This window comes from Amycolatopsis keratiniphila subsp. keratiniphila (assembly GCF_001620365.2).
GTDB lineage: Bacteria > Actinomycetota > Actinomycetes > Mycobacteriales > Pseudonocardiaceae > Amycolatopsis > Amycolatopsis keratiniphila.
This window is the reverse complement of sequence record NZ_LQMT02000023.1, coordinates 58,961-114,203: the sequence shown is the minus strand read 5'-3', so window position 1 is coordinate 114,203 and position 55,243 is coordinate 58,961. Positions and strand designations below refer to the sequence as shown.

Below are 55,243 nucleotides of genomic sequence, written 5' to 3'. Positions count from 1 at the left end.
TGGGATGGGCCGAGGTGGCACTGGGGGCGCACTATCCGACGGACACCTTCGGGGGGCTCGGGGTCGCTGTGGCGGTGGTGCCGGTGGTGGGGTGGGCGGTGGACCGGCTCACTTCCCGGTGACGCCGTCGAACAGTTCCCGGCCGACGTCGACGTGACCCGCGTGCCGGGCGAAGCTCTGCGCGAGATGGAAGAGAACCCAGGCGTGACAGCCGCCAACCGGGCACAGTTCTCCCGTTCGCCATGGAAGAAGGCCAGGATCCCGGCGGTGGTGTCGTCCGGTGTGATGAGCCATTCCTGTTCGGCCGTGCCCGGCCACGAGAAGTCGACACCGAGCGGCGTCCACCCGGATGGCACGGTCGACCGCCGGAGGTCGGCTTCGGAGAGGCCGTCGAGTTTGCGGAGGATCGCTGTCGCGCTGTGGGCGAGGTAGCCCAGAAGCAGCGCTCTACGCGACCAGCTTGACGTTCGGCCGCGGCCGCGCCCGCGCCGCCCGGAACGCGGCCGACAGCTCGCGCTCGACCTGCGCCGGCTCGGTTCGCAGACGGGACGGCAACGTCTGGAGCACGACGATCCCCGCGGCGACATAACGCGCGTTGCGCGCGACGGTGGCGCGATGACCGGCGAGGTCGGCGTGGTGACGGTAGGAATCGATCTCCCAGGCGAAGGCGCACTCGTCGCACCAGAAGTCCGGCGTGGCGATGTAGTTCCCGTCCGCGTCGAAGATCGGGACGTTCCAGTGGCCCGGCGGGAGACCGGATCTTCGCCAGAGCCGCCAAGCGTCGGCCTCGGCGACGGATCTCGCTCCGGCGAGGAGCGGGGCCAGGGCTCGTCTGGGGAGTGCGGTTCCGGTTCTTCCCGCTTGGTCGAGTTCGTGGGTGAGCATTCCGGTCGTGCAGAAGCGACGTTGGACGGACTCGGCCATCATCGCCTGGATCTCGTCTTCGTCGGTGAGTCTTCGGGCGGCGTCGATGACGGCTCGGGGGACGGGGGCGACGGGGAGATCGCCACGGAAGTGGGGACGAGGTGGGCGGTGAGTTCGCTCTATCCGGGCGAACCCGGCGTCGGCCACACCACGATTCGCCGGTATGAGGACATGAACCTCCTCCTGATCGGGAACTCTTTCCAAGCCATGTCGGCGGAGCGCCCAGACGCCGGTGAGCACCGCGTCTCGTCGGGCATGGAGCAACGCGGCGCGGACTCGATGCTCATCGGTCGGTGGGCCGTTGCTCAGCAGCACGACCCCGGGGAGCAGCGTTCGCCAGGGGCCGCCCGCCGCGCATCGACGGGAGATGGTCCGGCGTGGCACGCCGATCTCTTCGAGCTCGGCCGCGCGGACCACCTCCGGATGGCCCGGGGCGGTGAGCAGGGGGTCGGTAGTCCAGGATCCTCGTTGCACCGGATCATCGTGCAACCAGGTACCGACAATTCCCCCTCGTAGGGTGCATGAAAGTCCCGCTCACGAGAAAAAGATGGTGACGATGTAGGAATTGGGACACTCAACGTCCCAATTCCTACATCGTCGCGCAAACCAGCCGCCGTGACCGGGCCGCTCAGCACCCACCATCCCCAAAAGAACTACAAGCATCCTGCGAGTAAGGAGCCCCCTGCCACCCCGAAACCCCCACAGTCCGCGAAGTGTCATGAACCACGAACCGCCACTCGCCCGAATAAGCGTTGTCATACCACCGGTTCTCCTGCCGGAACGTCACCGCGTCCGAAACGGAGGAACCCCGATAAGGCGACCACTCCGGAAAAGTCCCGAAGTTCGCCAAAAGCGCCATCCGCCCGCAATATCCCGAGCAGGAAGATCCGTGGGAGAACTTGTTCCCGTGGATCGAAACCCGCTGTGTCTTCCACCGGCAGTCGTCATACAGCGGACGCGACGAAATGCCCGGCGCGGAACACGAAGAGACCGATGGAACGAGAAGGGTGCAAGAGCCGGAGGACGTGTTCGCCGGGCTGTTGCAGAAGCGGTCCGCGTTCTCCCACAGGGTGATTCCGGACCAGTTGTCCTCGAAGACGTTGTCGACGATCTCCACCAGCGAAGTCCGGGCCCGCACCCGCGGCTCACCGCCGGACTCCGAGATGTACACCGTCCCGACCGGGAAATCGTCGCCCCGGGCAGCGAAAGCCCGGCCCTGCACGAGTGTGTTCCGCCGGAAGGTGTTCCCGCGGACCACCACGTTGTAGGAGATCTCGTAGAACAACGCCTCCGCGTCGTTGTCCTCGATCAGGTTGTCCTCGATGAGGAAGTCGTTGTTGTTCGTGTCCGCCCACAGTCCGGCGCCGTGATTGTGGTGGACCCAGTTGCCGCGGATGTCGGCGCCGTTCACCGCCCAGAATTTCGCGCCGCCGGTGCAGCCGCAGCCGGGTTCCTTCGTCTCCCAGTCGTCGGTGTTGTTGCCGGTGATCTCGTTGCCCTCGACGAGCAGCCCGGTGATCCCGTCACCCGACCGATAGGCGTTGATGCCGTACTGACCGTTGTTCCGCAGGCAGTTCCGGAGGATCTGCTGACGCGGTCCCGCCATCATCGCGGCGCCGCGGTTGTCCTCGATCGTGTTGCCCTCGATGGTCCAGTGTTCCCCCGAGTCGTGGTTCACCACGCCCTGATCGCGTGGCGCCGCGAAACCGCGGATCGTGAGGCCGCGGATGACGACGTCGCGAGCCTGCTGGGTGAACGCGTAGCGGTTGACGCCGCCACCGTCCAGCACGGCACCGGGGGCACCGAGATAGGCGTTGCCGTCCTTGGGGATGATCTGCCCGAACTCGTCCGGGCCCAGCGTGTGATTGCCTTCGGTCAGCCAGAACGTCGTGCCGGCCGGGAGTTCGCGTGTCTTCGCGGAAAGGTCCGTTCCCGGGGAGACGACCACGGCACCGTCCGGTTTCCCCGGACTGACGGGGCCCGCGGCGCAGGCCGCGACAGGAGCCGCCGAGGCCGGGACGACTCCTGTCGCGAGCAGCAGCAGGGCAACGAGGAACGCGGGCATACTGAAAACGGTAAGCCAGTATGGACGGTCCCAGATGGACACTTACAGGTGAACCTTCAGCAGGTCGCCGTCTCTCCGAAGCCGCTGCAGGTGTCCTGCAGATAGGGCGCCGCCTGCCACTGCGCCGCGGTCAGCCGTCGTGAGGTGTCGTGGGCGACGAACGTCCACGGCCCGTAGTACTGGTTGTCGTACCACCGGTTGTCCTGCCGGAAGGTGATCGCCTCCGAGATCACGGCGCCCCGGTACGGCGACCAGGACGGGAAGGTCCCGTAGTTCGAGAGCACCGCCATCCGCCCGCACAGGCCGAGACAGCCCTCCATCGCCGAGTCGAACTCGAAGGTGTTCTCGTGCACCGAAACGCGTTGTGTCTTCCAACGGCAGTCGCCGTACAGGGGCTCGGTCGCGATGCCCGGGTCTGAGCAAGCAGACGTCGGGGAGACCAGCGCCGTGCACGAGAGTGTGGACGTGTTGGCCGGGCTGTTGCAGAACCGGTCGGCGTTCTCCCACAGCGTGATCCCCGACCAGTTGTCGGAGAACATGTTGCCCCGGATGTCGATCCGGCTGGTCCGGGCGGGCAGCCTCGGTTCGCCACCGGACTCGCTGAGGTACACGGCGGCGACCGGGAAGTTGTCGCCCTTGGCGGCCCGTTTCCGGCCCTGCACCAGCGCGTTCCGGTTGAAGGTGTTCCCGATCAGCTCCAGGTTGTAGGAGATCTCGTAGAACAGGCCTTCGGACGCGTTGTCCTCGATCAGATTGTCCTGGATGAGGAAATCGTTGTTGTTCGTGTCGGCCCAGAGCCCGACACCGTGGTTGTGGTGGACCCAGTTGCCGGTGACGTCGGCGCCGTTCACGGCCCAGAACTTCGCCCCGCCGCTGCAACCGCAGCCCGGGATCTTCGCCTCCCAATCGTCGGTGTTGTTGCCGGTGATCTCGTTGCCTTCGATCACCAGACCGGTCAGCCCGCCGCCGAAGCGGTAGGCGTTGATGCCGTACTGCCCGTTGTTCCGCAGGCAGTTCCCGATCACCCGCTGGCCGGATCCGGTCATCATCCCGGCCCCGTCGTTGTCCTCGATGACGTTGCCTTCGATGGTCCAGCGCTCGCCGGAGTCGTGGTTGACAACGCCCTGGTCCCGTTCGGCGACGAAACCGCGGATGGTCAGCCCGCGGATCACCACGTCCTTGGCCTGCGTGGTGAAGGCCGCGCGGTTGATCCCGCGTCCGTTGAGCACGGCGCCGGGCGCGCCGAGGTAGACGTTGCCGTCCTTCGGCATCACCTGGCCGAACTGGTCGGAACTCAGCGTGTGCTCGCCCGGTGACAGCCAGAACGTGGTACCCGGCGGGCTGAACCGGGTCTTGTCGGTCAGATCGGTGCCTGGATCGACGACCTGGGCGCCTTCCGGGGCGGAAGGGACGCCGACGGTCGTGCCGCACACCCCTCGAGCCGGCTCTTCGGACGCCGCCGCTGTGTTCTCAACGACGACCTGGAGCAGTAGTACCGACAACGCGGCGCAGAACGAGCGATATGCGATCCCTGGACTCATACCCTTCTCCGAAATACCGGCTTCACCGGACGGCCACCCAGCCACGGTGCCGGATCATCCGCGTCGAGCGCTTTGCGGTACACGAGGCAGGCCTGCGAGACCACTTCGACCGTCCGGTCGATGTCTTCTTCGGACAACGCGCTGCTGACCACGAACGACGGCCCGAGGACCCCGCCCGTGACCAGTTGCCGCAGGAACAACGTTCGGTAGTCCTGCGACGGGTTCTTCTCGGCGTCGAGCGTGGCGAAGACGAGGTTGCTCGCCCTGCCGCGCACGACGACGTGTTCCCCGACCCCGGCCGAGGCCGCGACTTCGCGGACCCCGGCGGCGAGCCGGTCGCCGAGCGCGTGCAGACGCGCGGCGATGCCTTCTTCGGTGTAGGTCTCCATGACCGCGATCGCGGCGGCCAGCGAATGCGTCTCGGCGCCGTGCGTGGTCGACAGCAGGAAGACGCGGTCCTCGCCGGTGCGCAGCCCGCCGAGTTCCATCAGTTCGCGCTTGCCGGCCAGCGCCGAGACGGCGAACCCGTTGCCGAGCGCCTTGCCGAACGTCGAGAGATCCGGCGTGACCCCGTAGAGCCCTTGCGCGCCCGCCTCCGACCAGCGGAAACCGGTGATCATCTCGTCGAAGATCAGCACGCAGCCGTACCGGTCTGCGAGTTCTCGCAGGCCGACGAGGTAGCCGGCGGGCGGTTCGAGCTGGGTCGACGCCTCCAGGATCAGGCAGGCGATCCGGCCCGCGTGCTCCCGCAGCAGCCGCTCCGTCGCCGGGAGGTCGCCGTAAGGGAACGACACGGTGAGATCGGTGATCCCGGCCGGGATGCCCGCCGACATCGCGGTGGTGCCGATGAACCAGTCGTCGATGGAGAAGAACGCGTGGTCGCGGCAGATCGCCACCAGCGGCCTGCCGGTGGCCGCCCTGGCGAGTTTGACCGCGGCCGTGGTGGCGTCCGAGCCGTTCTTGGCGAATTTGACCATCTCGGCGGTCGGCACGGTTTCGAGGAACTTCGCCGCCGCCCGTTCCTCCACAATGGACGGACGGGCGAAGTTCGCGCCCCGGTCGATCGCGCGGTGGGCGGCTTCGCTCACCCGCGGGTGCACGTGCCCGAGGCTGACCGCGCGCAGCCCCGAGCCGTACTCGATGTATTCGTTCCCGTCGACGTCCCAGACATGCGCGCCGAGCCCGTGCGAGATGACCGGTGCCAGGTTCTCCGGGTACTGGTCGTCACCCTTGGCGTAGGTGTGCGCCCCGCCGGGGATCATCGCGTGGAGGCGCTCGTTGGCCCGCATGGACTTGGGCAGCTGACGGGTCATGCTCTCACCTCGTGTTCTGTAGGACCGCGGAAAGAGGAAGGGCCTGGCGGTCCCGCTCCGACATGAGCGCCACCGGAAGCGGCCACGGGATCGCCAGTTCGGGGTCGTCGTGCGCGATCGCGACGTCCTCGGCCGGGTCGTGCGCGCGGTCGATCCGGTAGGAGACGTCGGCGTACTCGGTGAGCGCCTGGAACCCGTGCGCGCACCCGGCCGGGATGTACAGCGACACCTGCGTCTCCCCGGAGAGTTCGAACGTCTCCTTGCCGAGGAACGTCGGCGAATCCGGCCTCAGGTCGACGACGACGTCGAACACGGCGCCCCACGAGCACCGGACCAGCTTCGCCTCGCCGAGCCCCGAACGGAGATGCATCCCGCGCAGCACTCCCTTGCGGGAGCGGGAAACACTGTCCTGGAGGAAACCGTTCGGGTCGATCCCGGCCGAGCGGACGACGTCGGCGTCGAAGGTGCGGCTGAAGAAGCCGCGTTCGTCGGCGTGCGGGGTCGGCTCGAACAGGTACGCGCCCGCGATGGCGGGCACCGGCATCACTTTCATCGGACTCCCATCGGCAGGAAGGCGGCCGACAGCGCGGCGAACTGCTCGTCCAGCAGTCGCGTCTGCTCCGCGCTTCGTTTCGCGACGATCTCGGTGAGTTCGCCCGCCCTTGACTCGAGTTCGGCGAACTGACGCACCAGCGCGTCGAAGTCGATCTCCTTGGCGGACTGGCAGAACTCGCCGAGTCCCAGCGTGGTCATCAGGACTTCGTTCTTGCGGGCGTACCCGATGGACAACGTCGGTTTCGCCAGTTTCAGCGCGCACAGGACGTTGTGATACCGGGTGGCGACGACGGTCTCGACCGCCGACATCGCCCGCATCACCTCGTCCAGCGTGGCCGTGTCGGCGGCCGCGATCAGCGGGGATTCCAGTTCCCGCATGATCTCGTCGACGACCTGCGCGTCGGCCCGGTCGCCGATGAACAGCCGGACCGGGCGGCCGTCGGCGACCAGCCCGGCGACGAACCGGGTCATCTTGTCCACATAGGACTCGTAGATCTCGGCGGCGCGGTGCCGGTCGTCGTTCCCGCCGTGGTACGCCATCACCCCGACCCCGACGGATCGGGGCAGCACCGGCTCGGAAAGCGCGGGCAGGGCGAAGGCGAGGTCGGGGTAGACGCGGTCGTTCGCGACGTCGACGCCCATCGCGCGCATCGCGTCTCGCGACGGCTCGTCCCGATAGGACCGGAACGTCGCGAGCCGCGCGGCCCAGCCGATCACGGACCGGGTGACCCGGTGCGTGCTCACGCTGGCGCCGACGCTCACCAAGGCCACTTTGGTGCCGACCAGACGGCCGGATACGGAAAGCAGCAGCAGCGCGTACGGGAAACCCCAGGGACGCAAGGGAAGGGTGGATTCGAGGACACCCATTCCCGGCACGATCACCACGTCCTGGCGCCGCACCCACGCCACCGTGCGGAAGATGTCGACGAGTTTCCCGAAGCCCTTCATGGCGATGGACAGCGGTCCCGATGCCGTTCGGTACTCGCCCTCGTACCAGTTCAACGCGGTCGTTTCGAGTCCGTAGCGCGACGCGACGATTTCCGGACCGCCGCACATCACGCTGAGCGCGGCGCCCGGATGCTCCGCGCGCAAATACCCGAGAACCGCCTCGAAGGAACCATCGTTGCCGAGGTTCCCCGATCCGAGGAGTCCGAACAGCCCGATTCTCACGGGCGAGGTCAAGGGACTCGTCCCTCCTGGCCGGCGACGACCGAGGCCACGGACACTTCACGCGGGCCGAGTTCGGCCTCGGCCTGGACGGGCATCCGCCCCATGGCCGGGTTCCCCGCCCGGTTCAGCATCCATTGCCGCAGGTAGCGGAAGCATTCGCGCTTCTCCGCACCGGAGATCGGCGCGTTGCGGATCGCCTTGACGTAGCCGAGGACGTATTCGCCGAGCAGCCGGACCATCGGGTGGCGCAGCTTGTCGGCGCGCTTCGGGTCGAGGTTGGTGGCGCGCCTGCGCACGGTCGGGTGCTCGTGTTCGGAGCGGCCGGGGTGGTCGCGCCGGAAGTACAGCCAGTCGGGCACCTGGTGGAACGGGCCGTGCAGGGCCAGTTCCGAGATGATCGTGCGGTCGGCGTGGTGATAGCTGTCCAGCGGCGCGACCCGGCGCAGCACCTCGGTGCGGATGACCGCGCCGTCGTCGTCCCCGCCGGGCGCGAACAGTGTGCTGCGGAAGCGTTCCGCGGCGTGCGGCGAGACCGTGTTGAGCGGGTACTCCAGCGCCTGCGTGACGACGGCCTTCTCGTCGATCATCGCCGTCCACGAGTGCGACAGGACGAACTCGGGGTGCTCGTCGAGCGCCTCGATACAGCGTTCCAGCAGGTCGCGGGCGTAGAGGTCGTCGTCGGAGGCCCATTTGAACAGTTCGCCGCGGGCGACGTCGACACAGTAGTTGTGGTTGGGTGCGCAACCGATGTTCACCGGCTGGCGCACATACCGGACACGGGAGTCCAGCTTCGCGTACTCGCGGCTGATCTCTTCGGTGCGGTCCCGGGACGCGTTGTCCGAGATGATCAGCTCGAAGTTCTCGTAGCTTTGGCCGAGGAGTGCGTCCAGCGATTCGGCGAGGTAGTCCTCGCCGTTGTAGACCGGGAGCCCGATGCTCAGCCGAGGAGCGGTGCTCATGACGTCCTCATCTCTTTCTTCTCCGAAGTCAGGAGTTCTTGGAGAGCTTCTTTGTGGGCGCTGCGGAGTTGCAGCCACCACACCGCGGACCCGCTGGTGATCGCCAACGCGACCCCCCAAGCGGATCCGGACGCCCCGGCCAAGAAGGCGCCGATGAGCCCGAAACCGACGTAGCCGGCGGAGTTGATCAGCTGGGCGCGAAGGCTCCTTTTCGCAGCGCCGAGCGCACGCAATCCGGCGGCCGCCCCGGTGTTGAATCCCGCCGCGGCGATACCGATGGTCACCGGGAGGATCAGTTCGGAGGCGGGATCCCACACGTCGCCGAGGACGAACCGGCCGGCGTCGTGGGGTACCAGAAGCAAGGCGAGACCCCAGAGCAGGGCCGCGGCCGCCTGGCCGGCGCCGAGCACGGCGCAGAAGTGGCGGAGGCGATGCGGGGCCCGTTGGAGCACCCGCGCGCCTTCCGCCACCGTGACCAGGGAAAGTCCCATCAGAAGCGCGAAGAACGGTCCGAGCAGCAGTTCGGCGCCGCGGACCGCGCCGACGCTCGTGAGCCCGGCGATCGCGCCGAGCCCGTACATCCGAAGCTGGGTGGAGCCGCTGTTGCTGACGTTTTCGATCAGGTAGCGGGTGCCCAGGTCGCGGTGGTGCTTGAGCCAGTCGAGCGTCCCGCGCGGAGCAGGGCGGACCCCGGCCTGCAGGCAGCCGTAGCCGGCGGCGACCGCCCCGGACAGGCCCCACGCCAGGATGAACGCGACGACCGTGTCGAACCACTGGTGCGCGATGAACAGCGCCGGGATCAGCGCGACACCCCAGACGACGTCGTTAACGAACGCCTTCTTCCCGTGCCCCGCCGCGAAGAAGGTGAACCGCCAGGCGTCCTGCAACAGCAACGTCGGGATGACGAAGCCGAGCGCGATGAACGCGCCGCCGACGGGGCCACCGACCACGAGACCGGCGACCACGCTGACGGCACCGGCGACGACACCCGTGGAGAGCGCCGTCCCGGTCGCCTTTGCGGTCGCGGTCCGCCAGGATTCGGTGGACACCCCGGAGAACCGCACCATGAGCGGATCCGTCGTCAGCCCGCGCGAAAGGTTGAGCACCACGCCGTAGCTGACCCAAGCGAGGCTGAACATGCCGAAGGCGAACGTGCCGAGCGAGCGCGCCACGAACAGCCCGACCACGAAGTTGGTGATACTGGAAACGGCCTGGTCGCCGAGGCCCCAGCTGAGCCGTCCGGCCATGGCCCGGACGGCTTGGGAACGCAGAAGTGATCGCATGGGGCCTCTAATCCTTGAGCAATCCGGCGTCGTGCAGCGCCCGAGCGGCGGCGACGACGGAATCGAACGGCAGCCCGGACCGCTCGGCGACGTCGAGCAGGCTGTGCTCGCCGTCCGAGAGGTTGAGCACCCAGAGCATGGCCATCTGGGCTTGTTTGGCGTCGCTTCGCCCGCCGAGCGAGTCGTACAGCCCGCGCTTGCCGAGTTGCGGCTCGCCGTAGGGGCTGAGGTTGACGTAGCTGCGGTTGCGGTCGAGGACGGCGAAGGTGTCCTTCAAGGTCTGAAGGGTTTCCTCCATGGCCTCCGTGGACACGAAATCGAGGTTGTCGGCCGAGGTGTGGTACTCGGGATAACCCGCGTACGGCGTCCTCGTCAGCGAGCCGACGCCGAGGTTGAAGCCGGGGGAGCAGAACTGGCGCTCGTCGTAGCCGTACGGCGAGAAGTCGACGATCTTGTGCGCGCGGTCGGCGAGGACGTACGCGAGCACGCGGTCGATTTCGGCGTCGCCCCGGCGGCTTCGCTTGTAGGTCAGCGATCCCGGATCACCGGCACACGCCAGCACGAGCCCCGCCTTGATCCGGCCGACGCGGTCGTTGTTGCGCGCGAGCCAGGTGATGGCGCCGATCGTGCCGGGCATGAACAGGAACCGGTACGTGTAGTGGGGCTTGACCAACGTCCGCGCGAACGCCGCGGCGATCGCGATCCCGGCGACGTTGTCGTTCGCCAGCGATGGATGGCAGGTGTGGCAGGAGATGATCACCTCGTCGGTGACCTCGCCCGGCACGACGTGTTCGGCGTAGGTGAGGCTCCCGTCGGCCAGCGTGGAGTCGATGCGGACCTCGTACTCGCCGTCCGGCATCGCGTCGAGCGTCTCCTGTGCCAGGCAGAAACCCCAGGTCGGCGCGTAGTAGCTGGTCCGGTACGGCACCCAGGACGGCTGGTCGGGCAGGGCGTGCAGGTGTTCGCGCAGCTCGCTGAGCGGCATCTTCCGCGACACCGGGACGCTGTAGCCGACGACGTGCAGGTTCGACTCCTGGAAGTCGACCACACGGCGGCCGGCGGCGTCCTTGATGTACGCGTCGCGGATGTTCCATTCCTGCGGCACCGTCCAGTCCAGTACCCGGGTGCCGGTGGGGACTTCGTGGATCTCCAGCGGGACGTGCTCGCCGACGATCTCCAGCGTGCGGCGGACGCCGTCGCCGGTGATGCTGCGGCACAGCGGATACAGGCGCTCGACCAGCCCTCGCAGGTCGGCGCCCGTCTCCAGGTCCCTGTTCGACATCAGCGACGCCGCAAGGTGTCGTCGAGTTCTCCGGCGGCGGTGCGGTCTTGAAGCCGCGCGAGCCGGGTGAACAGGCGCTGGAAGCCGTGTTCGGTGAGGCCGTGGGTCTTGTAGGCCTCGATCAGTTCGAGCGCGCCGTCCTTGACCGACCAGTCGCAGTCGAAGCCCGGGATCGCCGCGCGGAACCGGGAGAAGTCGACCCGGTACGACCGCGGGTCCGCGCCCGCCTCGCCGGTGATCCGCAGCGTCGAGCCGGGAACGGCCTCGACGACCTCTTCGGCGATCTCGGCGACGGTCACGTTGTTGCGTTCGGTGCCGATGTTGAACGCCTTGCCGTGCACGGCCTCCTTCGGCGCCACCAGCGCCGCGGCGAACGCGCGCGCGATGTCCTTGGCGTGCACCAGCGGCCGCCACGGCGTGCCGTCGGAGAGCACCAGCACCTCGCCGGAGAGATGCGCATGCGCGGTCAGGTTGTTGAGCACGATGTCGCCACGCAGCCGGGGCGAGAAGCCGAAAGCGGTGGCGTTGCGCATGTACACCGGGCTGAAGTCGTCGTCGGCGAGCTCCTGGACGTCGTCCTCCACCCGCACCTTCGACTCGGCGTACGGCGTCACCGGGCGCAGCGGCGCGTCCTCGTCGACCAGGCCGTCGCCGCCCGAAGCGCCGTAGACGGAGCACGTCGAGGCGTACAGGTACCGCTTGACCCCGGCGTCCTTCGCCAGCTTCGCGAGCTTGACCGAAGCGTGGTGGTTGATGTCGTAGGTCAGCTCCGGCGCCAGCGAACCGAGCGGATCGTTGGACAGCGCGCCCAGGTGGATCACCGCGTCCACACCGGCCACGTGCTCGGCCGTGACGTCACGAAGGTCGACCTCGAAACCTTCGGGGTCTTCGGGCTTCGGGCCCAGGACGCAGGTGTCGTAGAGACCGGAGTCGAGGCCGATCACCTCGTGGCCTTCGGCGGCCAGCACCGGGGCCATCACCGTGCCCAGGTAACCCTTGTGCCCGGTCAGCAGCACACGCATGGCTTTCAGCCTTTCGGAGTGAGGTCGAGCGTCAGTTTCTTGAGGTCGAAGGCCTCGGCATAGCGCTGCCCGCATTCGATGCCGCGAATGCGGGCGAGGCCGAGGAAGGCTTCCCGGTCGTACCAGGGCCGGTGCCGCTGGGAGGCGTAATGCTCCTGAAGCAGCCGGACCTTTTCCTCGGCGAGCTCGGGGGAAAGCGGGACGTACGCGGTGGGTTTGCCGAGGTCGCCGTCCCATTTCACGATCTCGTACTCCAGCTGGAGATGGGTGCGGAACACCGTCGGCACCAGCTTCGCCAGGCCGCGGTGGTCCTGATGCGCGTCCGCCGTGCGCGGGGAGAGGACGAGGTCCGGGTCGGTGCGGCGGCGCAGCTCCTCCAGCCCGTTCTTGGCCTCTTCCCAATGGGCGGGGAGCCGGCCGTCGGGCAGCTTCAGCACGGTGACCTCGACGTCGGCGCCCGGGCAGAAGGCCGCGAGCGCGGCGCGTTCCTCGGTCTCCCGTTCGGTGCCGCCGCCGGAAAGGACGAGGGCGTCCACCCGGACACCCGGGTTGGCGGCGCAGATCGTCAGCAGCGTGCCGCCCGCGCCGATGGCGATGTCGTCACAGTGCGCGCCGAGCGCGACGATCCGCTGGACGCCGCCGGTGCCGAGCTCGATCACGCCGTGCTCGCCGCTTCGCGTTCCCAGCGTGCCCACGGACGGTCTCCGTGCGCGTACGCGTCGTCCAGCTGGACGCGTTCCTTGACGGTGTCGGTCGGCTTCCAGAACCCGCGGTACGGGTACGCGAGCAGCTTGCCCCGTTTGGCGAGCTCGCCGCAGCCGTCGGCCACCAGGTCGCCGCCCTCGGGGATGTGGTCGAAGATCTCCTGGCGCAGCACGAAGTACCCGCCGTTCTCCCACAGCGGCATCTCGCTGACCGGGGTCAGCGCGCCGATGCGGCCGTCCTCGCCCATTTCGACGCAGTGGAACGACGACTGCGGCGGCACGACCATCATCGAGGCGCCGGCGTCGGATTCCGTGAACCGCTCGATCATTTCCGGCAAGGGCGCGTCGGTGAGGACGTCGGCGTAGTTGGCGAGGAACATCTCGTCGCCCTCGAGGTACGGGCGCACCCGGCGCAGCCGCTCGCCGATGGCCGATTCGAGACCGGTCTGCACGAAGGTGATCGACCAGTCCGCGATGTCGGTCGACAGCAGCTCCGCCTTGCCGTTCCGCAGGACGAAATCGTTGGAGGTGGTCTCCTGGTAGTTGAGGAAGAACTCCTTGATGTGGTGCGCGCCGTAGCCGAGACAGAGGATGAACTCGGTGTGCCCGAAATGCGCGTAGTACCGCATCACGTGCCAGATCAGGGGTCTGGGGCCGACCATGGCCATCGGCTTGGGCACGTCGGACGCGTCACCGTTGCGCATCCGCATGCCGTAGCCGCCGCAGAAGAGGACTACCTTCACGACTTCACCTCGACGATTTCCAGGTGCGGGATGGGGAAGACCAGTTTCCCGCCCCATTCGTCCACAAAGGACAATTGGGCGGTCAGTTCCTTCCGGAGGTTCCACGGAAGGACGAGCACGTAATCGGGCCGGTCCGCTTCGATGCGCTCCGGCGGCAGGATCGGGATCCGGGTGCCGGGGGTGAACCGGCCGTGCTTGTACGGGTTGCGGTCGACGGTGTACCGCAGCACGTCCGGGCGGATGCCGCAGTGGTTCAGCAGCGTGTTGCCCTTGCCCGGGGCGCCGTAACCGACGACGGTCTTGCCTTCGAGCGCCGCGTCGGTGAGGAACTTGTTCAGCTCGAGCCGGACCTTGGTGACCCGCTCGGAGAATTCGGTGTAGCCGGACATTTCGTGCAGCCCGGCCGCCTTTTCGGCGTCCAAGACCTGCATCATCCGCTCGCTCGGCTCGCCGGCGACGGCGTCCGGGCGCGCCCACAGCCGGATCGAACCGCCGTGGGTGGGCAGGAGCTCGACGTCCACAACGGACAATCCGCCGCGCGCGAGGGCCCGGCGCGCGGATTCCACCGTGTAGTACTGGAAGTGCTCGTGGTAGATCGTGTCGTACTGGTTCTCCTGGATCAGCGTCAGCAGATGCTGGACCTCGATGCTGACCCAGCCGTCGTCGGCGACCAGGGCGCGGAGCCCGTGCGTGAAACCGATGATGTCCGGAATGTGCGCGTAAACGTTGTTCGCCACGACGAGGTCGGCGGGACCGTGCTCGTCGCGGACCTCACGTCCGCTTTCGGGACCGAGGAAGGCGGTCTTCGTCGGCACCCCGGCGTCACGCGCGGCTTGGCCCACGTTCACCGAAGGTTCCACGCCGAGACAACGGATCCGCTGTGCCACAACGTGTTTGAGGAGATAACCGTCGTTGCTGGCGACCTCGACGACGAACGAGGACTCGTCGAGCCCCAGCCGCTCGACGGCGCCGTCGACGAACGTCTTGGCGTGTTCGACCCAGGAGGCGGAATACGACGAGAAGTACGCGTATTCGGTGAAAGTCTCTTCCGGGGTGATCAGCGGGGGGATCTGGGCGAGCCAGCATTCGGTGCAGACCCGCAGGTGCAGGGGGTACGTCGGCTCCGGTTCCTGCAGCTGTTCCGCGGTCAGGAATCGTTCGCACGGCGGCGTCGCCCCGAGGTCGACGACACTGGCGAGATGGGCCGAGCCGCAGAGTCGGCAGGTGGTCATCGAGAGGCTCCTTGGCTCGCGTCACGTATCCCAGACGTCGGCACCTCGGGTCGCCTCGTTACATGCCTTCCAGGGGTCTCACGCTTCCGTCTCATAACCGAAACCTGGCGTCTCGGCCATCGGCGCAGACGTCTCCGCCATCCGGGCGCGGGCAACCCCGCCGGATCGCGTTCCGCGGGCTAATCGCGACTCGCCCGCCCCCACCGGATCGCGTTTAGCCCGCTAAACGCGACTCGCCAGGCCACAGACGTCGCGAAAGCCACTTTCGCGACGTCTGATGTCCCGAAAGTGGCTTTCGCGACACTCGGTCGCCACGCGCCCCCGGCCCGGATCGCGTTTAGCCCGCTAAACGCGATCCGGCGAGGTCGCCCAGGCCCAGACGCGCGTGAAGGCCCCTTCCCTCGACTCAGCCGAGGGAAGGGGGCCTTCACGCGCTTCACGGAACCCACCTCACCGGCCACTTCGCGTTTAGCGGGCTAAACGCGATCCGTCCGTCACGCCGTCAGGAAACCACCAGCGCGTAGTCCGCATCGGTCGCCGACGTCTCCGGGTGACCGTCGGCGTTCACCTGGGTCGCCACGACCTCCACCGTCCACGTACCGGCGGCCGGCTTCTCGAGGATGACGTTCTCCACCGTGTCGACGGTGTTCGGCGACCCGCCCGCGGTCGAGAAGTTGCCCGCCTTCAGCCCGTTGTTGCCGTAGTAGACGGTCCCGTTCGGCGCGGTGACCTTCAGCGTCAGGTCGTTGACCCTGGCGACCGACGCGCTCGGCGAGCCCGCCGGGTCGGTGTAGGCCAGCGTAGCCTTGAACTGCTTGGTCCCGTTCACCGCGACCGTGTACTTCTTCGACTGCCCGGTGCCCAGCAGGTCGGTCTCGTTCACCAGCACCGGAAGCTTCCACCCGTTCGCCTTGGCCTGTTCGTGCAGGTACCGCACGTTCGCGGTGCCCCAGCCCTGATGCGTCCGGGTCATGTCGTGCGAGGTGCCGCTGAACGCGAACTGGTCGGCCCCGTTGATCAGCAGTGCCTTCGCGGTCGCGGCGTGCGGGCGGCTCGCGAAGACGTCGCGCCCCTTGCCGGGGCCGCCGTCGAACACGCCGTCGGCCCACATCTGGAACAGCAGCCCGGCGTTTCCGCAGGTGATCGGGGTCGCGCCGCTCGTGCCGCCGAACGACGTCGTGTACGACGTGTCACTGCCGGACGACGTGGTGTCGATCCGGTCGTAGTAGTTCGACAGCTCCGGTTTGATCCGGCCGTCGGCGGCCGGGCCGATGCTGGCGCCGCCGTTCCACTTGTCGTCGGTGCGGCCCAGCGTGTTGTAGTGGTACTGCCCGCCCACCGAAAGCACGTTCTTCGACCAGGCCTGCGGCCGCGACTGCTGGGTGCCCGCGTTGCTCTGCGACTGGCAGATCAGCAGGTCGTGATCGAAGACGATCTTGTCGAGCTCGGCGGAGACCGAGTTGTACGCCGTGGTCAGCCCGCCACCCCAGCTGTTGCTCTGGAACACCGCGCGGTACTTGCCCGCCGGGTCGACCAATTCCTTGGTGTGGGCATAGCGGTCCGGCTTGTTGTAGGTGGCGAAGATGCCCTGCGCCTCGGGCAGCAGCCCCCGCTGCGGCGCGCTCACCCCCGACGCGAAGATCTGGCCGTACGTGGACGTCCCGTGGCTGGTGCTGGTGGAGTTCGACCCGTGCATCACCGTCGGCCGCGCCTTGAACTCCTGGTGCGTGACGCGCAGCCCGCCGTCCATCACCTCGCCGCGCACGCCCTGTCCGCGGTACCCGCCGACACTTTCGATGTAGTTCGCGCCGCTGCTTTCCCTGGCGTTGGCCATGTCGGTCTCGGGCGCGGTGATCGCGCCGACCGCGAGCACCTCGGCCCCCTGCGCCACAGTGGCGGCCTGGCCGGGGCCGAGCTTCGCCACGATGTGCTGCCCGCTCTGCGAGATCGCCTCGATGTTGCCGCCGAGCCGCAGGATCCGCTCGGCCACCGCGCGCTGATCCCGCGCGTCCGCTTCGACCAGCGTCACCAGGTAGCCGCTCGTCGCGGCCAGTGAGATCTCCACCTTGTCGTCCGCCCGGTATTCGCCGAGCCAGCGGACGAAATTCAATTTCGCGACCGATTCACGGTTCTCCTGCTTCAGCCGCACCACATAGGCGAAATCGGGAATATAGGTCCCGATCCGCACGCCGAGCGAACGCAATCGCCCACGCTGTTCGTCGGTCAGCGCGCCCCGGACCTGGAGCAGGTAGGCACCCTTCCAGTCCTGGCTCGCGGCCGTGCGCTGGCTGAGCGGATCGAAGGTCCTGCTGGCCAGGCGGATGAATTGGGGATCTTCGGCGGCCGGGGCGGCGACGGCCACCCCGCTCGTCAGTAGCATCGCGCCGACCAAGGGCGCGAGAAAGCGGACAGACTTCGACCGTGGCATGAAATACCTCCGGGAGCTCTGCAGGGGAGAGGTCTTCCGAAGGTACCGGCCGAAAAGTGCGATGATCAGCCGCTGAACGGCCCAGCCGTTTTCCGGCGATGCGGGAAATGGAGCATAAACGGTTAAAAACTGATTCAGGAGCTCTCGTCGATCGCCCCGCTGAACCGTGTCAACCGTTCGCGTTCCTCGTCGCCGAGTCTTCGCGTGCTGCCTTCGGGCAGGACACACGCGACCCAGATGGTGCGGCAACGCGCGTAGACGGCCCGTTCGTCGCGCAGCCTGCTGTTCACCACGACGTCGCAGGTCCCGATCCGGCCGACCACGGTCTCCACCTCGACCGGGCTGTCGCGGAAGGTCAGCCTGCGCAGGTAGCTGACGTTGTGCTTCGCGATGAGATACGCCGGTCCCTTGGCCTGGAAGAGGTGCTCCCGCCGCGGGTCGAGCATCGCGACCTGTGCTTCCTGGAAGTAGTCGAGCAACCGCACATTCCCGACGTGACCGAGATGGTCCAGGTCGGCGACACGCAGGCGATGGCGGTGAAGGTGGATCTCGGGAGCGGGACGCGCACTGGTCGTCCCCAGCGGATGTGCGTGCACGAAGTGGATCTTGAACGATCGCGTGGTGTTCCGGCCGCGCGGCGCAACGGACACCGGCGCGGTTCACTCCATCAGGGCTTCGGAGAGTTCGCGGATCGCTTCGGTCTCGGCGGTGTGGATGTCCCGGAGCAGGGTGCCCATCGTGCCGAAAAGCTCACGGGCTTCGACGTCGGTGAACGGCGTTTCGTCGTTGTAATGCGCGCGCAGTTTCCACATCTCCTCACCGGCGGCAGCGGCGGCCTCCTGCCCCGCGTCACCCTCGCGGACACCCGCGGAAACCGCGCTGATGAGCCCGCGCATCCAGGCGAATTCGGCGTTGGACGCGGGAACGGCCACCTCGGCCAGCTCCGCCCAGCGCTCGGCGATCCCGCGCCAGGTCGACGCCTGTTCGGACAGCGCCGGCAGTTCGAGCAGGGCGGCCGCCTCGGTGAGCGCGTCGGCGAACAGCCCGCGCAGATGCCCGCCCTCCATCCCGGCCGGGGTGACGCTCTCCCACACGTTGAACAGCGCCCCGACGAGCCCGCGCCGCTCACCGAACGCGCGCGGCCAGCCCTTCGGGTCACGTTCGTCGGTCATCGCCTTCGCCCACCGCCCCCAGGCGGGCAGCGAGAACGACTTCGACGGCTCCGAAAGGTTCCGCGCGCAGTCCGTCAGCCCGCCGCGCACGGCCGCCCGCCAGTCGGGGACCTCGCCGGGCTCGATCGTCGCGAGCAGGTTCTTGTACGAGCCGACCCGGCCCCGCGCGGTGTCGAACGTCTTCCGGTCGACCGTCAGCCGGGCGAGGTTCCGGTCGTCGGCCAGCACCCGGCCGTCCTCTTCGCCGTACGCGACGACGAAATGGCCGCCACCGCCGGACATCTCCGGTGGCAGCCGCCAGTAGCCGAGCGACTCGCGGTCGGGGAGGACGATCGACGGCCGTCCGGCTTCGAGATTCGCGGAGAGCCGTTTCGCGGCGGCACGTTTGCCGCCGGTGGTGTGGATGTCGACGGCGAGCCCGAGGCGGTCCACTGTGGACTTGAGCCATTCTTGCGGATACTGCCAGCGCGCGCGGAAGCCGAACACGATCGTCGACATCGTCTCGTGGGCGAAGTCCCACAGGATGTAGCCCGCCCCGATCCCGCCGGACGCGGCGAAGACCAGCGCCTCGCTGGGCGCCTGGCCGTCCGGCCCTTCGACCCCGTGATGGGTCAGGACGGCGGTGACCGCCGAGACGTCGGGTTGCAGCCCGCCACGCAATGCGTACTCGCTCACCCCGCCATCATGCCCGGTTCGGCGTCAGAAGTCCCTGATCAGGGAAACCCTGCCGCGTAAGGGATCCGTCACGTACACCGTCCTGGTGCGCTGGTCGATCGCGACGGCGCCGGGGTTCACGCCGAGTGACAGGTCACCGGTGAGCAGGCTCGTCCTGCCGTCGATCCTGGCGATGCCGTTGGGGCCGCCGTTGGCGTAAACGGTGTTCGATCCTTCGTGGACCGCGAGCGCCGAAGACTCCGAGCGCAGCAGCACCGTCGCCTTTTCCTTGCGTTCGCCAGTGTCCACGATGGACAGGTGATGGATGGCCGAATTCGCGACGAACACCGTGCCGGACGCGCTGTGCACGGCGACGCCGGTGGGTGACTTGCCGACCGGTATCCCGCCGGTGAACCGGCCGGCGCCGATGTCGAAGACCTCCAGTGAGTCGGTGGCCGTGCTGGTGCAGTACGCGAGCTTGCGTCCGCTGTCGACCGCCGTCGACGACAACCCCCGCGTCGGGCCCGGGACCAGGTCCAGCAGGCGGCAGCCCACCCCGTCGATGACGGCGAGTGTCCCGGTGAGGTCGCTGACCGCATAGATGCGGTTCGCCTGCTCGTCGACGTCGACACTGGACGCGCCGGGCCCGGCGGGCACCACGCTGACGACGTCGTTGGTCCGCCCGTCCAGGACCAGGACGGTCCCGGCGGGCGGATTCGCCACGAAGACCCGGTTGGTCACCGTGTCCACGGCCAGCCCGGCGGGCTCGCCGCCGACCGGGATCACGTCACCGACCGTGCCGGACCGCGAGTCGAGGACGACGATCGTGCCGGTGGACGGGTCCGAGAGGTAGGCGAAACCGGTGACGGAATTCACCGCGACCGCCTCCGGGGCGCCCCCGACCTCGACGAGAAGGACTTTCTCGGCTCTCGCGGCCGGCGCGAAGGCGACCGCGGAGGCGCCGGCCGCGGCCAGCGTGAGCAGGGCTCGGCGGCTCAGTTCGGGTCCTCGCACAGGCGCCTCCCGATGATCGTTCCGGCCTTCGACGATAACCCGCGATCCGAGCACGCGAAGGAACTTCGCGTCCCCCGATCGCGTTGTTTCCGATGAGTAACCCCCACCCCTGAGAAGGAAAGGAGCAGGACGCCGTGCACAAGCACCAGAACGGCCTGAAGACCGTCGTCCTGCTCGGCCTGCTGTCCGCGCTCATCGTCGGGATCAGCGGTTTCTTCGGCCGGGGCGCGCTGGTCATCGGCCTGGTGGTGGCGCTCGGCGTCAACGCGTACGCCTACTTCAACTCCGACAAGCTGGCGCTGCGGGCCATGCGCGCGCGGCCGGTGTCCGAGGCCGAGCAGCCGGCGATGTACCGGATCGTGCGGGAGCTGGCGACCAAGGCGCGGCAGCCGATGCCGCGGCTCTACATCAGCCCCACCGTGGCCCCGAACGCCTTCGCCACCGGCCGCAGCCCCCGGCACGCGGCGGTGTGCTGCACCACCGGCATCCTCGACCTGCTCGACGAACGCGAACTGAGGGCGGTGCTCGGGCACGAACTGTCCCATGTCTACAACCGCGACATCCTGATCTCGTGCGTCGCGGGCGCGCTGGCGAGCGTGATCAGCGTGATCGCCAACATCGCGATGTTCACCAGCGTCTTCGGCGGCGGCAACCGCGAGGACGGTGACAGCCCGCTCGTCGGGCTGCTCCTGGTGCTGATCGGGCCGATCGCGGCCGCCGTCGTGAAGCTCGGGGTGAGCCGCTCGCGAGAGTTCCAGGCCGACGCGTCGGGCGCGGAACTCACCGGCGACCCGCTCGGGCTGGCGTCCGCCCTGCGGAAACTCGACAGCGGGACGCGCGCGGCGCCGCTCGTGCCGGAGCCGAGACTGGTCTCGCAGTCGCACCTCATGATCGCGAACCCGTTCCGTCCGGGCGAAGGCCTCTCGAAGCTCTTCTCGACCCATCCGCCCATGGCCGAACGCATCCGGCGCCTGGAAGCCATGGCGCGCCGCCCCTACTGACCTCCCGGATCGCGTTTAGCCCGCGAAACGCAGGTGGGCCCCCGGATCGCGTTTAGCCCGCGAAAGGCGACGCGCCCTCCGGATCGCGTTTAGCCCGCTAAACGCAGGTCGGCCCCCGGATCGCGATTAGCCCGCGAAAGACGACGCCCCCTCCGGATCGCGATTAGCCCGCTAAACGCAGGTCGGGCCGGGGATCTCACCTCGTGGGAGCGGGAATCGTCGGCGAGGGGCGCGAGTTCCCCGGGCATGGGTTCCGCACAGCAGTTGCACCTCGGGGTCGCGCTCGACGGGGCCGGGCAGCATCCGGCCGCCTGGCGGGTCTCCGACGTCCGCCCGTCCGCGTTGTTCACCGCCGCCCACTACCTCGCCCACGCGAAGCTCGCCGAAGCGGCTTCGCTCGACTTCGTCACCCTCGACGACACCCTCGCGCTCCAACCCGGCGGTGAGGAAGTCGTTCGAGGCCGGCTCGACGCGCTCCTCACCTTCGCCGCGATCGCCCCCGTGACCAGTGGAATCGGCCTCGTCCCCACGGTCACCACCACGCACACCGAGCCGTTCCACATCTCGACGGCCGTCGCTTCGCTCGACTTCGCGAGCCGCGGCCGCGCCGGCGTCCTCGCGGTCCCTTCGCGCACCGAGGCCGAGGTCGCGCACTTCGGCAGGCGCACCCTCCCGTCCGAGGTGGACGCCGAAGCGGAGAACGCCGAGGTCATCGACGTCATCGCCCGGCTCTGGGACAGCTGGGAGGACGGCGCGATCATCCGCGACGAGCCGACCGGCCGCTTCATCGACCGCGAGAAGCTGCACTACGTCGACTTCGAAGGCCGCTTCTTCAGCGTCAAGGGACCTTCGATCACGCCGCGCCCGCCGCAGGGCCACCCCGTCGTCGCGGTGTACGGCGACTCGCCGTACGCGCACGGCGCCGACGTCGTCCTGGTCGACGAGATCCGCGGCGCCCGCGAGCGCTTCCCGGACGCGAAACTCCTCGCCGGCCTGTCGATCGTGCTCGCCGAGACCGAGCAGGCGGCCATCGACCGCCGCCGGGCGCTGGAGACCTACGCGCCCTTCCCGCCGGGCCCGAGCTTCACCGGAACTCCCGCCGACCTCGCCACGGAGCTGCCCCGCCTCGCGGCGTCCAACGGTCTCGACGGCTTCCACCTCCGCCCCGCGCTCCTGCCCGACGACCTGGCGCTCTTCACCGCCGAGACCGTGCCCGCCCTCCAGGCCGCGGGCGTGTTCCGGCAGTCCTACACCGGCGCCACCCTGCGCGACCACCTCGGCCTCGGGGTCGCCGCCAACCAGTACGCGGAGGCGTGACAAATGCCCAAACAGGTCAAACTCGCCGCGCACTTCCCCGGCGTCAACAACACGACCGTGTGGAGCGACCCGCGTTCGGGTAGCCAAATCGACTTTTCGTCCTTCGAGCATCTCGCACGCACGGCCGAGCGGGGCAAATTCGACTTCCTGTTCCTCGCCGAGGGCCTGCGCCTGCGCGAACACGCGGGCAAGATCCTCGACTCCGACGTCGTCGGGCGGCCGAACACCACCACCGTGCTGGCCGCGCTCTCCGCGGTCACCACCCGGCTCGGCCTCGCGGGCACGCTGTCGTCCACCTTCAACGAGCCGTACGAGGTCGCGCGCCAGGTCGCGAGCATCGACCACCTCTCCGGCGGCCGCGCCGCGTGGAACGTCGTCACGTCACCGGACGCGTGGACGGGCCAGAATTTCCGCCGTGGCGGCTTCTTGAAACGCGAAGACCGCTATCGCCGCGCCGAGGAATTCCTCGCCACCGTGCGTGAGCTGTGGGACAGCTGGGCGCCCGACGCGCTGGTGGGGGACAAGGAGAACGGCGTCTTCGCCCGCGGCATCGGCCACTTTGTCCACAGCGGACCGCAGTTCGACATCCGCGGCGAGTTCACCGTCCCGAGGACCCCGCAGGGCCAGCCGATCGTCATCCAAGCCGGGGATTCCGACGAGGGCAGGGAGTTCGCCGCGAAGACCGCCGACGTCATCTTCAGCCGCCACGGTTCACTGGAGAGCGGCAAGGAGTTCTTCGCCGACGTCAAGCGACGGCTGCCCGCCTACGGCCGCGAGCCCGGCGAGCTGCTGATCATGCCCGCCGCGACCTTCGTCCTCGGCGACACCGAGGAGGACGCGCATGATCAGGCCCGCGAGATCCGCTATCAGCAGGTGCGCCCGGCGACCGCGATCCAGTTCCTCGAACAGGTCTGGAGCCGCGACCTCTCCGCCTACGACGCCGACGGCCCGCTCCCCGAGATCGACCCGGACCCCGACGCCGAACCGCTGACCTGGGGCCGGGTCCGGCACGAGAAGGATCCGCTGGCCGTGGCCGCGAAATGGCGGGCGATCGCGGAGGAGAAGAAGCTCTCCATCCGCGAACTGGTCATCGAGGTGACCGCGCGCCAGCAGTTCGTCGGCACCGCCCGGCAGGTCGCGGAATCGATCGACGAGTACGTCCGGAGCGACGCCGCCGACGGCTTCGTGCTGGTGCCGCATCTGACCCCGGGCGGGCTGGACGCGTTCGTCGACGACGTCGTCCCGCAGCTTCAGGAGCGGGGTGTCTTCCGCACCGACTACACCGGCGACACCCTGCGGGAACACCTGTTCAGCCGGTAGCACCCTGGGTGCGCGCGACGTTCATCAGATATTCGCCGTAGCCGGACTTCGCCAGCTTCGCCCCGAGCGCGAAGCATTGCTCCGCGTCGATGAAGCCCATACGCAGCGCGACTTCTTCGAGGCAGGCGATCCGGACACCCGTCCGGTGTTCGAGGACCTGCACGAACTGGCCCGCCTCCAGCAGCGAGTCGTGCGTTCCGGTGTCGAGCCACGCGAACCCGCGGCCGAGGTCGATCAGGGTCGCGCGGTCCTGCCGCAGGTAGGTGAGGTTGACGTCCGTGATCTCCAGCTCGCCGCGCGGGGAGGGCTTGAGGTCACGGGCGATCTCGACGACCTGGTTGTCGTAGAAGTACAGGCCGGTGATGGCCTTGTTCGACTTCGGCTTCGCGGGCTTCTCCTCGATGGAAAGGAGCTTGCCGTCGGCGTCGATCTCCCCGACGCCGTACCGCTGCGGGTCCTTGACCGGGTAGCCGAACAGCACGCAGCCGTCGAGCGCGGTCGCCGCGGCCTGCAGCCTGCTGGAGAACCCCTGGCCGTAGAAGATGTTGTCACCGAGCACGAGCGCGACGTCGTCGTCGCCGACGAAGTCCGCGCCGATGACGAACGCCTCGGCCAGCCCGTTCGGGGCGGCCTGCTCGGCGTAGCCGAAGCTGAGCCCGAACTGGCTGCCGTCGCCGAGCAGCCGCCGGAAATGCGGCAGGTCGACGGGGGTCGAGATGATCAGAATCTCCCGGATCCCGGCGAACATCAGCACCGAGATCGGGTAGTAGATCATCGGTTTGTCGTAGACCGGTAGCAGTTGTTTCGATATCGCCTGGGTGATGGGATGCAGACGCGTCCCACTGCCCCCGGCCAGCACGATGCCCTTCATGCGATGCCCCCGCTTCGTAACCGATCGCTCGGGACCTCACACTACCGGGTGCTCAGAACGCCGGACCCTTCGCGAAATACGCCTTGCAGCCGAGGTTGTATTCGGTGGAGATCTGCAACACGTTCTTGCCGCCGTCGACCGGCAGCAGCGTCGAGCTGTAGTTGGGGCAGAAGTTGTTGTGGATCCCGACGATGTGCACGGGCGCGGGCAGCTCGTACCAGTGCCCGGCGCCGAAGTTGTCGTTGGCCAGCAGGACCTGGCCGTTCTTGGGCTGCGGGACGCCGGCGGCGTTGGTGTAGATCTGCCCGACCATCACCAGCCGCACCCCGTTCGGCCCGCCGGGGAACAGCGTGATCGTCTGCGCGTGCTGGAAGTAGTTGCCGCTGGCGGTGGTGACGCGCGTGCCGGGATCGAGGGGATCGCCCCAGTTGGCCCCGTCGGAGGAGATCTTGAAGTACGGGTCGCAGTAGCGGTCGCGGTAGTTGCAGATCTCGTAGGCCAGGTAGTACCGGCCGTCGGGGAGGCGGCGGATGATCGGCATCCCGGGCCGCACCCGATGCGGCGGGATGGCCATCGTGCGCTGTTTGGTGCCCCAGTTCACCCCGTCGGTGGAGGCGACCCGGTTCATCACCTGCGCGAACTGCGGCGCCTCGGTCTCGTCGGCGTAGTGCAGCCACAGCGTGCCACCCGCGTCGACGACGAACTCCGGCTCCCAGATGCCGTCGTGGTTGTGCGAACGGGCGGCCTCGGACAGGAAGGCCCACGAGCGGCCGGCGTCGCGGCTGTACCAGATCCTGATGCCGATCCGCCGTTGCGGACCGGCGTCCTGCCGGTAGCTCGCGGCCCACAGCAGGGTGCCCGCGCGAAGCCTGCCGACCCGCTGCGGCAGTTCGTACAGCGTTCCGCAGCACATGCCGCGGCGACCGTCGCGGTCGCGGACCTCGCCGATCTTGTGGAAGGTCTGGCCCTCGTCGGTGCTCTCCATGATCGGGGTGAACTTGCCGCTCGCGTCTTCGCTGGTCAGCGACGCGAGGATGCGGCCGCGGCCGATCGAGGAATGCTCCAGCCGGATGAGCCGCGGGTACGAGCCGTAGCCGGGCACGAGCTGTTGGCGCTCCGCGGCCTGCGCGGACGTGAACAGGGACGCGATCACCGTGAGTGACAGCGCGAAGGCGAGTGCGGAGCTGGAACGGCGTCTCATCGTGACCTTCCTCGAACGCGATCGCCGGATTACAACACGGGCTTTTGTCCCTTTCGGGCTCCCGAGAAGGCGTTGCGGCGGAAACCCACGTCCGAGTGGCCTGAATCGCTCGGCCGGGTGGACCGGTAACGCTGGGCTATCGGCGGGCGAAGATCGGATGACGGGTTCGACTAGGGGGAAACACGTGATCAGGCGCTTGTGCGCGGCCGCGAGTGCCGTGCTGCTGACCGCGGGCCTGGTGGCCTGCTCACCGTCGGCTCTGGGCCGCGTCGTCCCGCGGGCGGCCGCTCCGGAAGGGCTGCGCTCGCCATCGACGACCCCCACACCGACCACCACCCCGAAGCCCGGCCCGCAGCCGGAGGAGAAACATTCGGGGAAGGGGAACGCGTCGGTCCCGATGACCTGGCCGTCGCGCATCGGCTTTGTGACCTTCGACTGTCCGAAGTGTTCCGGGCACGTCGCGGTCAACACGGAGAACGAGCTGATCGTCAACGACATCGGCCCGTACAAGGGCACGCAGTGGATCAACGACATGCCCGGCCGTCAGGCGAAGACGTTCACCGTCAAGGCCAACGCCGCCTGGACGCTGACCATCACCGACGAAAGCGGTTTGCCCGTGCTCACGCCGGGCAAGCCCCTGTCCGGCAAGAGCGAAGCGGTCTTCGCCGCGCCCGATGGCGTTTCGTCGGTCGCCGTCACCACCAAGAACAGCGGCCGCACGGCGGTGTGGGTGCACAGCGGCGACTACTCGGAACTCCCCGTGAACCAGCTCGGCGACTACAAGGGCAGCGTGCCCGTGACCGGTCCGGCCTTCGTGTCGGTGGAAGGCGACGGGACCTGGACGGTCACCGCGTCCTAGACATGACGAAGGCCACCTTCCGCCGAAGGTGGCCTCGTCGTCGCCGTGCTCAGCGGTAGTTCGTGAACTGCAGCGCGATCTCGAAGTCCTTGCCCTTCAGCAAGGCGATCACGTCCTGCAGCTGGTCCTTCTTCTTGCCGGACACCCGCAGCTGGTCGCCCTGGATCTGCGCCTGGACGCCCTTGGGGCCTTCGTCACGGATGAACTTGGCGATCTGCTTCGCCTTGTCCGACGCGATCCCCTGCAGGATCTTGCCGCCGATCTTGTAGATCTTGCCGGACAGCGCCGGCTCGCCCGCCTCGAAGGCCTTCAGGGAGATGCCGCGCTTGATCAGCTTCTCCTTGAACACCTCGACCGCCGCCAGCGCCCGCTCCTCGGTCTCGGACTCGATCGCGATCGCCTCCTCGCCGGACCAGTCGATCTTGGTCCCGGTACCCCGGAAGTCGAACCGTGTACCGAGTTCCTTGCTGGCCTGGTTCAGGGCGTTGTCCACCTCCTGGCGATCGACCTTGCTCACCACGTCGAAAGAGGGATCCGCCACGTGTTCTCACACCTCGTACTCGCTTGTCAGGAGCTTCCACCCTAGCCCTGCGGAACCCGGTTGACCGGCCCGCCACGGCATTGGGTATTCTTTCGTCTCGGCCGGGGACACCCGGCCACGGCGAGTTGCCCGAGCGGCCAAAGGGATCTGACTGTAAATCAGACGGCACTGCCTTCGGGGGTTCGAATCCCTCACTCGCCACACCAGAGCGGCCTCGTGACCCAGTCACGGGGCCGCTTTGTTTGTTGCGTCGCCCACCTTTAGTTAGTGGTTAGTAACCAGTAACTTAGAGGGATGGCTGGACGGATGAGTGGACCCGAACGACGTGCCCAGGTGCTGGCCATCGCCGCGCAGGAGTTCGCGGAACACGGGCTGCACGGGGCGTCGACGGAAGCGATCGCGAAGACGGCGGGGATCACGCAGGCGTACGTCTTCCGGATGTTCGGGACGAAGAAGGCCCTGTTCCTGGAGCTGGTCCAGGCCGCGTTCGAGCGGCTCAGCGACGCGATGCGAGACGCGGGCGACGGGAAGACCGGCCTGGCCGCGCTCTCGGCGATGGGCGCGCAGTACTACGACCTGCTGGCCGACCGGACCGGGTTGTTGTTGCAGCTCCAGGGCTTCGCCGCGTGTGGCGATCCGGAGGTGCGGGACGCGGTGCGGTCGTGTTTCGCGCGGATGTGGGGCACGGCCGAGGACGGCACCGGACTCGACCCGGTGACCGTGAAGACCTTCCTCGCCTTCGGGATGTTGCTGAACACCGGTGCCGCGATGGACGTCGAGCAGGTCGACGCCGTGTGGGCCGAGGGCGTCCGCACCCGGATCCAGCCTGGGCTGTTCACCCACATCACCACCGAGACGAACCGATGAGTGTCCCGGTCCGGCACGACGGACGGCTGAGCCCCGCGCTGGTGTGCACGGCGCTGGCCGGCGCGGTGATCGGCAGCGTCGGGGCGCCCCTGATCACTCCGGTCGCCACGGGTATGCACGTCTCGCTGGACGCCGCGCAGTGGACCTTGACTGTCACGCTGTTCAGCGGTGCGATCGCGGGTCCGGTGCTGGGCAGGCTCGGCAGCGGCCCGTACCGCCGCGCGACGATCCTGGTCACCCTGGGCCTGGTCGTGACGGGCGGGTTGCTGACCGTGCTCCCGCTGCCGTACGCGGCGCTGTTGATCGGCCGCGGCCTCCAAGGGCTCGGGGTCGCGGCCGGGGCGCTGTTGATGAGCGTCGCCCGCACACACCTGCCGCCTGAGCGCGCGACATCGACGATCGCCGCGCTTTCGGTCGCGTCGACGGTCGGTATCGGCGTCGGCTACCCGGTGGTCAGCCTGCTCGACCAGCTCGCGGGATTACGTGTCGCCTATGGATTCGGCTTCCTCCTGTCCGCTGTCGCATTCGTCATCGCTTGGCGGTTCCTTCCCGCCGAAGCGCCCGGCGAGTTTCCTCGGATCGATGTCCCCGGCACGCTGCTTCTCGCTCTCGGCACGCTCGGGCTCCTCCTGGTCATCGCCGAGCCGTCGATCTGGACGACCGCGTGGCTGGGCGCCGGTGTTCTCGCCGGTTCCGCCGCGGTCCTGGTCGGGTGGGCGTTCGTCGAGCTCCGCACGACGGCGCCACTGGTGAACCTTCGGTTGCTCGGCCAGAGCGCCATCCTCCGTGCGAACCTGGCGATTCTCGTGGCCGGAGCGGGTTTGTACCTGCTGTTCAGCTTGTTCACCCGTTATGTGCAGACGCCCGCCGGCGCCCAGTACGGCTTCGCGCTTCCTGGAGTCGCCGCGGGTGCGGCGCTGATCCCGTTCTCACTGCTCGGATTCGTTGCGGGAAAAGCGATCCCGCGGCTCATCGCACGCCTCACCGAACGGTGGACGTACGCGTTCTCGGTCGTGATCGCCGTGGCGAGCGCCCTGCTGTTCGCCGTCGGCAACCGGTCGTTCCTTCTCGTCCTCGTCGCGATCGCCCTGCTCGGTTTCGCCGTCGGAGGTGTCTTCGCGGTGATGCCGAAGCTCGTCCTCGCCGGTGTGCCCCAAGGGGAAACGGCCAGCGTGCTCTCGATCAACCAGATCGCCCGCAGCATCGGGATGGCCGTCGGCAGCGGTCTCGCCGGCCTTCTCCTCGCCGCTGCCACTCCGGACGGAACGTTGCTCCCCGCCCGGAACGGCTACCTCACGACGACGCTGTGGGCATTGCCGCTGCTCGCCGTCAGCGCGGTCGTCATCGTCACGAATCGCGCTCCCAGACCGACACGTGTTTGGTGCTCTCGGCGGTGAACTCCGATCGGTCCCAGTCCGCCCAGCGGTACTTCAGGCGCATCCCGGCGATGCGGGCCATGAGGTCCAGTTCGGCAGGCCAGACGTACCGGAAGGGGATGCGGTGGAACCGCCCCTGTCCATTCGGTGTCACGGTGACGTGGTTCGACGTGAACTCCTGCGTGACCACGTCGTACTGGTCGAATCCGACGTAACCGGGCGCCATCGCGAACGGGACGATGTCCTGCCCGGGCGGCAGGCGGCGCAGCGCGGGCAGGCCGACCTCGACGAGGAACAGCCCGCCCGGCCGCAGATGCGCCGCCGCGTTCCGGAAGACGTCGACCTGCCCGTCCTGGGTGGTCACGTTGCCGATCGTGTTGAACACCAGGAAGACCAACGAGAATTCGCCGTCCACCCGCGTTTCGGTCATGTCTCCGATCGTGACGTCGACCGCGTCACCGCCCGGCTTGCCCTCGATCCGCGCGGCCATCGCGCGGCTCAGTTCGATGCCGCTCACCGGCACGCCACGCGCGGCCAGCGGGATCGCGATCCGTCCGGTCCCGACGGCGAACTCGAGCACCGGGCCGTCGGCCAGATCTTCGAGGACGTCCACCGCGGGCGTCACCACTTCGGGCGCGTTCGCCCCGCCCGGATCGTCGTAGTTCGCGGCCACGCTCTCGGGGAACCAGCCGTCCGAAGCCTCGTCTCCTGTGTCCGTCTCACTGATCACGGTCGCCGACGCTACGCGCGGGACCGTGCGCTTCTCATCCGGTTTTCTCACGTGGGACGCTCACCGGCCGCGACCCCGCCTTTGCGGCCATGCGGGACGCGTATTCGGTTCGGCCAGGTCTTCGAGGTAGGTGTACTCGCTGAAGTCGTCGTCCGTCGTCGGCGGTCGTCGCGCGCGCCGGGGTTCCGCCGGTGGAGGCTCCGATTCGAGCTCCGCGGCGACCTCGGCCAGCAACGGCCACAGCTTCTCCTGGGCTCTGGGCGCGAACAGCGCCTGCGCGAGCGGGTGCTCGCAATTCCCTGTCGCGACCTCCTCCCAAGTGAATTTGCCTTCCCGGACGCAGGTCGCCGCCCGGGCCAGCCGCGGCGGAACGTCGGGCCGTTCCGCCGCGCGACGGAACACCGCGGCCGTGAACTTCGACGCGTCGACCATGCGCCACCTCCGCCGTTCTCCCGTCGCCGAACCGGAGCACGACATTACCGAGCGACGGGTGAGCAGGGAATTCCCGCCGCACGACCCGGTGAAGCGTCAGTTCGCCGCGCGGTAGCGCAGCAGCACGACGCCCGAAGCGAACGCCTTCTCCTCCACCAGCCGAAGCTTCGGGACACCGGTGGCGCCGTCGAACAGCCGACGGCCCTCGCCGACCACGACGGGATAGACGAACAGCCGGTACTCGTCGACGAGCCCCTCGGCGATGAGCGATCGCACCAGCGAGATGCTGCCGGTGGTCACGATGTCCTTGCCTTCGGCGGCCTTCAGATTCTCGATCTCCGAGCGCAGCCCGCCGGAGAGCACCGTGGTGTTCTCCCACTCCGGCTCCGTGAGCGTGCTCGAGACGACGTACTTGTTCACTGTGTCGAGGTAAGCCGAAATGCCTGTCGTGTCTTCGGTTTGGTGCGGCCAGTACCCGCGCATGTCCTCGAAGGTGACGCGTCCGAGCAGGAACGCGTCGGCATTCTCACGTTGTTCCCGGAGCGTGGCCAGAACGTCGGACTGGTCCACGTCCGGATCGGTGTCGCCCGGGCTGAACCAGTCGCCCGCCAGCTCGATCACGCCGTCGATCGTGCAGTTCTCGGTGACGATCAGCTTCCGCATGGACCTGACGGTACCGCCGGCCACCGACAAGAACGGAACGATGACCGAACCGCCCGCCGTCGGATCTGTCGTCTTCCGCGAGTTCTACGTGTCACCGTGAACCGCTCGCCGCGACGGATACCAAGCCTCTCCCGCGGGTTCGCCCGCCATGTTCCAGCTCCACGACACCTTCGGCGTCACGCGCGAGTAGATGCCCGGGCCGACGATCCCCATCCGTTCGATCGGGTCGGCAGCCTCCCCGTAGATCCGGACACCGCGGGCGATGAACGGGTCGAGCGAGACGAGGTCGTCGACGAGCAATGCGACTTTGCGTTGTCCCGCTTGGATATTGCGGAACTTCCGGGTGGCGAGCACCGACGCGCCCGCACCGCCCACCCAGAAATGCGTTCCGTCGAACTCGAACGCCAGCGGGACGACGTCCGGCTGTTCACCGTCCTCCGCCAGGGTCGCGAAGCGGGCCAACGGTTGCGAGCGCAGGTACGCGATCTCTTCTCCGGTGAAGGTCATGGCGCCATGATCCCCCTCAGGCCGCGAGAATCCGGGCACGGTTCAGGATCAGCATGTCGGTGACGAAGCAGACCGGCGTGCCGTCGGCCGCCCGGCCGATCCAGGTCGGATAGCTGCCGTCTCCCCAGCCGGTGGTGAACGCGATGATATTGCCGCCGGCTCCGTCCGGGGTGACGTCGATATGCGGGTCGACCTCCTCGAATTTCTCCAGGAGGTCGTCGTCCATCTCCTCGGGGAGTGCGTCGGCGTCGGTGAAGCAGCCGGTGCCGCTGTCCACGCCGTAGCCGTAGAACTCCCCGTCACCGAGGAAAAGCGCGTTCTGCCCAGGCCAGAGCGCCGCTTCCCAGGTGGCGACGGGGACGTCGGCCACGACGAGTTTGGCGGCCACGACCCGTTCGTGGGCCGGTTCGTCGACGAACCGGATCGCCGAGATGGCCACCTGGTACTCGCCGGGAGGCACGGTGACCGTGAAGTGCGCGGCGTCCGAATCCAGGAAGGCCGGATCCGCCGCGACGAGCCTGCCGCTGGGCATGCGGAGTTTGCCGGCATCCCGAAGCTCGATCTCGCCGACGCCATGGCCGTCGCTCAGGGAAAGCGCGTGCCCGCCGTGAACATTTCGTCGATACCGAAGGGGCACAAGGGAACAGAGGGCCGCCAAGGGCGTTCTTCGGCGGGAAGCGGTGGATCGGTGACCGGGGTCTCCGGCGTCCGGAGGGTCAGCTGCTTCGTATTCGTGAAAGGTTCCCAATCGCCGAAGGCGGGCTTCGGCATCCTCAGCTCCGACACCGGCTTTCGCACGCGGCCGCTGCTGGCACCGCCGCCGTAGCCACGAGGAGCCTTGTGCACCCAGCCTTCACCTTCGGGGCCGAAGGACAGCTCGACCCGGCCGGCGTTCTGTTCGTCGAACTCCTCCTGGTCGTCGAAATGGTAGGTCCACTGATCGACCCTCACGAGGAACAGTGCGCCGTCTTCGAGCACACGGAACTCGAACAACCCGCGGCGCCTGCTCCGCTCGTCGAAGTGCGCGGAGCGGGCGAAGTGGTGCTTCCAAGCGATTTCGATGAGCATTTGCGGCACTTCGGTGCCGGGACGCACCAACGCGACGGCGTACTGCTCTCCGGCGGCGTCACGTTCCCGCGCGGTGCCGGGGGAGAACCGTCCGATCAGCGCGCGGGCGACCGGGTCCCAGCCTTCGCAGTAGACGACGTCGAGCAAGGTCCCCTCAGACATGGAGCGAAACCTAGCGGTTACCCCCGACAAATCCCAGGGGCTAGTCGCGGATCGCGTAGTCGCCGAAAGCCGGCTCCAGCAGCTCGAAGGCCCGCTGAGTCGCCTTCGTCAGTGCTTCGGCGATCTCGTCGTTGCTCTCGCCGGCGTGGGAACGCCGGAGGACCTCGCGAAAGAGGACGCGGTCGATCGCGTTGAGCTCGGCGGCGGCCATGACCGGGGTGACGTCGTCCGAGTCGGCTCCGGTCTCGGTCGCGAGAAGTTCGGCGAGCGCCGCTTCGCGCAGTTCGTGCAGTTCACGCAGCCGCGCGGTCAGAGTCGGGCTCTCCAGCACCATTTTCGCGAAGACCGGCCCGGTGAAACCGATCACAGGGGAGTGCTCCGCGACCGCGTCCAGGAAGGTGCGCCGTAGCGCGGCCAGCGCCGACTCACCCGGCTTCCGGTCGCGGACGGCGTTCGCCAGCCCGTTCGTGAACTCCTCGTGCTGGTCGAGCGCCAGGTCCTCTTTGCGCGCGAAGTAGTTGGTGACGGTCTTCTTCGCGACTCTCGCCGCAGCGGCGATCTCGGCGATCGTCGTCTCCTCGAAGCCCTTCTCGATGAAGAGGAGCGTCGCCTGGTCGGAGATCAGCTGCCGTGTCTCCTGCTTCTTGAGCTCCCGAAGGCCCACATCCGCGCTGGTCATGAGCGAAGTTTACCACCGTCGTAAAAATATCCTTGACTTCAGGTAGTTCGAGTGTAAACTTACGTCCGTACTACCGAACGCGAGAGAAGAGGCTCCTTGACCGCTCGAATCCCCCAAGGCAACGAAGGCACCAACCGCGCCCAGGTCCGCCGGAACGACCGCCGTCAGCAGCAGCCGTTCCCCGGCCGCTCGATGCCGGTGCGCCGCTCGATCGGCGTCCCGCGCCGCCGGTCGTACTGACCGCTCAGCTCATCCGAAAACTCATCGCCGACCGAAGGGGATAGCCCATGAACGTCCTTGCCTCCACCATCTCGCTGACCGTCGACGACGTCGCCGCGTCCAGCCGTTTCTTCACCGAGCACTTCGGCTTCACTGAGCAGATGGCCGCGGAGGGTTTCGTCTCCCTCGGGCACGAAACCGCGAAGGTGAGCATCGTCCTGCTTCAGGCGGGGATCGAGGTCTTGCCGGAGAACCTGCGGCAGCAGCGCGCGTCCGGCGTGATCGTGGCCTTCACGGTCGAGGACCTCGAGGCCGAGGAGAAGCGCCTGCGCGACGAAGGTGTCGAGATCACGTTGCCGCTGCGGGAAGAACCGTGGGGAGAGCGTCTCTTCATGGTCACCGACCCGAACGGTGTGCCCGTGGAGCTCGTGGAATGGGTGCAGCGGTAGGGAAAGGTCAAAGCGGGGCTTGGTCCACAGTGGACCAAGCCCCGCTTTGCCTCGCCGGGTCTATTTCATCGTGGCGAGCTGGATCAGGTTGCCGCAGGTGTCGTCGAAGACCGCGGTGACCACGGGTCCCATGTCGACGGGGTCCTGGGTGAACTCGACGCCGAGCCCCTTGAGCCGTTCGGCCTCGGCGTACACGTCGTCGACCGCGAATTGGGTGAACGGGATGCCGTCGTCGGCCAGTGCCTTCTTGAACGGCTTCGCCGCGGGGTGACCGTCCGGTTCCAGTAGCAGTTCGACGCCGTCGGGGTTGGCAGGCGAGACCACGGTGAGCCAGCGGGCGTCTCCGGCGGGCACGTCGGTTTTCTTGATGAAGCCCAGTTTTCCGGTGTAGAAGTCGAGGGCCTTGGCCTGGTCGTCGACGAAGACGCTGGTGATGTTGATCCGGATCACGGGTTCGGTTCCTCTCGGTCGATGGGCCACCGCTCGACGATCGACCGCAGCGGGCCCGTGTCGATGTGGTGGAACTTGTAGCGGCCCTGTCGCCGGGTGCGCACCAGGCCTGCTTGTTCGAGCATCGCGAGATGCTGCGAGATGGCCTGCCGTGACGAGGTCAAGCCATGCTTCATGGTCAGCCTGCCGCAGATCTCGAACAGGGTCTGACCGTCCTTTTCGGTCAGCTCGTCCAGGATGGTGCGTCGCGTCGCGTCGCCGATCGCCTTGAACAGGTCGCCGTCCACGACCCAGTTATAGGCAAGCCGTCACTTGCCTGTCAACTCGGGGTCAGGACCCGAGGTAGCGCAGGATGGCCAGGACGCGACGGCTGTACCCGGCGGTGTTGGCCAGTTCGAGCTTGTCGAAGAGGGCGTTCACGTGCTTTTCGACAGCGCTCAGCGAGATGAACAACGACTCGGCGATCCCAGGGTTCGTGTGGCCCTGCGCCATTTTCTCCAGCACTTCACGTTCGCGGACGGTCAGTTTCGCGAGCGGATCGGTGTGCGTGGTCCGCGCGAGCAGCCGCCGCACCACCTCCGGATCGAACGCCGCACCGCCCGCGGCCACCCGGTCGAGCGCGTCCAGGAATTCGCCCACCTGGGCGACCCTGTCCTTCAGGAGATAGCCGACGCGTTCACCGTCGCCGGTGATCAGCTCGGCGGCGTAGCGCTTTTCGACGTACTGCGAGAGCACCAGCACCCCGATCTCCGGCCAGCGTTTCCGGATCTCGAGCGCCGCGCGAAGCCCCTCGTCGGTGTGGGTCGGCGGCATCCGGACGTCCGTGACGATCACGTCCGGCCGGTAGGCGGCCGTCGTCGAGAGGAGCGCGTCACCGTCGCCGACCGACGCCACGACCTCGTGTCCCTCTTCGACCAGCAGTCGGACCAGCCCTTCGCGCAGGAGGGTCGAGTCCTCCGCGAGGATCACTCGCACGGCAGCACCGCGGTCACCACGGTCGGGCCGCCGAGCGGACTGTCCACGGTGAATCGTCCGTCCGCCGCCGCGACGCGCATCGCGAGGCCGGAAAGCCCGCCGCCCGACTCACGCGCCCCGCCCGTGCCGTCATCGGTGATCCGTACCCGCACCCTGTCCCCGTCCCGCTCCACTTCGATGTCGATCCGCGTCGCCGCGGCGTGCTTGATCGTATTGGTGACCGCCTCGGAAGCGACGAAGTAGACGACGGTCTCGATCGCCGCCGGTGGCCGTTCCGCCAGGTCGACCCGCAGGTGGACCGGGATGCCCGAGCGTTCCGCGAGCGCCTCCAACGCGGGATGCAGCCCGTCCGCGTCCAGCGCGATCGGATACACCCGCCACGAGACCTCCCGTAGATCCACGAGTGCTCGTTGTGATTCCTCGTGTGCTTGCCGGAGCAGTTCCGACGCGTGCTCCGGGTCGGTCGCGCGACGCGCCCGGCCGAGCAGCATCCCGAGCGCGACGAGCCGCTGCTGGACGCCGTCGTGCAGGTCACGTTCGATCCGGCGGCGCTCACCGTTGACCGCCTCGACCACTTCCGCCCGGCTGGTCGTGAGTTCGGAGAGCCGCCGGCGCAACTGTTCGCTTTTGCTGGGGCCGAAAAAGCGCTTCGCCAGCCTGGCGTCCAGCGTCGCGGCTCCGATCAGCCCTTGCAAGGAAAGGAAAACAAGCAACCCGCCGAAAAGGACGGTGGTGACCGGGTCGTACCAGTCGGCCGGTGCTCCTCCGCCGGGCGACTGACCCTCGAAGAGCTGAGCGGCGATGATCACCGCGGATCCGGCGCCCAGCAGGATCAGGATGAAGATCGCGGCGCAGAGCAGCCCGATGACGGACCGCGGGACGAGATAGGCCATCGCACGGCGATCGGTGTAGTTCGTGGCGTTCTCTTCGCCGAAGTACTTCTCCAGCCGTCGCCGTTCCACTTCGGACAGTACGCGCGCACCGGCGAAGACCGGCTGCCGCAGCGCGGGAACCGTGAGCGCGAGCGTGCCGAAGAGCACGTAGAAGGCCTCCGCGACAGCGGTCATGGCGCCGATCGCCAAGCCGAGTGTGCCGCGGAGTGCTTTGCGCAGATAGCGGCGCATCGCTGCCGGAACAGGCATAACGCCAGGTTAGCGGGGTAGCCGGAGATCGGTACTGCGGTTTACCGCAGTGATTTGTGCCGCTTCACCACAGTGTGCGGAACCCGGGCGATTCGTACGTTCGTTGACATCCGCAGACGACCACGAAAGGCCGCCATGAACCTCCTCCTCGCCCAAACCGCCAGTGAACCGATGGGAGGACTCGCCGGCTGGGCGGTGTCGCTGATGGACGCGCTGGGTGGTCCGGGCGCCGCGATCATCGTCGGCCTGGACAACCTGTTCCCGCCGATCCCCAGCGAACTGGTGCTCCCACTCGCCGGATTCTCCGCCAGTCAGGGCACGTTCACGCTGGTGGAAGCGCTGGTGTGGACGACGTTCGGCTCGGTGGCGGGCGCGATCATCGTGTACTACCTCGGCCTGCTGCTCGGCCGCGACCGCACACGCCGCTGGATGGCGAAGATCCCGCTGGTCAAGACGTCCGACTTCGACAAGACCGAAGCCTGGTTCCGGAAACACGGCTCCAAGGCGGTGTTCTTCGGCAGGATGGTGCCGATCTTCCGCAGCCTCATCTCCCTGCCCGCCGGGATCGAACGCATGCCGTTCTGGCGGTTCCTCGCCCTGACCACGCTGGGCAGCCTGATCTGGAACACGGGTTTCGTCCTGGCGGGATACGGCCTGGGGGAAAGCTGGCATCTGGTCGAGGAATACGCCGGGTTCTTCCAGTACTTCGTGATCGCCGCCGTCGCGGTCGCCCTGACCCTCTTCATGGTGAGCCGTGTCCGCGAGAAGTCCCGTATCGACGCCTGATCCGTGCGGGGGGCGCCGGTCGCAGGCGCCCCCCCGCACGCCGGTCTCAGGCCCGGAAGGGGCCGGTCACCTCGTAGGTGATCCCGCCTGAAGACGAACCGGAGGTGCCACGCTGGGAAGAGAAGTACAGCCGGTTACCCGCCGGGGTGAACGCGGGGCCGCAGATCTCCGATGAGCTCTGGCCGTTGATCCGCAGGAAGGGAGCCACGATGTCGTTCGGCGTGATGATGCAGATCTCCATGTTGCCGCCGTCCTCGGCGACGTACAGGTCACCCGACGAGGTCCCGGTGACGTTGTCGACGCCGGTCAGCGGGGCCGAGCCGGGGCTGACCAGCGAGTCGTCGTAGGCCAGCTCGTAGGTGTTGTTGGTCAGGTTGAGCTGCCAGACGCGGTTGTCGCCCTTGGTGGTGAACCAGGCGGTGTCGTTGGCGTAGTGCAGTCCTTCGCCGCCATTGAACCGCTTCGCGCCGGACACCTGGTTGCGGGTGGCGGTGGGGGAGCCATCGGGGTCGGGAACGTTCGCCCAGGTGAAGCTGCCCGAGGTCGCCGTGCCCGCCTTGAGCACCTGCAACGTCCCGGCGGAGAGGTTGCCCCAGGTCGTCGGGACGAAGCGGTAGAAGCAGCCGTCCGAGGTGTCTTCGGTCAGGTAGACGACCTTGCGCACCGGGTCGGCCGCCGCGGCCTCGTGCTTGAACTTCCCCATCGCGGGGCGCTGGACGGCGGCCGTGGCCGGGCCGTTCGGCTGGCATTCGTAGACGAACCCGAGGTCGATCTCTTCACAGGAAAGCCAGGTGTTCCAAGGAGTCTTCCCGCCCGCACAGTTCTGGCGGGTGTTCGCAAGGATGCGGTGGGCGCCGGTGATGTTCCCGCTCGCGTCGAATTTGACCGCGCTCGCGCCGCCGCCGGGGGTGATCTCCGAATTCGACACGTAGATCCACCCGCTGCCGTCGGCGAACACCGCGCCGCCGTCCGGGGCGTTGTGCCAGGTGTACCCGGTGCTCGCGACCTTCTGGCCGGACCTCGCGATGACGCGGCTGGTGAATCCCGCCGGCAGCTGGATCCCGTTCGCGTCGGCCGCCTGGAGCGCGCCGTACGGGCTGGGTCCGTTCTGGGCGGGCGCGGCGAGAGCCGCTCCCGAGAGCCTGTTTCCGAACGCCGTGACACCGGCGCCGACCACGGCCGCGCGCAGGAAATTCCGTCGCTTCACTCGTGCCTCCGAGACATCCGCTGATGTGGTGGTGCGGGATGGAGCGGGTCGGAGAGTACGGGCGGAACGGGACATCCAGGTGAATTCGCGGCGTATTCACCGCGAGGAGGGAACTTTCGTAGGGAACCTTCGTGCAGCACTATTTCTTTCGCTTTGCGAAGGCCCGGCGCTTCGGCCCCGCCGCGCTGTGCGGCGATTTCCAGCGCGACGAGTATCCGGTCGAGCGGTGCGCATCCGCCATTGCGGTGGTGGCGACGTCCGATCAGGTGACGCCAGTCGGCGAGATACTCGTCGACCCCGAGCTCGCCGGGGACTGTCCGAAGCAGCGCGCGCAACAGGACTCGCATCTGGTTTTCGTTGCCGGGCAAGGTGTTCCGGGCCAACAGGTCGGCCAAGGTGCTGCGGGACCAGCCGGTCGCGGCGGCCAGCGCGCGGATGCTGAGGCCGCTTCGGTCGCGGAGTTCGCGCAGCCGCGCCATGAACTCCGCTTCCGTGTTCATCGGGGTGCCTTGGCGGGCGCGGGTTGGCGGAGAACGGCGCCGAACAGGGCGATGGCGATCCCCGCGGCGATCGTGGCGCTGGTGCCGGCGAAGGTCAGCGCCGCGGTGAATCCGGTGAGAATGCTCAGACAGACGATCTGACCGGCCGAAACGCACCTGCGCCTCGGCCGCAACGGGGAAAGAATTCCTTGACTCATGACCTTGCCCTCTCAAGGATCACGCACCCCGGCTGGGTGGCACGCAATCTACGTTATCAAAACGTGATAGGGAGTTTAAGGCGAGTCAATGTCCGGGTTCGTCCGGATCCGGGAAGCCGGAAGCCCCGGACCCACGAGGGGATCCGGGGCTTCGGCATCACGCCGTTACGCCGCTTGCGCGACCGGAGCCGTCGCCGGGGCCAGCGCGATGTCCAGCACGTCGCGGACGTTCGCCACGGCGTGGACGTCCAGCTGTGCCAGCACTTCGGCCGGGACGTCGTCCAGATCGGGCTCGTTGCGCTGCGGGATGATCACCGTCTTCATCCCGGCCCGGTGCGCGGCCAGCAGCTTCTGCTTGACCCCGCCGATCGGCAGCACGCGCCCGGTCAGCGACACCTCACCGGTCATCGCGACGTCCGACTTCACGACCCGGCCCGAAAGCAGGGACGCCAGCGCGGTCGTCATCGTGATGCCGGCGCTCGGCCCGTCCTTGGGCACCGCGCCCGCGGGAACGTGCACGTGGATGCCGCGGTCCTTGAGATCGCCGACCGGGAGTTCCAGCTCCGCGCCGTGCGAGCGCAGGTACGACAACGCGATCTGCACCGACTCCTTCATCACTTCGCCCAGCTGGCCGGTCAGCTGAAGCCCGGTGGAGCCGGACTCCGGATCCGCCAGCGACGCCTCGATGTAGAGGACGTCACCGCCGGCGCCGGTCACCGCCAACCCGGTCGCCACGCCCGGGGTCGACGTGCGCTGGGTCGACGCGGGCAGCGAAGACTCCGGCAGGTGCCGGGGGCGGCCGAGGTAGGTCTCCAGCCCGTCGGCGTCGATCGTCAGCGGCAGCGCGACCTCGTCCAGCGCGACCTTGGTCGCCACCTTCCGCAGCACCTTCGCGATGGTCCGGTTCGCGTTGCGCACCCCGGCCTCTCGCGTGTACTCGGCGGCGATGCGGCTGAAGGCGCCGTCGGTCAGCGTGACGTCGTCCTTGCCGAGACCGGCGCGCTCCAGCTCACGGGGAAGCAGGTGATCGCGGGCGATGGTGACCTTCTCGTGCTCGGTGTAGCCGTCGAGGGTGACCAGCTCCATCCGGTCCAGCAGCGGGCCGGGGATGGTTTCGAGCGCGTTCGCCGTCGCGAGGAACACGACGTCGGACAGGTCCAGCTCGACCTCGAGGTAGTGGTCGCGGAACGTGTGGTTCTGCTCCGGGTCCAGCACCTCCAGCAGGGCGGCCGTCGGGTCGCCCCGGTAGTCGGCGCCGACCTTGTCGATCTCGTCGAGCAGCACGACCGGGTTCATCGAGCCCGCTTCCTTGATGGCGCGGACGATCCGGCCGGGCAGCGCGCCGACGTAAGTCCGGCGGTGACCGCGGATCTCCGCCTCGTCACGGATGCCGCCGAGCGCGACGCGGACGAACTTGCGGCCCATCGCCTTCGCCACGGACTCACCGAGCGACGTCTTGCCGACCCCGGGAGGACCGGCGAGCGCCAGCACGGCGCCCGAACGACGGCCGCCGACCGGGCCGAGACCCGACTCCGCGCGACGCTTGCGCACGGCCAGGTACTCGATGATGCGTTCCTTCACGTCTTCGAGGCCGGCGTGGTCCGCGTCGAGGATGTCGCGCGCCGCGGCGATGTCGTGGACGTCGGTGGTGCGCTCGTTCCACGGCAGTTCGAGGACCGTGTCCAGCCAGGTGCGGATCCAGCCGCCCTCGGGGGACTGGTCGGAGGTGCGCTCCAGTTTGTCCACTTCGGACAGTGCGGCCTTCTTGACCGCGTCCGGCAGCTCGGCGGCCTCGACGCGGGCGCGGTAGTCGTCGTCGTTGGCCGTGCCGTCGAGCTCGCCCAGCTCCTTGCGGATCGCTTCGAGCTGGCGGCGCAGCAGGAACTCCTTCTGCTGCTTCTCCATGCCCTCCTGGACGTCCTTGCGGATGGTGTCGGTGACCTCGAGCTCGGCCAGCTGCTCGCGGCTCCATTCGAGGGCCTTCTCCAGCCGGGCCGAAACGTCGAGCGCGGTGAGCAGTTCGAGTTTCTGCTCGGTGTTCAGGTACGACGAGTTGCCCGCGAGGTCGGCGAGCGCGGACGGATCCTCGACCTCCTGGACGGCGTCGATCATCTGCCAGCCGCCGCGCTGCTGGAGGATCGCGAGGACGACGCTCTTGTACTCGGACGCGAGCTTCGCGGAGTTGTCGTCGGTGGTCTCGGTCGCGACCTCGGCGTGGACCCAGCGGGCGGCGCCGGGCCCGTCGGCGATGCGGCCGACGACGGCGCGCCGGGTGCCGCGCAACAGCACCGCGGTCTTGCCGCCGGGCACGCGCCCGATGCGCTCGACGGTCGCGATGGTGCCGAGCTCGGCGTATTCGCCGTGGACGCGGGGGACGATCAGCACCTCGGCCTTGGTGGCGGCGCTGGACCGGATCCCCGGGAAGGAAGCCTGGGCAGGCGTGTTGGCCTGGGCGGACTCCACCGCGGCGCGCGTCTCCGGGTCGGCGAGGTCGAGCGGGACGATCATGCCCGGCAGCACGACGTCGTCATCGAGCGGGAGGACGGGCAGGAGGCGGTTGTCGGTCATCTGTGCACTCCTCGGTTAGTTGAGTCTGCCTAGCTCAACTCTCCGATCGACCCGTTTGTTTCCCTTCGTTGTTCGCCGTCGGCGATCATCGCACTGGTAGCGTCCCGTGCGCGCACTGTGACGACCTGGGGAGGGGTGACGTGCAGCAGGGGACGCCGGACCGACGGCCTTGGATCCTTCTGATCGTTTTCACGATCGTCGCCGCCGTGACGATCACGACCGCGGCGGTCGTCTTCGGCCGGACGACGATCGACGGCACGCCGATGGCGGTGGGCGCGAACGGCGCCGCCGCCCAGACGGGGTCGAAATGGCGGCACGGCGCGGCGGACATGCCGTCGTACGACGAAGGCGTGGCGGCGTGGACCGACGGCGATCTCTTCGTAGTCCTCAACGACGAACATGTCAGCGCCTACGCCCAGGCGGACGGCGCCCTCCGGTGGCGGATCAAGCCGCCGGAAGGGGTCTTCTGCGGTGCCGGCACGGCGGTCGTCCAGAACCGTGTCGCCGTGGCCTACGGCGGTGGATGCGCGGTCGCGGCCCTGCTCGACTTCGGGACGGGCTCGTTCGTCTGGCAGCAACCGTTCAAGACGCCGCAGTACGACGACAAGCCGGCGAAAAGCGCTTCGTTGGAGATCATCGAAGACACCGTCGTGGTCACGCAGTCCTTCGGCATGGCCGGTCTCGAGGTGGCGACCGGACGGACGAAATGGTCGAAGCCGACGCCGCCCGATACGCCGGAGAAGGGCTTGCACTGTCGCGCGAAGGACGCGATGCCCCAGGGTCGGGCTGTCGCGCTCCTGGTGACCTGCCTGAACAGTTACCCGGAGTTCGATCTGGCGATCGTCGCCGTCGATGTCGCGGGGACCGTCACCAAGGAGAAGACCTTGGTGAAGCCGATTCCCACCGCAACGATCGTCCCCGCGTGGGTCAGCACCACGCCGCCGGTCATCTTCCTGGACGATGCCGACGACGAGAGCGCCTACCTGATGCTGGACGACACGTTCACGCCGACGGCCAGGGTCGAAGCGGGAAACTACGAGACGGGGCTCGCCAGGCCGCAGATGGACTTCAACGGTGACGACGCGTCCGGCAGCCTGCACAGCAGAATGCGCGCTCTGGTGACCGACGGCCTGCTCGTGACCGTCACCGGCGTCGCGCCCGCGCTGCCGAGCAGCATCGTCGCCTTCGATCTGAAGAACGGTGAGAAGAAATGGGAGACGCCCGCGGCCGAGGGTGATCGCTTCATGGCCCCCGTCGCCGTCGACAACGGCGAGATCATCGCGGAGGTCGCGCCGCCGGACGACGACGAAGGCCCTCAGCGGGTCGTCCGGGTCAAGCCCGCCGATGGTGCCCTGACGGTCGTCGGGACCTATCAGATGGACGACGACCCCAAGACCAAAGGAATCTCGCTGATCGCGTTTTACGAGTTCTTCTGGGTCGGCGGTGTCATGTTCGCCGCCATGGGGGACTACAACCAGTACGCAGGCGCCCTCGTCTGCCGCTTCGGCTGACATCCGACCTCCGCTCGGAACGCGTCGCCTTTAGCCCGCTAAACGCGACGCGAACCGCCGAAAGGTCGGATGTCAGGGGTGGACGGCGACCCCGCACCAGGCGAACGGCCGGGCACCTTCCTCGTCCCGCCGCAGCTCCCGCACGGGCCGCCAGTCGGGCAGGTGGACGACGCCGGGCTCCAGCAACGGCCAGTCCCCGAAGAGCGGCTCGATCTCTTCGCGGTCCCGCATCCACACCGGATTGCTCGTCTTCCGGTACTGCTCGACCATCCAGTGCAGCCCGTCGGCGTCCACGCCGGTCTGGCCGCCGAAGCTCATATGCGACAGCCCCAGCCAGCTGCCCGGCGCGAGCGCGTTCCGGTACGTCGCGACCAGCGCGGGCGGATCGTCGTGCGGGCCGGCGAAATGCAGGACGGCCATCATCATCAGGCACACCGGCCGATCGAAATCGATCAGCCGCAGCGTCTCCGGATGCCGCAGGATGTCCTTCGGTCGCCGCATGTCCGCTTGGACGATCCCGGCCCAGTCGGTCGCCTCGTGGCGTTCGAGGATCAGCTCCGCGTGCGCCACCGCCACCGGCTCGTAGTCGACGTACACGACCTTCGCCGTATCACCAGGCTCCAGTTCCTCCTGCACGATCTCGTGCACGTTCCCGGCTGTCGGGACACCGGAGCCCAGATCGATGAACTGCCGGATCCCGGCGTCCAGCGCCGCGCGCACGACGCGGTTCATGAACTCGCGGTTGTGCCGCGCGCCCGGTTTGACCCAGCGCCACTGCTTTTCCAGCGCGCGGGCGAACTCGCGGTCGACCGCCCAGTTGTGGGTTCCCCCGAGGAACCAGTCGTAGATCCTCGCCGCGGACGGCTTTTCGGTGTCGACCCCGGTCGGCGCCACCGGGGCCGTGTCATCGTCCCTCGTCACGGAAACGAGCCTATCCGGATCATGGCACCGCCGGTCGCCGCTGCCAGTACGTCCAGAGCGGCCGGTAGCCCTGCGCGTACCAGAACGGCGTCGAGCGAGGGTTGGCCAGCGCGTGGTGCAGCAGCACGGCATCGGCGCCGCATTCGTCGAAGACCTGGTGCGCGTGCGCGGCGAGCGCCGTCCCCACGCCGCTCGACCGCGCCTGTTCCGCCACCGCCAACGACGACAGGTAGCCGACCTTCTCGGCCGCGACCCGGCCGCGGATCCACGCCGTGTCGCCGGGGAACTGCACCCGCACCATGCCCAGCGGACGGCCGTACAGCTCGGCGATCCACAAAGTCGGATTTTCCCGGCCCAACTGTTTCGACAGGTCCGCCGTGATCGTTTCCTCCGCACCCTCGCGCAAAGTGACAGAACCGAACTGCGCGTCATAACGCTGCAATTCCAGTTCGAGTCCGACGGCGGTTTCGAGATCATCCGCTTCGGCGGGCCGGATGTGCACGCCGGGAGTGGCGGGCGGCCCGGTCACGGCGAGCCGGTCGGCCGGGCGGACCGCGATCACCAGCACCGGGGCGAAGCCGCGGCGCAGCAATTCGGCCGAACCGGGGGAGTCCCGGCTGGGCCGCACCACGGTCGCCGCCGTCTCGACATCCCCAGGTGGGGCCACGGTCTTCAGATGTTCATCCCATCGGGTGAGTAATGCGTCGAGGGCCGCTTCCGGACGGGGACCGGTGAGGCGGGCTTCGAGGCGATGTTCGACGAGGGCTCGCCACGGAGAGTCAACGGAATCGGGACCCGCCTCGGTCCGTACCGACAATCCGGCGGCGGCCGAGTCGCCTGCCGTCGCGGAGAGTGACACAGAGCCCTCGACAGGCTCCAGTGCAGGCATTTCGGGGAGCAGGGCGTCCACGGTGGCGAGCCGCTCGGCATGCCCGGCGGCGATGGCGTGGCTATTCATAGGGCTATTCAAACGCCTACTCGCGGGTCCGATGGGAACTTCACGAGATCGGCCGGAGCGTGGCGCCAGGTGACTTCCGGTAGTCGGAAGGAACGCGAATAACGCTCCCATTTCACCCCTTGGTCCACGCAGGTCAGCGCGACGCGCCCATTGTTAACCCTGGGGTGATCTCATACTGTCTCGAATGGGACTTGGGTACGCCCTCCGGGGTACTGTATTGCCCTCGTCCCCGAGGTCGCGGTAGGACAAGACCGGTTGGGCAGCCGGGAAGGAAGGTCGGATGCCGGACACGAACGGCAGGCCCGGGAGCGCCGCACAGGCGGCTGCGGGCAAGGGAGGCGCCGTTACGGAGGCTCGTACCGACGAGCGACGGTTCCGCGTCTACACCTTCGCGGTACTCACCATGGGCATCGCCGCCGCGGCCGCGGTCAGCCTCTGGCTGGACTTCGAGGCCTCGGACGATCTGCTGTGGATCGGGCCGATCCTCGCCCTCGCGTTCCTGCTCGCCGAACAGCTCGGCATCAACGTCGACGTCCGCAGCGGCATCTCCTGGACGATCTCGTTCACCGAGATCCCGCTGGTCATCGGATTCTTCGTCGCCCCCTTCGAAGTTGTGCTCGCCGCGCATCTCGCGGCGGGGATCGGAACACTCCTGGCCCGCAAGGTCGCCGGCCGCGTGCTCTACAACGCCGGCGCGTTCCTGCTGGAGATCACCGGCGCGTTCGCCGTGGCGGGACTGGTGAAACAGGCCTCCGGCGCCCACGACATGACCTGGATCGCCGCGCTGGCCGGGACCTTGACCGCGCCGCTGGTCAGCACGCTGCTCGCGCTCGCCGCCGTCCGCGTGCTGCGCCGTCGCATGCGGGTCAGCACCGCGATCCGGCTGACCGGCCGCATCCTCGTCGTCGGCTTCGTCAACGCTTCGGTCGGCCTTTCCGGATATTTGGTCATTTCCGGGACGCCGAAGGCCTGGCCGCTCGTGCTCGCCGTCTTCCTCGGCCTCACCGCGCTGTACTGGGCGTACTCCGACCTGCTGCGCGAGCAGCGCGACATGGAAGCGTTGTCCGACGTCAGCCTGATGGTCGCGCGGTCCGGTCAGCAGGCCGCCGCACGGCCGGCCGGGCGCGCGGACGAACTCGTCGGCGGCGTGGACGTCCGCGAATGGGCGACCATCGCCGAACGCATCAAGGATCAGCTCGCCGCCGGCCGCGTCGTGCTGAGGCTTCGGCTGGAGCCGAAGGACACCATGCGGATGGTCGTCGCGGGTGACGAACTGCCGCCCGTCGATCCGGCCGCCGACGACCCGCTGCTGCGCCTGCCCGGCGCGCACGTCCGCCACTTCCGGATCACCGAAGCCAATCCCGACGTCCGTTCCGCGTTGCTCGACCGCGGCGCCCAGGAGGCGCTGGTCGTCCCGCTGCGCAGCGCGAACCAGCTCCTCGGCGTCGTCGAAGCGCACGACAGGCTGAGCCGCTGGCGTGGGTTCGGTAAATACGACGTCCAGCTGCTCGGCACGATGGCCAGCCACCTCGCGACGTCGCTGGACAACCGGCGTCTGCTCGCGACCCTGCGCCACGACGCGTACCACGACCCGCTGACCGGCCTGCTCAACCGGCCGGGCTTCCGCCAGGTCGCCAAGGAACCGTTGCGGGAACAGGTCGACGCGGTCGTCCTCCGTGTCGATCTGGACGTCTTCTCCACCGTCAGCGACGCCCTCGGCTACGTCTGGGCGGACCGGATGGTCATCGCCGCGGGCCGCCGGATCCGCGACGCGCTCGGTCCCGACGTCCCGCTCGCCAGGCTCGAAGGCGCGTCCTTCGCGGCGCTTCTCGTCGGCTGCGCGCCGGAACGCGCCCAGGCCGCCGCGGAGCTGCTTCGCGCGGAACTCGTCGCCCCGTACCCGGTGGACCGGCTCTCCGTCGAAGCCAACGCGATGATCGGTTACGCGACCTCTTCGGCGGAGGACGACGACCAGGTCGACGTCGACGGGCTGCTGCAGCGCGCCGACGTCGCCGTCCGCGCGACCAAGGGCGGCGAAGAGGTCCGCGGCTACATGGCCAGCATGGGCCAGATCTTCATGCGCCGGTTCCAGATGGTCACGCAGTTCCGGCAGTCGCTCGAGGAAGGCCAGCTGAGCGTCCACTACCAGCCGAAGATCACCTTGCCGAACCGGCAGATCCAAGGTGTCGAGGCGCTCGTCCGCTGGGTGCACCCGGAGTTCGGCAGGCTCGGCCCGGACGAATTCGTCCCGGCGATCGAGGCAGCCGGCCTCATCGGCGTCCTGACGTCCTTCGTGCTCGAAGAGTCGTTGAAGCGCGTGCGCAAATGGCTCGACGAGGGCCTGCGCATCTCCGCCGCGGTGAACCTGTCCGTGCGGAACCTGGCCGACGAGGACTTCCCGACGAAGGTCGCCCGCGAACTCGACCGCTTCGGCATCCCGCCCGAGCTGCTCACCTTCGAGCTGACCGAGTCCGGTGTGATGTCCGACCCGCAGAAGGCGCTGCCGATCCTGCGGGAGCTGCACTCGCTGGGCATCGTGCTCGCCGTCGATGACTTCGGCACCGGCTACTCGTCGCTGGCGTACCTGCGGCAGCTCCCGGTCGACCAGGTCAAGATCGACAAGAGCTTCGTCCTCGGCATGGGCACCGACCTCGGCGACCTCGCCGTCGTGCGCTCCATCGTCGAGCTGGGCCACTCGCTCGGCCTCACGGTCGTGGCGGAGGGCGTCGAGGAGGACGTCGCGCGGGATCAGCTCGAAGCGATGGGCTGTGACGTCGCGCAGGGCTACCTCATCTCGCGGCCGCTGCCCGAGGATCGCCTCGAGGCGTGGCTCCAGGCCCGGACGGCGCGTTCGCCCGGACGCCACTCCGAGACCGTCCTGACCCTGCTGACCTGAGGTTTCGCGGTAACGGACCCCCCTGTTCCACCCCCCTCGCGGGGACTTGCTAATCTTTCCAAGTCCTCGCGAGAGGCAAGGCCCCTTTAGCTCAGTCGGCAGAGCGTTTCCATGGTAAGGAAAAGGTCTACGGTTCGATTCCGTAAAGGGGCTCAGAACTTCAGCCGCGTCACGCAAGCGTGTCGCGGCCAGGTTCATGTAAGGCGGTGTAGCTCAGCTGGCAGAGCAAGCGGCTCATAATCGCTGTGTCGCCGGTTCAAGTCCGGCCACCGCTACGCGGTAATCCTGGGTATCCCAGGCCTAGTAGAGAAGGAAATGCTGTGGCTGCCACTGACGTGCGACCGAAGATCACGCTCGCGTGTGAGGAGTGCAAGCACCGCAACTACATCACCAAGAAGAACCGGCGCAACAACCCGGATCGCCTGGAGATGAAGAAGTTCTGCCCGAACTGCGGTACGCACCGGACTCACAAAGAGACCCGCTGAGCGTCTAGCGGTTCTACCTGTCTTACCCGAAGCCGCCCTGGTCACCAGGGCGGCTTCGGGTATTTTTCGGGTTCGGTAGCCTGCTCGGGTGGCCTTGGACCAGTCGTTCACCGGGCGGGTGTACCCGCCGACCAGTACCTATGAAGTGAGTCGCGAGAAGATCCGGGAGTTCGCCGACGCGCTCGGCGACACGAACCCGCTCTACCGCGACCCCGAAGCGGCGAAGGCGGCCGGCTACCCCGACGTCATCGCGCCGCCGACGTTCCTGACGATCATCAACCTCGCCTCGATCAACGCGATCGTCTCGGACCCCGAGCTGGGGCTCGACTACTCGCGGATGGTCCACGGCGATCAGCGGTTCACCTACACGCGGCCGGTGCACGCGGGCGACGTCCTGTCGCTCACCACGCATATCGACAACATCATGGCCCGCGCCGGGAACGACTTCATCAACCTGCGCGCCGAGATCTCCGGCGCCGATGGCGGCCTGATCGCCACCACGAACGCGCAGCTCGTGGTCCGAGGGGAGGACGCGTGAGCACGTTCACCGTCGGGGAAGAACTGACGCCGCTGACCATCGACGTCACCCGTGACCAGCTGGTGCGCTACGCGGGCGCGTCGCTGGACTTCAACCCCATCCACTGGAACGAGACCTTCGCCAAGGAGGTCGGCCTTCCCGACGTCATCGCGCACGGGATGCTGACCATGGCGCTCGGGGCGCGGCTCGTCACCGACTGGCTGGGCGACCCCGGCCGCCTCGTCGACTACTTCGCGCGCTTCACGCGCCCTGTGGTCGTGCCGAACGAGGGCGCGGCGACGATCGAGTTCACCGGGAAGGTCGCCGTGGTCAACGACGACGGCACCGCCCGCGTCGACATCACCGCCAAGTTCGAGGGCAAGGCCGTCCTGGGCAAGGCGCAGGCGGTCGTCCGCGACTGACTCCCGGGGGAGCAAGGGACCTTTGCTACCACTCGCTTAGCGTGCCTAAGTAAGTGGTAGCAAAGGTCCCTTGCTCTACGCGAGCTTGACCAGCTTCTCGAGGACCTCCGCCATTCCCTGCGCACCCCGCGCGTTCGGGTGCAGCGGCGCCGCGGGCACCGACGGAGTGGGGCCTTCGACCCAGCGCCGGTTCGCGGCGCTGCACATGTCCCGCCCCTTGCTCGCGGTCGACATGTCGGCGAAGCCCGCTTCGTGCGCCTTCGCTGTGTCCTGCAATGCCGTGTTCAGCCGTTTCAGCGAGTCGCGGAAGTAGGCCACGTCCCCCGCGCCGACCGGCAGGACGGGCCAGCAACCGGCGTCGTCGTCCGGAAGCACCGTCGGGTACCCCACGACCACGACGCGCGCCGAAGGGGCCTTCGCGCGGATCTGGTCCAGGATCCCGCCGAGCCGGTCCGCCGCGGCGGTGATCCGTTCGGAGAGCTGGTCGCGTCCGCCCGAGGTCAGCTGGGTCTTACACGGCGAAGCGGTCTGCACCTGCGTCGCGCACTGGCTCGCGAAGCCGGCGAAGCCCACGTCGTTGCCGCCGATCCCGACGGTGACCAGCGTCGTGTCACCGTCGACGGCGTCGAGCTGCGGGGCGTTCGTGCCGTCACGGGTCTTCTGCTCGCCGGTGAGGTGCTCGGTCGTGGCGCCGCCGCAGCTGACGTCGACGAACTCGGCCGGACGCAGCTTCGCGGCGAGCAGGCTCGGGTAGTTGTTGTCCGAGCGATCACAGCCCACCGGCGCGCCCACGGGCCGTCCAGTACCCGGCGAGGCCGTGTAGGAGTCGCCCAGCGCCACGTACCGGCCCGCGCCGTCCGAAGTGGTGACGCCCGCCGGTGTCACCGCCGTTCCACGCTCCCAAAGGTGGTAAGCGATCCCCAGGACGGACAGCACGATCACCAGGAAGAGGCAGCCGCCGCCCGTTCTCCGCTGCGTCACCCGTTCGTTGTACGCGACCTGGGTCACGTTTGTCATCGGTCCGACCGTCGGTGAACTGGACGTGAACGGGTGATCTCCGGTTGCCTGAGACGTGGATCACGTTCAGGGTGGTGTCCGTACCTGCCCCGAGGAAAGGCGAAAACCGTGAGCCTGAACTTGAACAAGCTGGTGGACAAGGCGTGGGAGGACAAGGGGATCAGCGAGCTGCTGGACGCGCCGCCGTCCGCGCTCGAAGGCTTGACCAAGAAACACGACGAACTCCTCGCCGAACTCAAGATCAAGACCATCCGGGACCTCGGCAACTGGAAGTACGCCGCGAAGGCCCACGCGCTCGTCCAGCTCGCCGACGGCCAATCCTGACCTTCTGAAGGCCCTTCCCGGCGAACGGGGAGGGCCTTCAGCCGTTCGGGACCAGGTTGCGCAGTTCGGCGGCGAGATCGAGGGCGTGCGTGACGTCCCGCGCGAGATAGTGCGGGTCGACGAAGGCCTCGGCGATCCCGGTATCGGCGGCCGCCTCCAGCTGCGCCGCGACGTCCTTGAGGTCCGTTCCCGGCTTCGGGTTGATCCGCAATACCCGCCGCAGCTTGCCGGGGTCGCGGCCCGCCTTCTCGGCCGCGGCCACCACGGTCTCCCAGAGCTTCGCCAGATACGGCGCGGGAAGTCCCGCCGGAAGCCAGCCGTCCGCGCGGCGGCCGACGCGATCCAGCGCCACCGGGGACAGCCCGCCGAGCAACACCGGCGGATGTGGGCTCTGCACCGGTCGCAGCCCCACCTTCGACGCCGGGATCCGCCAGCGTTCGCCTTCGTGTTCGACCGGGTCACCGGTCCAGAACTTCCGGAGGACGTCGAGAAGCTCCTCCAGTTGCCCGCCGCGCCCCTTCCAGGGCGTACCTGTCGCCGTGTACTCGTCGCGAAGCCAGCCGATCCCCAGCCCGATGTCCAGGCGGCCACCGCTCACCTGATCCAGTGAAGTGAGCATCCTGGCGAGCACCACGGCCGGATACACCGTCCCGGTGAGCGTGCTGGTGCCCAGCCGGACCTTGTTCGTGATGCTCGCGGCGACGGTCAGCAGGATCAGCGGATCGGCGAAGGTGACGAACTCGGGCGGGTACGGCCGTTCGGGTGTACCGCCGGGGTAGAAATCCGACGGAGAGACCGGCGCCAGCACCCGATCCCCGACCCACAGGGACTCGTACCCGAGCTCCTCGGCCGCCGCGGCGAAACCGGTGACGGCGTCCATCGACGCGAGGGGACCGTACTGCGGAAGAGTGATTCCCAAGCGCACCAGGGTCACCGTGCTTCCGCGAGCAGACGGCCCATCCTGGTGATCCCTTCGGCGAGATCGTTTTCGTCCAGCGCATAGGAAATCCGGAAATACCCCGGCGTCCCGAACGCCTCGCCGGGCACCACGGCGACCTCGGCCTCACGCAGGATCAGATCCGCCAGCGCCACCGTGTCCACCGGACGTTCGCCACGGATCTCCTTGCCCAGCAAGGCTTTCACCGACGGATAGACGTAGAAAGCGCCGAGTGGCACCGGAGTCTCGACTCCGGGGATCTCGGAAAGCAGGGACAGCGCCTTCTTTCGCCGAGCGTCGAAAGCTTCGCGCATCGCGAAAACGGCGTCGAGCGGTCCGCTCACCGCGGCCAGCGCCGCGCGTTGTGCGACGTTCGAAACATTGCCGCACAAGTGGGACTGATACGCCGTCGCCGCCTTGACGACGTCCTGCGGACCGAGCAGCCAGCCCACCCGCCAGCCGGTCATCGAGTACGTCTTCGCGACCCCGTTGAGGACGATCGTCCGGTCGGCGAGCTCCGGGACCAAGACCGGCATCGAGGGCGCTTCGGCGCCGTCATAGACCAGGTGCTCGTAGATCTCGTCGGTGATCACCCAGAGGTTGTTTTCCTGCGCCCAGCGCCCGATCGCCTCGACCTGCTCGCGCGGGTACACCGCGCCGGTCGGGTTCGACGGCGACACGAACAGCAGCACCTTCGTGCGCGGCGTCCTGGCGGCCTCGAGCTGCTCGACGGTGACGAGGTAGCCCGTCGTCTCGTCCGCCGTGACCTGCACCGGGACACCGCCGGCGAGGGCGATCGACTCCGGGTACGTGGTCCAGTACGGCGCGGGCAGCAGCACCTCGTCGCCGGGGTCGAGCAGCGTCGCGAACGCCGAGTAGGCCGCCTGCTTGCCGCCGTTGGTCACCAGGACGCGCCCTGGGTCGACCTCGAACCCGGAGTCGCGGACGGTCTTCGCCGCGATCGCCTCCCGCAGCTCCGGCAGCCCGCCCGCGGCGGTGTAGCCGTGATTGACCTTGTCGCGGACCGCCGCTTCGGCGGCTTCGAGCACGTTGGCCGGGGTGGGGAAGTCCGGCTGCCCCGCCCCGAACCCGATCACCGGACGACCCTGCGCCTTGAGCTCCCGGGCCTTCGCGTCGACGGCCAGCGTGGCCGACGGCGTGATGCCGCCGATCCGGGCCGAGACGCGTGCGGCGGGCGAAGACGAGGGTGCGGGAGCGCTCATGGCGACATCGTGGCACGATCATGGGGTCGGCCGTGGGGGAGTTTCCCCGCGGAAGGCTGCTCCACGCCGCTTTGAGGGGCGCGGTTGCGAAGCTGTTCGGGGGTTGCCGTAGACTTCTGGTCTCGGAACGCACTACGGTCATCCCCGCCACGGCGGTGGGGACGATGGAATGCGTCCTCGGGAGCTCCAGAGCATCGGGGCTCCAAAGGGGTGTAGCTCAATTGGCAGAGCAGCGGTCTCCAAAACCGCAGGTTGCAGGTTCAAGTCCTGTCACCCCTGCGTAAGCGAACTGGTGAAGGCGGAGGAGTGGTCGTGAGCGACAGCGACGCCAGCGGTGAGAAGGCGCAGGACGGCGCCGGGCAGAAGCCCGACGAGCAGTCCCGCCCGGTGACCGCCGCTGCCCGGCGTGAGCGCCGTGCGTCCGCGCGCCCGTCCGGTAAGGCCGACGCCAAGTCGGACGACAAGACCCGCCCCGCCGGCAAGGCGAAGGCCGGGGACAAGACCGAGAAGTCCAAGGACGCCAAAGGCACGGCGACCCCGAAGCGCGACCGCAAGCCGAAGCAGGCGTCGATCTTCGCCCGGCTCATGCGCTTCATCCGTGAGGTCTGGGCCGAGCTGCGCAAGGTCATCTGGCCGAACCGCAAGCAGATGGTCACCTACACCGCGGTGGTGCTGGTCTTCGTGGTGTTCATGGTGGCGCTGGTGAGCGGCCTCGACCTGGCCTTCAAAGAGGTCGTCGGTGCCGTCTTCGGCAGCTGAGGCAGCCGTTCGCGGTGCCTGAGGGCACCGCACGGTGGCCTGCGCCACGGCAACCGATCAACTGAGAGGACGGAACGTGACCTCCGAGAACGGCACAGCAGCCGGTCATGAGCTGACCGAGCTTTCCGACGAGCAGGTGCACGCGGCACTCGGCGACGAGCAGTCCGAGCACCTGGACTCCGTCGAGGTGCCCGCCGCAGGCGACGAGGTCGACGAAGCCGGAGATGTCGCGGAGGCCGACGAGGCGTCCGTCGAGACCGACGACACCGCCGCCGAGCCCGAGGCCGACGAGGACGTCGACCCGGTCGCCAAGCTGCGCGCGGAACTCAACGCCGCTCCCGGTGAGTGGTACGTCGTGCACTCGTACGCGGGTTACGAGAACAAGGTGAAGACCAACCTCGAGACCCGGACCCAGACGTTGGACGTCGAGGACTACATCTTCCAGATCGAGGTCCCGACCGAAGAGGTCACCGAGATCAAGAACGGCCAGCGCAAGCAGGTGCAGCGCAAGGTGCTGCCCGGCTACATCCTGGTCCGCATGGACCTGAACGACGCCTCGTGGAGCGCGGTGCGCAACACGCCGGGTGTCACCGGGTTCGTCGGCGCCACGTCGCGTCCGTCGCCGCTGACCGTGGACGAGGTGCTCAAGTTCCTCGCGCCCAAGGTCGAGACGGCCGCCCCCGCCAAGCCCGGCAAGGGTGAGGCCGCCGCCACCGAGTCGCCGCTGGGTGCCCCCGCGGTCGAGGTGGACTTCGAGGTCGGCGAGTCGGTCACCGTCATGGACGGCCCGTTCGCGACGCTGCCCGCGACGATCTCCGAGGTCAACGTGGACGGACAGAAGCTGAAGGTCCTGGTGTCGATCTTCGGCCGGGAGACCCCGGTCGAGCTGTCGTTCAACCAGGTCTCCAAGATCTGACGGCCGCCAGACGGCCGGCAGTCCCCGCGTACTGGCAGGTGTGCGGGGGACTCAAGTCAGTAAGAAGGAACAAACGAAATGCCACCCAAGAAGAAGAAGCTTGCGGCGATCATCAAGCTGCAGATCAAGGCGGGTGCGGCCAACCCCGCGCCGCCGGTCGGCCCCGCGCTGGGTCAGCACGGCGTCAACATCATGGAGTTCTGCAAGGC

Annotated in this window: 59 protein-coding genes and 4 tRNA genes (2 of these 63 cut by a window edge); 23 read left to right on the top strand and 40 right to left on the bottom strand. The window is 68.1% G+C overall.

The genetic code is table 11. The features are described 5' to 3' along the window. On the top strand, positions 1–122 hold the 3' portion of the coding sequence (locus AVR91_RS24915; RefSeq protein WP_063276966.1) for a phosphatase PAP2 family protein. 511 nt of this gene lie to the left of the window's left edge; the window shows 122 of its 633 coding nt (coding positions 512–633); its start codon lies beyond the left edge, outside the window; it ends in the stop codon at positions 120–122. 325 nt (positions 123–447) lie between these two features. Here AVR91_RS24915 and AVR91_RS43880 read toward each other — a convergent pair whose 3' ends face one another. The 17 genes from AVR91_RS43880 to AVR91_RS24825 form a co-directional block, all read right to left on the bottom strand. Then, complete coding sequence (locus tag AVR91_RS43880; protein ID WP_228709330.1) at positions 448–1,398, bottom strand: hypothetical protein; 951 nt, start codon at positions 1,396–1,398, stop codon at positions 448–450. A 154-nt stretch (positions 1,399–1,552) separates the two neighbouring features. After that, positions 1,553–2,989 (bottom strand): right-handed parallel beta-helix repeat-containing protein, encoded by a 1,437-nt coding sequence (locus AVR91_RS24900; RefSeq protein WP_143254082.1) that lies wholly within the window; start codon positions 2,987–2,989, stop codon positions 1,553–1,555. A 56-nt stretch (positions 2,990–3,045) separates the two neighbouring features. Then, on the bottom strand, positions 3,046–4,530 hold the full coding sequence (locus AVR91_RS24895; protein WP_083737723.1) for a right-handed parallel beta-helix repeat-containing protein: 1,485 nt from the start codon (positions 4,528–4,530) through the stop codon (positions 3,046–3,048). After that, positions 4,527–5,843: a glutamate-1-semialdehyde 2,1-aminomutase gene (locus tag AVR91_RS24890; RefSeq protein WP_063276964.1), complete on the bottom strand. Its 1,317-nt coding sequence runs from the start codon at positions 5,841–5,843 to the stop codon at positions 4,527–4,529. Before AVR91_RS24890 ends, AVR91_RS24895 begins: the two co-directional genes overlap by 4 nt. A 4-nt stretch (positions 5,844–5,847) precedes the next feature. Further along, positions 5,848–6,396, bottom strand: coding sequence for a dTDP-4-dehydrorhamnose 3,5-epimerase family protein (locus AVR91_RS24885; RefSeq protein WP_063276963.1), 549 nt, complete (start codon positions 6,394–6,396; stop codon positions 5,848–5,850). Continuing rightward, the gene (locus AVR91_RS24880; protein ID WP_063276962.1) at positions 6,393–7,580 is read right to left on the bottom strand and encodes a polysaccharide pyruvyl transferase family protein; all 1,188 of its coding nucleotides are present in this window, start codon (positions 7,578–7,580) and stop codon (positions 6,393–6,395) included. The genes AVR91_RS24885 and AVR91_RS24880 overlap by 4 nt, the downstream gene beginning before the upstream one ends. Further along, positions 7,577–8,527: a glycosyltransferase family 2 protein gene (locus AVR91_RS24875; protein ID WP_063276961.1), complete on the bottom strand. Its 951-nt coding sequence runs from the start codon at positions 8,525–8,527 to the stop codon at positions 7,577–7,579. Before AVR91_RS24875 ends, AVR91_RS24880 begins: the two co-directional genes overlap by 4 nt. Continuing rightward, positions 8,524–9,810: an MATE family efflux transporter gene (locus tag AVR91_RS24870; RefSeq protein ID WP_063276960.1), complete on the bottom strand. Its 1,287-nt coding sequence runs from the start codon at positions 9,808–9,810 to the stop codon at positions 8,524–8,526. Before AVR91_RS24870 ends, AVR91_RS24875 begins: the two co-directional genes overlap by 4 nt. A 7-nt stretch (positions 9,811–9,817) precedes the next feature. After that, positions 9,818–11,092, bottom strand: a complete 1,275-nt coding sequence (locus AVR91_RS24865) for a DUF4910 domain-containing protein (RefSeq protein WP_063276959.1) — start codon at positions 11,090–11,092, stop codon at positions 9,818–9,820. Next, the gene (locus AVR91_RS24860; RefSeq protein ID WP_016331014.1) at positions 11,092–12,114 is read right to left on the bottom strand and encodes an NAD-dependent epimerase/dehydratase family protein; all 1,023 of its coding nucleotides are present in this window, start codon (positions 12,112–12,114) and stop codon (positions 11,092–11,094) included. The genes AVR91_RS24865 and AVR91_RS24860 overlap by 1 nt, the downstream gene beginning before the upstream one ends. Positions 12,115–12,119: 5 nt before the next feature. Then, on the bottom strand, positions 12,120–12,773 hold the full coding sequence (locus AVR91_RS24855; RefSeq protein WP_063276986.1) for a PIG-L deacetylase family protein: 654 nt from the start codon (positions 12,771–12,773) through the stop codon (positions 12,120–12,122). Then, positions 12,770–13,561: a sugar phosphate nucleotidyltransferase gene (locus AVR91_RS24850; RefSeq protein WP_016331016.1), complete on the bottom strand. Its 792-nt coding sequence runs from the start codon at positions 13,559–13,561 to the stop codon at positions 12,770–12,772. The genes AVR91_RS24855 and AVR91_RS24850 overlap by 4 nt, the downstream gene beginning before the upstream one ends. After that, entirely contained in the window at positions 13,558–14,793 is a 1,236-nt protein-coding gene (locus tag AVR91_RS24845; RefSeq protein WP_063276958.1) for a class I SAM-dependent methyltransferase, read from the bottom strand. The genes AVR91_RS24850 and AVR91_RS24845 overlap by 4 nt, the downstream gene beginning before the upstream one ends. A gap of 502 nt (positions 14,794–15,295) precedes the next feature. Further along, complete coding sequence (locus AVR91_RS24840) at positions 15,296–17,221, bottom strand: S8 family serine peptidase (RefSeq protein ID WP_063276957.1); 1,926 nt, start codon at positions 17,219–17,221, stop codon at positions 15,296–15,298. Between the two features lie 134 nt (positions 17,222–17,355). Beyond that, entirely contained in the window at positions 17,356–17,871 is a 516-nt protein-coding gene (locus AVR91_RS24835; protein WP_063276956.1) for an acyl-CoA thioesterase, read from the bottom strand. Between the two features lie 9 nt (positions 17,872–17,880). Continuing rightward, complete coding sequence (locus tag AVR91_RS24830; RefSeq protein ID WP_063276955.1) at positions 17,881–19,068, bottom strand: BtrH N-terminal domain-containing protein; 1,188 nt, start codon at positions 19,066–19,068, stop codon at positions 17,881–17,883. Between the two features lie 24 nt (positions 19,069–19,092). Further along, positions 19,093–20,061: a YncE family protein gene (locus AVR91_RS24825; protein ID WP_063276985.1), complete on the bottom strand. Its 969-nt coding sequence runs from the start codon at positions 20,059–20,061 to the stop codon at positions 19,093–19,095. A gap of 134 nt (positions 20,062–20,195) precedes the next feature. Between AVR91_RS24825 and htpX the strand changes: the two genes are divergently transcribed. The 3 genes from htpX to AVR91_RS24810 all read left to right on the top strand — a co-directional run bounded on the left by htpX (position 20,196) and on the right by AVR91_RS24810 (position 23,699). Further along, positions 20,196–21,062, top strand: a complete 867-nt coding sequence (htpX, locus tag AVR91_RS24820; protein ID WP_063276954.1) for a zinc metalloprotease HtpX — start codon at positions 20,196–20,198, stop codon at positions 21,060–21,062. 246 nt (positions 21,063–21,308) lie between these two features. Beyond that, a complete protein-coding gene (locus tag AVR91_RS24815; RefSeq protein ID WP_063276953.1) occupies positions 21,309–22,379 on the top strand; it encodes an LLM class flavin-dependent oxidoreductase in 1,071 nt (356 codons plus the stop codon). A gap of 3 nt (positions 22,380–22,382) precedes the next feature. After that, positions 22,383–23,699, top strand: coding sequence for an NtaA/DmoA family FMN-dependent monooxygenase (locus tag AVR91_RS24810; RefSeq protein WP_063276952.1), 1,317 nt, complete (start codon positions 22,383–22,385; stop codon positions 23,697–23,699). Here the strand turns inward: AVR91_RS24810 and rfbA are convergent. Further along, on the bottom strand, positions 23,689–24,570 hold the full coding sequence (gene rfbA, locus AVR91_RS24805) for a glucose-1-phosphate thymidylyltransferase RfbA (RefSeq protein WP_063276951.1): 882 nt from the start codon (positions 24,568–24,570) through the stop codon (positions 23,689–23,691). The two genes, AVR91_RS24810 and rfbA, sit on opposite strands and share 11 nt — an antisense overlap. Positions 24,571–24,622: 52 nt before the next feature. Then, positions 24,623–25,771, bottom strand: a complete 1,149-nt coding sequence (locus AVR91_RS24800; RefSeq protein ID WP_016331026.1) for a sialidase family protein — start codon at positions 25,769–25,771, stop codon at positions 24,623–24,625. A gap of 184 nt (positions 25,772–25,955) precedes the next feature. On the opposite strand from AVR91_RS24800, the gene AVR91_RS24795 reads away from it, so the two are divergent. After that, entirely contained in the window at positions 25,956–26,630 is a 675-nt protein-coding gene (locus AVR91_RS24795) for a hypothetical protein (protein ID WP_063276950.1), read from the top strand. 49 nt (positions 26,631–26,679) lie between these two features. Here AVR91_RS24795 and AVR91_RS24790 read toward each other — a convergent pair whose 3' ends face one another. Further along, positions 26,680–27,171, bottom strand: a complete 492-nt coding sequence (locus tag AVR91_RS24790) for a YajQ family cyclic di-GMP-binding protein (RefSeq protein ID WP_016331028.1) — start codon at positions 27,169–27,171, stop codon at positions 26,680–26,682. Positions 27,172–27,290: 119 nt separating this feature from the next. On the opposite strand from AVR91_RS24790, the gene AVR91_RS24785 reads away from it, so the two are divergent. The 3 genes from AVR91_RS24785 (at position 27,291) to AVR91_RS24775 (ending at position 29,435) form a co-directional block, all read left to right on the top strand. Then, positions 27,291–27,372 (top strand) — tRNA-Tyr (locus AVR91_RS24785). Positions 27,373–27,465: 93 nt separating this feature from the next. Then, the gene (locus AVR91_RS24780; protein ID WP_228709328.1) at positions 27,466–28,038 is read left to right on the top strand and encodes a TetR/AcrR family transcriptional regulator; all 573 of its coding nucleotides are present in this window, start codon (positions 27,466–27,468) and stop codon (positions 28,036–28,038) included. Further along, positions 28,035–29,435, top strand: coding sequence for an MFS transporter (locus tag AVR91_RS24775; RefSeq protein ID WP_063276948.1), 1,401 nt, complete (start codon positions 28,035–28,037; stop codon positions 29,433–29,435). The genes AVR91_RS24780 and AVR91_RS24775 overlap by 4 nt, the downstream gene beginning before the upstream one ends. Here AVR91_RS24775 and AVR91_RS24770 read toward each other — a convergent pair. The 7 genes from AVR91_RS24770 to AVR91_RS24745 form a co-directional block, all read right to left on the bottom strand. Then, complete coding sequence (locus tag AVR91_RS24770) at positions 29,386–30,144, bottom strand: class I SAM-dependent DNA methyltransferase (protein WP_063276947.1); 759 nt, start codon at positions 30,142–30,144, stop codon at positions 29,386–29,388. The two genes, AVR91_RS24775 and AVR91_RS24770, sit on opposite strands and share 50 nt — an antisense overlap. 60 nt (positions 30,145–30,204) lie before the next feature. Continuing rightward, positions 30,205–30,576: a hypothetical protein gene (locus AVR91_RS24765; protein WP_063276946.1), complete on the bottom strand. Its 372-nt coding sequence runs from the start codon at positions 30,574–30,576 to the stop codon at positions 30,205–30,207. Between the two features lie 96 nt (positions 30,577–30,672). Continuing rightward, positions 30,673–31,239 (bottom strand): dihydrofolate reductase family protein, encoded by a 567-nt coding sequence (locus AVR91_RS24760; protein ID WP_063276945.1) that lies wholly within the window; start codon positions 31,237–31,239, stop codon positions 30,673–30,675. Positions 31,240–31,323: 84 nt separating this feature from the next. Beyond that, positions 31,324–31,746 (bottom strand): PPOX class F420-dependent oxidoreductase, encoded by a 423-nt coding sequence (locus AVR91_RS24755; RefSeq protein WP_063276944.1) that lies wholly within the window; start codon positions 31,744–31,746, stop codon positions 31,324–31,326. Positions 31,747–31,762: 16 nt separating this feature from the next. Further along, complete coding sequence (locus AVR91_RS43875) at positions 31,763–32,278, bottom strand: DUF4241 domain-containing protein (RefSeq protein ID WP_228709327.1); 516 nt, start codon at positions 32,276–32,278, stop codon at positions 31,763–31,765. 53 nt (positions 32,279–32,331) lie between these two features. Then, on the bottom strand, positions 32,332–32,976 hold the full coding sequence (locus AVR91_RS43870) for a hypothetical protein (RefSeq protein WP_228709325.1): 645 nt from the start codon (positions 32,974–32,976) through the stop codon (positions 32,332–32,334). 40 nt (positions 32,977–33,016) lie between these two features. Then, positions 33,017–33,655 carry a TetR/AcrR family transcriptional regulator gene (locus tag AVR91_RS24745; RefSeq protein WP_063276943.1) on the bottom strand — a complete coding sequence of 213 codons (639 nt, stop codon included), beginning with the start codon at positions 33,653–33,655 and terminating at the stop codon, positions 33,017–33,019. A gap of 96 nt (positions 33,656–33,751) precedes the next feature. On the opposite strand from AVR91_RS24745, the gene AVR91_RS43190 reads away from it, so the two are divergent. After that, positions 33,752–33,895 carry a hypothetical protein gene (locus tag AVR91_RS43190; protein WP_157376262.1) on the top strand — a complete coding sequence of 48 codons (144 nt, stop codon included), beginning with the start codon at positions 33,752–33,754 and terminating at the stop codon, positions 33,893–33,895. 47 nt (positions 33,896–33,942) lie between these two features. Further along, positions 33,943–34,323 (top strand): VOC family protein, encoded by a 381-nt coding sequence (locus AVR91_RS24740; protein WP_063276942.1) that lies wholly within the window; start codon positions 33,943–33,945, stop codon positions 34,321–34,323. 60 nt (positions 34,324–34,383) lie between these two features. Here the strand turns inward: AVR91_RS24740 and AVR91_RS24735 are convergent, their stop codons facing one another. The 4 genes from AVR91_RS24735 to AVR91_RS24720 are packed head-to-tail and all read right to left on the bottom strand — an operon-like array spanning position 34,384 to position 36,872. Next, positions 34,384–34,773 (bottom strand): VOC family protein, encoded by a 390-nt coding sequence (locus AVR91_RS24735; protein ID WP_063274300.1) that lies wholly within the window; start codon positions 34,771–34,773, stop codon positions 34,384–34,386. After that, positions 34,770–35,060 (bottom strand): ArsR/SmtB family transcription factor, encoded by a 291-nt coding sequence (locus tag AVR91_RS24730; protein ID WP_063274301.1) that lies wholly within the window; start codon positions 35,058–35,060, stop codon positions 34,770–34,772. Before AVR91_RS24730 ends, AVR91_RS24735 begins: the two co-directional genes overlap by 4 nt. Positions 35,061–35,103: 43 nt before the next feature. Beyond that, positions 35,104–35,748 (bottom strand): response regulator, encoded by a 645-nt coding sequence (locus tag AVR91_RS24725; protein WP_063274302.1) that lies wholly within the window; start codon positions 35,746–35,748, stop codon positions 35,104–35,106. Continuing rightward, complete coding sequence (locus AVR91_RS24720) at positions 35,739–36,872, bottom strand: sensor histidine kinase (RefSeq protein ID WP_063274303.1); 1,134 nt, start codon at positions 36,870–36,872, stop codon at positions 35,739–35,741. The genes AVR91_RS24725 and AVR91_RS24720 overlap by 10 nt, the downstream gene beginning before the upstream one ends. A 153-nt stretch (positions 36,873–37,025) precedes the next feature. Here AVR91_RS24720 and AVR91_RS24715 point away from each other — a divergent pair, with 153 nt between their 5' ends. Then, positions 37,026–37,676, top strand: a complete 651-nt coding sequence (locus AVR91_RS24715; RefSeq protein ID WP_063274304.1) for a DedA family protein — start codon at positions 37,026–37,028, stop codon at positions 37,674–37,676. Positions 37,677–37,722: 46 nt separating this feature from the next. Here the strand turns inward: AVR91_RS24715 and AVR91_RS24710 are convergent, their stop codons facing one another. From AVR91_RS24710 to lon, 4 genes are all read right to left on the bottom strand, one after another. Further along, positions 37,723–38,883: an alkaline phosphatase PhoX gene (locus tag AVR91_RS24710; protein ID WP_063274305.1), complete on the bottom strand. Its 1,161-nt coding sequence runs from the start codon at positions 38,881–38,883 to the stop codon at positions 37,723–37,725. Next, positions 38,880–39,362 (bottom strand): helix-turn-helix domain-containing protein, encoded by a 483-nt coding sequence (locus AVR91_RS44520; RefSeq protein WP_158077413.1) that lies wholly within the window; start codon positions 39,360–39,362, stop codon positions 38,880–38,882. Before AVR91_RS44520 ends, AVR91_RS24710 begins: the two co-directional genes overlap by 4 nt. Positions 39,363–39,379: 17 nt before the next feature. Beyond that, complete coding sequence (locus AVR91_RS44515) at positions 39,380–39,580, bottom strand: hypothetical protein (protein WP_076153467.1); 201 nt, start codon at positions 39,578–39,580, stop codon at positions 39,380–39,382. A gap of 165 nt (positions 39,581–39,745) precedes the next feature. Then, complete coding sequence (lon, locus tag AVR91_RS24695; protein ID WP_063274307.1) at positions 39,746–42,148, bottom strand: endopeptidase La; 2,403 nt, start codon at positions 42,146–42,148, stop codon at positions 39,746–39,748. Positions 42,149–42,354: 206 nt separating this feature from the next. On the opposite strand from lon, the gene AVR91_RS24690 reads away from it, so the two are divergent. Further along, a complete protein-coding gene (locus tag AVR91_RS24690; protein ID WP_143254081.1) occupies positions 42,355–43,659 on the top strand; it encodes an outer membrane protein assembly factor BamB family protein in 1,305 nt (434 codons plus the stop codon). Positions 43,660–43,731: 72 nt separating this feature from the next. Here AVR91_RS24690 and AVR91_RS24685 read toward each other — a convergent pair whose 3' ends face one another. Together AVR91_RS24685 and AVR91_RS24680 are read right to left on the bottom strand one after the other, a co-directional pair. Then, the gene (locus AVR91_RS24685) at positions 43,732–44,580 is read right to left on the bottom strand and encodes an SAM-dependent methyltransferase (protein ID WP_063274309.1); all 849 of its coding nucleotides are present in this window, start codon (positions 44,578–44,580) and stop codon (positions 43,732–43,734) included. Between the two features lie 19 nt (positions 44,581–44,599). Then, positions 44,600–45,538, bottom strand: coding sequence for a GNAT family N-acetyltransferase (locus AVR91_RS24680; protein WP_063274310.1), 939 nt, complete (start codon positions 45,536–45,538; stop codon positions 44,600–44,602). A gap of 280 nt (positions 45,539–45,818) precedes the next feature. On the opposite strand from AVR91_RS24680, the gene AVR91_RS24675 reads away from it, so the two are divergent. The 6 genes from AVR91_RS24675 to AVR91_RS24650 all read left to right on the top strand — a co-directional run bounded on the left by AVR91_RS24675 (position 45,819) and on the right by AVR91_RS24650 (position 49,858). Then, entirely contained in the window at positions 45,819–48,434 is a 2,616-nt protein-coding gene (locus AVR91_RS24675) for a putative bifunctional diguanylate cyclase/phosphodiesterase (protein ID WP_016331049.1), read from the top strand. Positions 48,435–48,514: 80 nt separating this feature from the next. After that, a tRNA-Thr gene (locus AVR91_RS24670) sits at positions 48,515–48,587 on the top strand. 49 nt (positions 48,588–48,636) lie between these two features. Next, a tRNA-Met gene (locus tag AVR91_RS24665) sits at positions 48,637–48,709 on the top strand. 45 nt (positions 48,710–48,754) lie between these two features. Next, positions 48,755–48,919, top strand: coding sequence for a 50S ribosomal protein L33 (rpmG, locus tag AVR91_RS24660; protein WP_005152047.1), 165 nt, complete (start codon positions 48,755–48,757; stop codon positions 48,917–48,919). A gap of 88 nt (positions 48,920–49,007) precedes the next feature. Beyond that, positions 49,008–49,457, top strand: a complete 450-nt coding sequence (locus AVR91_RS24655) for a MaoC family dehydratase N-terminal domain-containing protein (RefSeq protein WP_037332761.1) — start codon at positions 49,008–49,010, stop codon at positions 49,455–49,457. Further along, positions 49,454–49,858, top strand: a complete 405-nt coding sequence (locus AVR91_RS24650; protein WP_063274311.1) for a MaoC family dehydratase — start codon at positions 49,454–49,456, stop codon at positions 49,856–49,858. The genes AVR91_RS24655 and AVR91_RS24650 overlap by 4 nt, the downstream gene beginning before the upstream one ends. A 75-nt stretch (positions 49,859–49,933) precedes the next feature. Here the strand turns inward: AVR91_RS24650 and AVR91_RS24645 are convergent, their stop codons facing one another. Further along, entirely contained in the window at positions 49,934–50,866 is a 933-nt protein-coding gene (locus tag AVR91_RS24645) for an SGNH/GDSL hydrolase family protein (protein WP_143254089.1), read from the bottom strand. A gap of 117 nt (positions 50,867–50,983) precedes the next feature. Between AVR91_RS24645 and AVR91_RS24640 the strand changes: the two genes are divergently transcribed. After that, complete coding sequence (locus AVR91_RS24640) at positions 50,984–51,199, top strand: hypothetical protein (protein WP_063274312.1); 216 nt, start codon at positions 50,984–50,986, stop codon at positions 51,197–51,199. A 37-nt stretch (positions 51,200–51,236) separates the two neighbouring features. Here the strand turns inward: AVR91_RS24640 and AVR91_RS24635 are convergent, their stop codons facing one another. Both AVR91_RS24635 and AVR91_RS24630 read right to left on the bottom strand, forming a co-directional pair. Continuing rightward, complete coding sequence (locus AVR91_RS24635; protein WP_063274313.1) at positions 51,237–52,133, bottom strand: TIGR03619 family F420-dependent LLM class oxidoreductase; 897 nt, start codon at positions 52,131–52,133, stop codon at positions 51,237–51,239. Further along, the gene (locus AVR91_RS24630) at positions 52,130–53,359 is read right to left on the bottom strand and encodes a pyridoxal phosphate-dependent aminotransferase (protein WP_063274314.1); all 1,230 of its coding nucleotides are present in this window, start codon (positions 53,357–53,359) and stop codon (positions 52,130–52,132) included. The genes AVR91_RS24635 and AVR91_RS24630 overlap by 4 nt, the downstream gene beginning before the upstream one ends. Positions 53,360–53,565: 206 nt before the next feature. Here AVR91_RS24630 and AVR91_RS24625 point away from each other — a divergent pair. From AVR91_RS24625 to rplK, 4 genes are all read left to right on the top strand, one after another. Then, positions 53,566–53,638 (top strand) — tRNA-Trp (locus AVR91_RS24625). A gap of 27 nt (positions 53,639–53,665) precedes the next feature. Beyond that, a complete protein-coding gene (gene secE, locus AVR91_RS24620; RefSeq protein WP_007031001.1) occupies positions 53,666–54,118 on the top strand; it encodes a preprotein translocase subunit SecE in 453 nt (150 codons plus the stop codon). 76 nt (positions 54,119–54,194) lie between these two features. Next, on the top strand, positions 54,195–55,034 hold the full coding sequence (gene nusG / locus AVR91_RS24615; RefSeq protein WP_063274315.1) for a transcription termination/antitermination protein NusG: 840 nt from the start codon (positions 54,195–54,197) through the stop codon (positions 55,032–55,034). A gap of 78 nt (positions 55,035–55,112) precedes the next feature. Further along, positions 55,113–55,243: the start of a 50S ribosomal protein L11 gene (rplK, locus tag AVR91_RS24610; protein ID WP_005152062.1), read on the top strand. The gene runs 304 nt beyond the window's last position; 131 of the gene's 435 nt are visible here — the first part of the coding sequence; the start codon lies at positions 55,113–55,115; its stop codon lies beyond the right edge, outside the window.

What these genes read in the sequence shown, in the direction of transcription:
- AVR91_RS24765 (WP_063276946.1), bottom strand. Translation starts at nt 30,576, where the DNA reads ATGGTCGACGCGTCGAAGTTCACGGCCGCGGTGTTCCGTCGCGCGGCG.
- AVR91_RS24840 (WP_063276957.1), bottom strand. Translation starts at nt 17,221, where the DNA reads ATGCCACGGTCGAAGTCTGTCCGCTTTCTCGCGCCCTTGGTCGGCGCG.
- AVR91_RS44520 (WP_158077413.1), bottom strand. Translation starts at nt 39,362, where the DNA reads ATGGCGCGGCTGCGCGAACTCCGCGACCGAAGCGGCCTCAGCATCCGC.
- AVR91_RS24895 (WP_083737723.1), bottom strand. Translation starts at nt 4,530, where the DNA reads ATGAGTCCAGGGATCGCATATCGCTCGTTCTGCGCCGCGTTGTCGGTA.
- AVR91_RS43875 (WP_228709327.1), bottom strand. Translation starts at nt 32,278, where the DNA reads ATGCCCAGCGGCAGGCTCGTCGCGGCGGATCCGGCCTTCCTGGATTCG.
- AVR91_RS24775 (WP_063276948.1), top strand. Translation starts at nt 28,035, where the DNA reads ATGAGTGTCCCGGTCCGGCACGACGGACGGCTGAGCCCCGCGCTGGTG.
- AVR91_RS43870 (WP_228709325.1), bottom strand. Translation starts at nt 32,976, where the DNA reads ATGTCTGAGGGGACCTTGCTCGACGTCGTCTACTGCGAAGGCTGGGAC.
- AVR91_RS24875 (WP_063276961.1), bottom strand. Translation starts at nt 8,527, where the DNA reads ATGAGCACCGCTCCTCGGCTGAGCATCGGGCTCCCGGTCTACAACGGC.
- lon (WP_063274307.1), bottom strand. Translation starts at nt 42,148, where the DNA reads ATGACCGACAACCGCCTCCTGCCCGTCCTCCCGCTCGATGACGACGTC.
- AVR91_RS24630 (WP_063274314.1), bottom strand. Translation starts at nt 53,359, where the DNA reads ATGAGCGCTCCCGCACCCTCGTCTTCGCCCGCCGCACGCGTCTCGGCC.
- AVR91_RS24760 (WP_063276945.1), bottom strand. Translation starts at nt 31,239, where the DNA reads ATGCGGAAGCTGATCGTCACCGAGAACTGCACGATCGACGGCGTGATC.
- AVR91_RS24745 (WP_063276943.1), bottom strand. Translation starts at nt 33,655, where the DNA reads ATGACCAGCGCGGATGTGGGCCTTCGGGAGCTCAAGAAGCAGGAGACA.
- AVR91_RS24900 (WP_143254082.1), bottom strand. Translation starts at nt 2,989, where the DNA reads ATGCCCGCGTTCCTCGTTGCCCTGCTGCTGCTCGCGACAGGAGTCGTC.
- AVR91_RS24885 (WP_063276963.1), bottom strand. Translation starts at nt 6,396, where the DNA reads ATGAAAGTGATGCCGGTGCCCGCCATCGCGGGCGCGTACCTGTTCGAG.
- AVR91_RS24780 (WP_228709328.1), top strand. Translation starts at nt 27,466, where the DNA reads ATGGCTGGACGGATGAGTGGACCCGAACGACGTGCCCAGGTGCTGGCC.
- AVR91_RS24680 (WP_063274310.1), bottom strand. Translation starts at nt 45,538, where the DNA reads ATGAATAGCCACGCCATCGCCGCCGGGCATGCCGAGCGGCTCGCCACC.
- AVR91_RS24845 (WP_063276958.1), bottom strand. Translation starts at nt 14,793, where the DNA reads ATGACCACCTGCCGACTCTGCGGCTCGGCCCATCTCGCCAGTGTCGTC.
- AVR91_RS24890 (WP_063276964.1), bottom strand. Translation starts at nt 5,843, where the DNA reads ATGACCCGTCAGCTGCCCAAGTCCATGCGGGCCAACGAGCGCCTCCAC.
- rfbA (WP_063276951.1), bottom strand. Translation starts at nt 24,570, where the DNA reads ATGAAGGGCATCGTGCTGGCCGGGGGCAGTGGGACGCGTCTGCATCCC.
- AVR91_RS24675 (WP_016331049.1), top strand. Translation starts at nt 45,819, where the DNA reads ATGCCGGACACGAACGGCAGGCCCGGGAGCGCCGCACAGGCGGCTGCG.
- AVR91_RS24800 (WP_016331026.1), bottom strand. Translation starts at nt 25,771, where the DNA reads ATGAGACGCCGTTCCAGCTCCGCACTCGCCTTCGCGCTGTCACTCACG.
- AVR91_RS24865 (WP_063276959.1), bottom strand. Translation starts at nt 11,092, where the DNA reads ATGTCGAACAGGGACCTGGAGACGGGCGCCGACCTGCGAGGGCTGGTC.
- AVR91_RS24720 (WP_063274303.1), bottom strand. Translation starts at nt 36,872, where the DNA reads ATGCGCCGCTATCTGCGCAAAGCACTCCGCGGCACACTCGGCTTGGCG.
- AVR91_RS24870 (WP_063276960.1), bottom strand. Translation starts at nt 9,810, where the DNA reads ATGCGATCACTTCTGCGTTCCCAAGCCGTCCGGGCCATGGCCGGACGG.
- AVR91_RS24715 (WP_063274304.1), top strand. Translation starts at nt 37,026, where the DNA reads ATGAACCTCCTCCTCGCCCAAACCGCCAGTGAACCGATGGGAGGACTC.
- AVR91_RS24810 (WP_063276952.1), top strand. Translation starts at nt 22,383, where the DNA reads ATGCCCAAACAGGTCAAACTCGCCGCGCACTTCCCCGGCGTCAACAAC.
- AVR91_RS24740 (WP_063276942.1), top strand. Translation starts at nt 33,943, where the DNA reads ATGAACGTCCTTGCCTCCACCATCTCGCTGACCGTCGACGACGTCGCC.
- AVR91_RS24815 (WP_063276953.1), top strand. Translation starts at nt 21,309, where the DNA reads ATGGGTTCCGCACAGCAGTTGCACCTCGGGGTCGCGCTCGACGGGGCC.
- AVR91_RS24860 (WP_016331014.1), bottom strand. Translation starts at nt 12,114, where the DNA reads ATGCGTGTGCTGCTGACCGGGCACAAGGGTTACCTGGGCACGGTGATG.
- AVR91_RS44515 (WP_076153467.1), bottom strand. Translation starts at nt 39,580, where the DNA reads ATGAGTCAAGGAATTCTTTCCCCGTTGCGGCCGAGGCGCAGGTGCGTT.
- AVR91_RS24755 (WP_063276944.1), bottom strand. Translation starts at nt 31,746, where the DNA reads ATGACCTTCACCGGAGAAGAGATCGCGTACCTGCGCTCGCAACCGTTG.